Source organism: Kitasatospora sp. NPDC096147, assembly GCF_044763225.1.
Lineage (GTDB): Bacteria > Actinomycetota > Actinomycetes > Streptomycetales > Streptomycetaceae > Kitasatospora.
The window spans coordinates 742,441-786,410 of the sequence record NZ_JBIWFX010000003.1 but is presented as its reverse complement, the minus strand read 5'-3'; the positions used below and the strand labels follow the sequence as shown (position 1 = coordinate 786,410).

At 72.2% G+C, this 43,970-nt stretch carries 34 protein-coding genes, 1 rRNA gene and 1 pseudogene (1 of these 36 running past the window's edge); 31 read left to right on the top strand and 5 right to left on the bottom strand.

Going from position 1 to position 43,970, the window contains the following annotated elements; genetic code table 11:
* From rrf to ACIRBX_RS14160, 7 genes are all read left to right on the top strand, one after another.
* A 5S ribosomal RNA gene (gene rrf / locus ACIRBX_RS14190) occupies positions 1 to 83 on the top strand; the annotation flags it as partial.
* Between the two features lie 110 nt (positions 84 to 193).
* A complete protein-coding gene (locus ACIRBX_RS14185; protein ID WP_402296441.1) occupies positions 194 to 976 on the top strand; it encodes a SigE family RNA polymerase sigma factor in 783 nt (260 codons plus the stop codon).
* Positions 969 to 1,889: a hypothetical protein gene (locus tag ACIRBX_RS14180; RefSeq protein ID WP_402296440.1), complete on the top strand. Its 921-nt coding sequence runs from the start codon at positions 969 to 971 to the stop codon at positions 1,887 to 1,889. The genes ACIRBX_RS14185 and ACIRBX_RS14180 overlap by 8 nt, the downstream gene beginning before the upstream one ends.
* A gap of 344 nt (positions 1,890 to 2,233) precedes the next feature.
* A complete protein-coding gene (locus tag ACIRBX_RS14175; RefSeq protein ID WP_402296438.1) occupies positions 2,234 to 4,795 on the top strand; it encodes an ATP-binding protein in 2,562 nt (853 codons plus the stop codon).
* Positions 4,792 to 5,472 (top strand): response regulator, encoded by a 681-nt coding sequence (locus ACIRBX_RS14170; RefSeq protein ID WP_402296436.1) that lies wholly within the window; start codon positions 4,792 to 4,794, stop codon positions 5,470 to 5,472. The genes ACIRBX_RS14175 and ACIRBX_RS14170 overlap by 4 nt, the downstream gene beginning before the upstream one ends.
* Before the next feature lie 108 nt (positions 5,473 to 5,580).
* The gene (locus tag ACIRBX_RS14165; protein WP_402296434.1) at positions 5,581 to 5,985 is read left to right on the top strand and encodes an OB-fold nucleic acid binding domain-containing protein; all 405 of its coding nucleotides are present in this window, start codon (positions 5,581 to 5,583) and stop codon (positions 5,983 to 5,985) included.
* 3 nt (positions 5,986 to 5,988) lie between these two features.
* Positions 5,989 to 6,708 carry a DUF3159 domain-containing protein gene (locus ACIRBX_RS14160; RefSeq protein WP_402296433.1) on the top strand — a complete coding sequence of 240 codons (720 nt, stop codon included), beginning with the start codon at positions 5,989 to 5,991 and terminating at the stop codon, positions 6,706 to 6,708.
* Positions 6,709 to 6,752: 44 nt separating this feature from the next.
* On the opposite strand, the gene ACIRBX_RS14155 is transcribed toward ACIRBX_RS14160, so the two are convergent.
* Positions 6,753 to 7,424, bottom strand: a complete 672-nt coding sequence (locus ACIRBX_RS14155; protein ID WP_402296431.1) for a potassium channel family protein — start codon at positions 7,422 to 7,424, stop codon at positions 6,753 to 6,755.
* On the bottom strand, positions 7,424 to 8,092 hold the full coding sequence (locus tag ACIRBX_RS14150) for a potassium channel family protein (RefSeq protein WP_402296430.1): 669 nt from the start codon (positions 8,090 to 8,092) through the stop codon (positions 7,424 to 7,426). Before ACIRBX_RS14150 ends, ACIRBX_RS14155 begins: the two co-directional genes overlap by 1 nt.
* Positions 8,093 to 8,336: 244 nt before the next feature.
* Between ACIRBX_RS14150 and ACIRBX_RS14145 the strand changes: the two genes are divergently transcribed.
* The 16 genes and pseudogenes from ACIRBX_RS14145 to ACIRBX_RS14070 form a co-directional block, all read left to right on the top strand.
* Positions 8,337 to 10,451: an APC family permease gene (locus tag ACIRBX_RS14145; RefSeq protein ID WP_402296490.1), complete on the top strand. Its 2,115-nt coding sequence runs from the start codon at positions 8,337 to 8,339 to the stop codon at positions 10,449 to 10,451.
* Positions 10,452 to 10,885: 434 nt separating this feature from the next.
* Positions 10,886 to 12,250, top strand: a complete 1,365-nt coding sequence (locus tag ACIRBX_RS14140; protein WP_402296488.1) for a class I SAM-dependent RNA methyltransferase — start codon at positions 10,886 to 10,888, stop codon at positions 12,248 to 12,250.
* 321 nt (positions 12,251 to 12,571) lie between these two features.
* Entirely contained in the window at positions 12,572 to 14,221 is a 1,650-nt protein-coding gene (gene mdlC, locus ACIRBX_RS14135; RefSeq protein ID WP_402296428.1) for a benzoylformate decarboxylase, read from the top strand.
* 32 nt (positions 14,222 to 14,253) lie between these two features.
* Complete coding sequence (locus tag ACIRBX_RS14130) at positions 14,254 to 15,684, top strand: FAD-binding oxidoreductase (protein WP_402296426.1); 1,431 nt, start codon at positions 14,254 to 14,256, stop codon at positions 15,682 to 15,684.
* Positions 15,685 to 15,974: 290 nt separating this feature from the next.
* The gene (locus tag ACIRBX_RS14125) at positions 15,975 to 17,381 is read left to right on the top strand and encodes a cytochrome P450 (RefSeq protein WP_402296423.1); all 1,407 of its coding nucleotides are present in this window, start codon (positions 15,975 to 15,977) and stop codon (positions 17,379 to 17,381) included.
* Between the two features lie 290 nt (positions 17,382 to 17,671).
* Positions 17,672 to 19,027 (top strand): hypothetical protein, encoded by a 1,356-nt coding sequence (locus ACIRBX_RS14120; RefSeq protein ID WP_402296421.1) that lies wholly within the window; start codon positions 17,672 to 17,674, stop codon positions 19,025 to 19,027.
* A gap of 9 nt (positions 19,028 to 19,036) precedes the next feature.
* A complete protein-coding gene (locus ACIRBX_RS14115) occupies positions 19,037 to 21,034 on the top strand; it encodes a peroxidase family protein (RefSeq protein WP_402296420.1) in 1,998 nt (665 codons plus the stop codon).
* A complete protein-coding gene (locus ACIRBX_RS14110; protein ID WP_402296419.1) occupies positions 21,031 to 21,390 on the top strand; it encodes a hypothetical protein in 360 nt (119 codons plus the stop codon). Before ACIRBX_RS14115 ends, ACIRBX_RS14110 begins: the two co-directional genes overlap by 4 nt.
* An 88-nt stretch (positions 21,391 to 21,478) precedes the next feature.
* Positions 21,479 to 22,723 carry a hypothetical protein gene (locus ACIRBX_RS14105; protein WP_402296418.1) on the top strand — a complete coding sequence of 415 codons (1,245 nt, stop codon included), beginning with the start codon at positions 21,479 to 21,481 and terminating at the stop codon, positions 22,721 to 22,723.
* Positions 22,724 to 22,835: 112 nt separating this feature from the next.
* Positions 22,836 to 23,345, top strand: coding sequence for a hypothetical protein (locus ACIRBX_RS14100; protein WP_402296416.1), 510 nt, complete (start codon positions 22,836 to 22,838; stop codon positions 23,343 to 23,345).
* Between the two features lie 134 nt (positions 23,346 to 23,479).
* Positions 23,480 to 23,713 carry a toxin-antitoxin system HicB family antitoxin gene (locus ACIRBX_RS14095; RefSeq protein WP_345290886.1) on the top strand — a complete coding sequence of 78 codons (234 nt, stop codon included), beginning with the start codon at positions 23,480 to 23,482 and terminating at the stop codon, positions 23,711 to 23,713.
* Entirely contained in the window at positions 23,710 to 24,141 is a 432-nt protein-coding gene (locus ACIRBX_RS14090; RefSeq protein ID WP_402296414.1) for a fic family toxin-antitoxin system, toxin component, read from the top strand. Before ACIRBX_RS14095 ends, ACIRBX_RS14090 begins: the two co-directional genes overlap by 4 nt.
* Before the next feature lie 149 nt (positions 24,142 to 24,290).
* The gene (locus ACIRBX_RS14085) at positions 24,291 to 25,109 is read left to right on the top strand and encodes a putative RNA methyltransferase (RefSeq protein WP_402296413.1); all 819 of its coding nucleotides are present in this window, start codon (positions 24,291 to 24,293) and stop codon (positions 25,107 to 25,109) included.
* 164 nt (positions 25,110 to 25,273) lie between these two features.
* Positions 25,274 to 26,560 (top strand): AAA family ATPase, encoded by a 1,287-nt coding sequence (locus ACIRBX_RS14080; protein WP_402296411.1) that lies wholly within the window; start codon positions 25,274 to 25,276, stop codon positions 26,558 to 26,560.
* A complete protein-coding gene (locus tag ACIRBX_RS14075; RefSeq protein ID WP_402296408.1) occupies positions 26,557 to 26,880 on the top strand; it encodes a nucleotide pyrophosphohydrolase in 324 nt (107 codons plus the stop codon). Before ACIRBX_RS14080 ends, ACIRBX_RS14075 begins: the two co-directional genes overlap by 4 nt.
* Before the next feature lie 235 nt (positions 26,881 to 27,115).
* A pseudogene (locus ACIRBX_RS14070) lies at positions 27,116 to 27,574 on the top strand (DUF6099 family protein); the annotation flags it as partial.
* A gap of 371 nt (positions 27,575 to 27,945) precedes the next feature.
* Here the strand turns inward: ACIRBX_RS14070 and ACIRBX_RS14065 are convergent.
* The gene (locus ACIRBX_RS14065; RefSeq protein WP_402296406.1) at positions 27,946 to 28,164 is read right to left on the bottom strand and encodes a hypothetical protein; all 219 of its coding nucleotides are present in this window, start codon (positions 28,162 to 28,164) and stop codon (positions 27,946 to 27,948) included.
* 358 nt (positions 28,165 to 28,522) lie between these two features.
* Complete coding sequence (dapD, locus tag ACIRBX_RS14060; protein ID WP_402296404.1) at positions 28,523 to 29,512, bottom strand: 2,3,4,5-tetrahydropyridine-2,6-dicarboxylate N-succinyltransferase; 990 nt, start codon at positions 29,510 to 29,512, stop codon at positions 28,523 to 28,525.
* Between the two features lie 133 nt (positions 29,513 to 29,645).
* Here dapD and ACIRBX_RS14055 point away from each other — a divergent pair, with 133 nt between their 5' ends.
* From ACIRBX_RS14055 to argF, 3 genes are all read left to right on the top strand, one after another.
* Entirely contained in the window at positions 29,646 to 31,307 is a 1,662-nt protein-coding gene (locus tag ACIRBX_RS14055; protein WP_402296402.1) for a 3' terminal RNA ribose 2'-O-methyltransferase Hen1, read from the top strand.
* Entirely contained in the window at positions 31,307 to 33,991 is a 2,685-nt protein-coding gene (locus tag ACIRBX_RS14050; RefSeq protein ID WP_402296400.1) for a polynucleotide kinase-phosphatase, read from the top strand. The genes ACIRBX_RS14055 and ACIRBX_RS14050 overlap by 1 nt, the downstream gene beginning before the upstream one ends.
* Positions 33,992 to 34,172: 181 nt before the next feature.
* Positions 34,173 to 35,174 (top strand): ornithine carbamoyltransferase, encoded by a 1,002-nt coding sequence (gene argF, locus ACIRBX_RS14045; protein ID WP_402296399.1) that lies wholly within the window; start codon positions 34,173 to 34,175, stop codon positions 35,172 to 35,174.
* A gap of 97 nt (positions 35,175 to 35,271) precedes the next feature.
* On the opposite strand, the gene ACIRBX_RS14040 is transcribed toward argF, so the two are convergent.
* Positions 35,272 to 35,796, bottom strand: a complete 525-nt coding sequence (locus ACIRBX_RS14040; protein ID WP_402296397.1) for a superoxide dismutase family protein — start codon at positions 35,794 to 35,796, stop codon at positions 35,272 to 35,274.
* Between the two features lie 493 nt (positions 35,797 to 36,289).
* Between ACIRBX_RS14040 and acnA the strand changes: the two genes are divergently transcribed.
* The 5 genes from acnA to ACIRBX_RS14015 all read left to right on the top strand — a co-directional run.
* Positions 36,290 to 38,938, top strand: a complete 2,649-nt coding sequence (acnA, locus tag ACIRBX_RS14035; RefSeq protein ID WP_402296396.1) for an aconitate hydratase AcnA — start codon at positions 36,290 to 36,292, stop codon at positions 38,936 to 38,938.
* Positions 38,939 to 39,077: 139 nt separating this feature from the next.
* A complete protein-coding gene (locus ACIRBX_RS14030; RefSeq protein WP_402296394.1) occupies positions 39,078 to 40,385 on the top strand; it encodes a glycoside hydrolase family 18 protein in 1,308 nt (435 codons plus the stop codon).
* A gap of 375 nt (positions 40,386 to 40,760) precedes the next feature.
* The gene (gene ngcE, locus ACIRBX_RS14025) at positions 40,761 to 42,170 is read left to right on the top strand and encodes an N-acetylglucosamine/diacetylchitobiose ABC transporter substrate-binding protein (protein WP_402296392.1); all 1,410 of its coding nucleotides are present in this window, start codon (positions 40,761 to 40,763) and stop codon (positions 42,168 to 42,170) included.
* An 81-nt stretch (positions 42,171 to 42,251) separates the two neighbouring features.
* Positions 42,252 to 43,184: a carbohydrate ABC transporter permease gene (locus ACIRBX_RS14020; RefSeq protein WP_402296390.1), complete on the top strand. Its 933-nt coding sequence runs from the start codon at positions 42,252 to 42,254 to the stop codon at positions 43,182 to 43,184.
* Between the two features lie 13 nt (positions 43,185 to 43,197).
* A protein-coding gene (locus ACIRBX_RS14015) for a carbohydrate ABC transporter permease (protein WP_402296388.1) crosses the window boundary here: on the top strand, positions 43,198 to 43,970 show its 5' portion. It continues 169 nt past the right edge of the window; only the first 773 of its 942 coding nucleotides appear in the window; the start codon lies at positions 43,198 to 43,200; the stop codon falls past the right edge of the window.

Here is a 43,970-nt window from a genome sequence, read left to right as displayed (position 1 = left end):
ACATTCCGAACCCGGAAGCTAAGCCTCACAGCGCCGATGGTACTGCAGGGGGGACCCTGTGGGAGAGTAGGACGCCGCCGAACAATCATTCAAGAAAGCCCCCGCCGGGTGACCGGCGGGGGCTTTCTGCATTTCCGGACGTATGCGGGGCCCGGTTGCCGACCCCCACCACTGCACGGCACACTGACCGGTCATGGGCGGTGACCGGGAGCACGGGGCGGAGGATGACTTCAGGGCGTTCTACGAAGGTGCGTACGGTCAGCTGGTGGCTCATCTGTACGCGCTGACCGGCGATCTGGGGGAGGCGCAGGACGCGGCTCAGGAGGCGTTCGTCCGGGCGTGGAGCCACTGGGGGCGGCTCAGCGCGTACGAGAACCCGGTCGCCTGGGTGCGGCTGACGGGGCAGCGGATCGCGATCAGCCGGTGGCGGCGGACGCGGACTGCGCTGCGGAGTTGGGTGCGGCACGGCGAGGGGCCGCCCGTGCCGGGGCCCGGGCCGGAGTCGGTCGCCCTGGTGGAGGCCTTGCGGCGGTTGCCGGAGGCGCAGCGGTCGGCGTTGGTGCTGCATCACATGGGGGGCCGGGCGGTGGCGGAGATCGCGGCGGACGAGGGTGTGCCGGTGGGCACGGTGAAGGCCCGGCTGCACCGGGGGCGGCAGGCGCTGGCCGAGTTGTTGGGGGAGGGGGAGGGGAAGGGCGACACGCCCCCGACCCTCCGGGGTGCGGGTGGTCCGAAGGCGAGGCCCGGCGCGCCGGCGAGCGGGCCGGTGGCGGGGACGCCCAGGCCCGCCAAGGAAGCGGACGCGGATCCGGGGTCGCTGGAGGACGGGCCGGACGGCGCGGATCTGACGGTGCATCAGGAGGGGGCGGTGGCGCCGGCCGAGCAGCCGGAGCCGAGCGTCTCCGATTCGGTGGTGCCGGCTCAACGGACCGGCCAGGAGCGTACGTTGGACGGGAAGCTGAGCTGCCGTGGATGAGCGGAGGGCGGTCGTGGTGGAGGAGCAGGATCGTCCGGCCGTCGCGGCGGAGCGGCTTGAGCGGATGTTCGACGGGCTGCGGTACGAGGTGGGTGCGCTGCGGATGCCGCCCTCGGATGAGGTGGTGCTCCGGGCGGTTCGGCGTCGGCGGCGTCGGCGTGCCGAACTGGCTGCGCTGACCGGGGCGTTGACCTCGGTGGGGGTGTGGGGGCTGACCTCGTTCTGCGGGCCGGTCGACGTGACGGGGCCGGCCGCCGGGCTGGTGGGGCTGCCGGCCGAGCGGACCATCGCGCCCACCCTGCTGCTGCCGGGGCCGGTGGAGCAGCGGATCTCCGTCGATTCGGTGATGCCGCTCTCGGAGAGCGGGGCCGGGTTGCTGCTCGGGGTGGACCGGTTGCCCCGGCGGGAGGACCGCTACGGGCCGTGGGGGCCGTTCCTGTCGGGGAGTTCGGCCTTCGCGATGCCGGCCGTGCAGGGGTGCGTGCCGAGGATCGCCGAGGGTTTGGGGGCGTCCCGGCAGTGGCGGTTGGTGAGCCGGGACCAGGACGCCGGGTTGGCGGTGCAGTACCTGTTGGAGTTCGACGCGGTGGGCGAGGCGGCCGATGCGGAGCAGCGGTTGCTCGCGGCGGCGGGCTGCACGGAGCCGGGGGACGGATGGGTCTCGGGGGAGCGGACCCACCTCGCGGTGGCGCTCCGCACCTACGGCGTGAGTACGGGCGACGGCTCGGGGACGACGGATCGCTCGGAGGAGGTCGCCGTCCGGGTGTCGGGGCGTCAGGTGGCGGTGCTGCTGGTGCAGTACACGGCGGACCCGACGCCGACCGGGGTGGCGGGGGCGGTGCTCGATCCGGAGTTCCGGGTGGCCTCGGAGGAGTTCGCGGGGCTGTCCGGGTCGGTGCCGCCGCCGGCGTAGAGCGGTCGGACGGGCGGGGGCGGAGAGGGGCCGGACCGGCTGGGAGTCCGCTGGAGAAATTCTCGAAATCCCGTGCAACCCGCCCCGGGCCTGCGGCGTGTCCAGTACGAGCCCGCACCGGCGCCCTGACCGACCCGGTGTCCGTGCTCGGGGTGCTGTGGGGAACAGGGGACTCCACAGCACCCCGCCCGTTCTCCGGCGCCGGGCCTGTCAAGAGCGTCAAGAGCTCGCTAAAACTACCGTTCGGCTCACCTGATCAGCGGATTTACGGGCAAACCCCCGTAGGCTCGGGGCGTCGGACAGGTGTCCGGGGCTGACCCCGGGCGGAGCGGGAACTGGTACGGATGGCACGCGGCAGGCTGCGGATCTACCTCGGGGCGGCGCCCGGGGTCGGCAAGACGTACGCGATGCTCGCCGAGGCGCACCGCCGGGCCGGGCGCGGCACGGACGTGGTGGCCGCCTTCGTGGAGGACCACGGCCGCCGCCGGACCGCCGAGCTGACGGAGGGTCTGGAGCTGCTGCCCCGCCGGGAGCTGACGTACCGTGGGGCGCTCTTCGAGGAGCTGGACCTGGACGCGGTGCTGGCCCGCCGCCCGGCGGTGGCGCTGGTGGACGAGCTGGCCCACACCAACGTGCCGGGCAGCCGCAACGCCAAGCGCTGGCAGGACGTCGAGGAGCTGCTGGAGGCCGGCATCGACGTGGTCTCCACCGTGAACATCCAGCACCTGGAGTCGCTGGGCGACGTGGTGGAGGGGATCACCGGGGTCCGGCAGCGGGAGACGGTGCCCGACGAGGTGGTGCGCCGGGCCGATCAGGTCGAGCTGGTGGACATGGACCCGGAGGCGCTGCGGCGCCGGCTGGCGCACGGGAACGTGTACGCGCCGGAGAAGATCGACGCCTCACTGGCCAACTGGTTCCGCCCGGGGAACCTGACCGCGCTGCGCGAGCTGGCCCTGCTCTGGACCGCGGACCGGGTGGACGAGTACCTCCAGCGCTACCGGGCCGAGCACGGCATCGAGGGCACCTGGCAGGCCCGGGAGCGGATCGTGGTCGGCCTGACCGGCGGCCCGGAGGGTGCCACCCTGCTGCGGCGGGCGGCCCGGATCGCCGACCGGGCGGCCGGCGGCGAGCTGCTGGCGGTGCACATCGCGCGTTCTGACGGTCTGTCGGCCCCGGCGGGGTCCTCCGGGACGCTGATCGAGCAGCGGGCCCTGGTGGAGAGCCTGGGCGGCAGTTTCCACACCGTGCTGGGCGACGACCCGGCGCCGGCCCTGCTGGACTTCGCGCGCGGGGTGAACGCGACCCAGATCGTGCTGGGATCCAGCCGCCGCCCGGCCTGGCAGTACCTGTGGGGGCCGGGGGTGGGTGCCACCGTCACCCGCGACAGCGGCGACATCGACGTGCACACCGTCACCCACGAGCAGGCCGCCCGGGGCCGGGGCACGCTGCCGGTCCGCCGGGTCACCGACCTGGGCCGGACCAGGACGGTGCTGGGCTGGCTGATCGGGGTCGGCGGCCCGCCGCTGCTGACCCTGCTGCTGATCGCGGTGGGCAGCCCCGGGCTCTCCACCGACATGCTGCTCTTCCTCTGCCTGACGATCTGCGCGGCGCTGGTCGGCGGCCTCTACCCGGCGGTCGCCTCCGCGCTGGTGGCCTCCTCGGCGCTCAACTACTACTTCGCCCCGCCGATCCACACCTTCACCATCTCGGAGCCCCGGAACATCCTGGCGGTGGCGATCTTCACCACCGTCGGCATCGCGGTGGCCTCGGTGGTGGACCTGGCGGCCCGACGGACCCAGCAGGCCGCCCTCAGCCAGACCGAGGCGCAGTCGCTGAGCGCGCTGGCCGGCACCGTGCTGCGCACCACCCCGAGCGGCGACGGGATGCTGAACGCCCTGCTGGACCAGGTCCGCGAGACCTTCCAGCAGGATTCCGCCGTGCTGCTGGAGCGGGCCGGCGACCACGCACCCTGGTGCCCGGCGGCGGCCCGCGGCACCGATCCGCCGGAGCGTCCGGAGGACGGCGACGTGGCCGTGCCGGTCGGTGAGCACCTGGCGCTGGTGCTGCGCGGCCGGGTGCTGCCCGCCGCCGACCGCCGGCTGCTCGGGGCGTACGCCGCCCAGGGCGCGGCCCTGCTGGAGCGCCGCCGGCTGCTCGGCGAGGCCGCCGCCGCCCGCCGGGAGGCCGAGGGCAACCGGATCCGAACCGCCCTGCTGGCCGCCGTCTCGCACGACCTGCGCACCCCGCTGGCCGGCATCAAGGCCAGCGTGACCTCGCTGCGGGCCGAGGACGTCGAGTGGAGCGCCGAGGACGAGGCGGAGCTGCTGGCCGGGATCGAGAGCGGCGCCGACCGGCTGGACCACCTGATCAACAACCTGCTCGACATGAGCCGGCTGCAGACCGGCACCGTCGCCCCGCTGATCCGGGACACCGACCTGGACGAGGTGGTGCCGTACGCGCTCGGCGGCGTGCCGCCCGGGGCGGTCCGGCTCGACGTGCCCGAGTCGCTGCCGATGGTGCGGGCCGACGGCGGGCTGCTGGAGCGGGCGTTGGCCAATCTGGTGGAGAACGCCGTCAAGTACAGCGGTGACGTGCTGGTCCGGGCCTCGGTGCTGGACCGGCCGGGCGGTGGCCTGGCCGGGCGGCGGGTCGAGGTGCGGATCGTGGACCGGGGCCCCGGGGTGCCGGTGGAGGCCCGGGAGCGGATCTTCGCGCCGTTCCAGCGCTACGGCGACGCCCCGCGCGGCGCCGGCGTGGGTCTCGGGCTGGCGGTGGCCCGGGGCTTCGTGGAGGCGATGGACGGCACCGTCACCGCCGAGGACACCCCCGGTGGCGGGCTGACCATGGTGGTCGCGCTGCCCACCGCACACCCGACCGAACCCGAACGAAAGGCGGAGCCGGAATGACCCGGGTCCTCGTGGTGGACGACGAACCGCAGATCGTCCGCGCACTGGTGATCAACCTCAAGGCCCGGAAGTACGAGGTGGACGCCGCTCATGACGGTACGTCGGCCCTCGAACTGGCCGCCGCCAAGCATCCGGACGTGGTGCTGCTCGACCTCGGGCTGCCGGACATGGAGGGTGTCGAGGTGATCCGGGGCCTGCGCGGCTGGACCCGGGTGCCGATCATCGTGCTCTCGGCCCGGCACGCCTCGGACGAGAAGGTGGAGGCGCTGGACGCGGGGGCGGACGACTACGTCACCAAGCCGTTCGGGATGGACGAGTTGCTGGCCCGGATGCGGGCGGCCGTCCGGCGGGCCGAGCCGGTGGCGGGGGAGGACGACGCGGTGGTGGTCACCGAGGGGTTCACCGTCGACCTGGCGGCCAAGAAGGTCAACCGGGACGGTGCGGACATCCGGCTGACGCCGACCGAGTGGCACCTGCTGGAGGTGCTGGTGCGCAACGCCGGCCGGCTGGTCAGCCAGACCCAGTTGCTCCAGGAGGTCTGGGGGCCGGCCTACCGGACCGAGACCAACTACCTCCGGGTCTACCTGGCCCAGCTGCGGCGCAAGCTGGAGACCGACCCGAGCCACCCCCGGCACTTCATCACCGAGCCCGGCATGGGCTACCGCTTCGAGCCCTGACGGTCCGTCGGGCGCGGTGCTCCGGGGCTCCGGAACCGTGGCTGCCGGCCTCGGCCCGGGGTGCTCCCGCCCTGCCGTTCGAGCCCGTGAAACCGGTACCCTTCGGGCATGAGTGGTGACAACAGCAGCGAGCAGCCCCAGGGCCGTTTCCGCCGCATGCTCAGCCGCCTGACCTCCTCCGCCGAGGAGCTGGACGCGGCCGAGCTCCGGCAGGACACGGTCGAGGCGGGGTGCACCCCGATAGCCAGTGCGGGGGACCGCGAGGTGGTCACCGTCGCCGGGACCCTGCGCACCGTGACGCTCCGCCCCCGGGCCGGTGTGCCCGCGCTGGAGGCGGAGCTGTTCGACGGGACCGAGGCGCTCGACGTGGTCTGGCTGGGCCGTCGCTCGATCATCGGGATAGAACCCGGCCGCCGCCTCATCGCGACCGGCCGGCTCAGCCACGCACGCGGGCGCCGCGTGCTCTTCAACCCCCGCTACGAACTGCGTCCGGCCGGACACGGGAGCGAGTGAAGCGTGACCAACCTGCCCGGCGGCGAGCCCGCCACCCAGCTCGACCTGGCCAAGCCCGCCGATCCGGCGGCGGAGCCGGAGCGGGACGCCTCGAAGGAGGCCGCCGACACGGTGCTCCAGGCCTTCGGCGGCGTCCGCGGCATGGTCGACATGACCCTGCCCGGCCTGGTCTTCATCATCACCTTCAACATCACCCACGAGGTGGCTCCGGCCGCCTGGGCGGCGCTCGGGCTGAGCCTGCTGTTCGTGGTGGTCCGGCTGTTCCGCCGGGAGACCGTCCAGCACGCGTTCAGCGGCGTGTTCGGGGTGGCGCTCGGCGCGTGGATCTCGATGAAGACCGGCAAGGCGGAGAACTTCTACCTGCCGGGGCTGCTCTGGAACGTCGGCTACTGCATCGCGCTGGCGGTCTCCGCGCTGGTCCGCTGGCCGATGATCGGCGTGATGCTCGGCCCGATCACCGGTGAGATGTTCACCTGGCGGACCAAGAACCCGGGACGCCTGGCCGCCTACACCAGGGCGACCTGGGCCTGGGTGGTGATCATGGGCATCAAGCCGCTGATCCTGTTCCCGCTGTACTTCACCCACAACGTCAACCTGCTGGGCTGGCTGAAGGTGGCGCTCGGCATCCCGCCGCTGCTGCTGGCGATGTACGTGACCTGGCAGATCCTGCTCAAGGCCCCGCCGCCGATCAAGGCGGAGGTCGAGGAGGAGCGGCAGGACTGAGAAGAGGGCCCCCGAGGGGGCCCTCTTCCCGTCCCGCAGGGGGTCTACTTCTCGGCGGAGCCCGCCGAGAGCAGCTCCTCCAGCTCCTCCTCGCGCTCCTGGGCGGCCACGAAGAGCAGCTCGTCGCCGCCGTCCAGGGTGTCGTCCTTGCCCGGCACCAGCACCCGGCCCTCGCGGATGATGGTCACCAGAGCGGTGTCGGCCGGCCAGGAGACGGCACCGACCCGGGTGCCGACCAGCGCGGCGTCGTCGGCCAGGGTGAGCTCGACCAGGTTGGCGTTGCCCTGGCTGAAGCGCATCAGCCGGACCAGGTCGCCGACGCTGACCGCCTCCTCGACCAGTGCGGACATCAGGCGCGGGGTGGAGACGGCGACGTCCACGCCCCAGGACTCGTTGAAGAGCCACTCGTTCTTCGGGTTGTTGACCCGGGCGACCACCCGGGGCACGCCGTACTCGGTCTTGGCGAGCAGCGAGACCACCAGGTTGACCTTGTCGTCTCCGGTGGCCGCGATCACCACGTGGCAGCGCTGGAGCGCGGCCTCGTCCAGCGAGGTGATCTCGCAGGCGTCGGCCAGCAGCCACTCGGCCATCGGGACCCGCTCGACCGAGATGGAGCTGGGGTTCTTGTCGATCAGGAGGACGTCGTGGCCGTTCTCCAGCAGCTCGCCCGCGATCGAGCGGCCGACCGCGCCGGCTCCGGCAATGGCGACTCGCATCAGTGCTCATCCTCCTGCGGACCCTGCGCGAACGCGGCCTCGACGGTGGTCAGGTCGGCGCGGCGCAGCATCACGTGCACCAAGTCGCCCTCCTGGACGACCAGCTGAGGGGACGGCAGGATCCCCTCGCCGAGACGGGTGAGGAAGGCGATCCGGGCGCCGGAGGCCTCCTCCAGCTCGGAGAGGCGGTGGCCGACCCAGGAGGGGGCGTACGCGACCTCGGCGAGCTGGACGCTGCCGCTGGGGTCCTGCCAGAGCGGCTCGCCGCCGCTGGGGAGCAGGCGGCGGAGCATCTGGTCGGCGGTCCACCGGACGGTGGCCACGGTGGGGATGCCCAGGCGCTGGTAGACCTCGGCGCGGCGGGGGTCGTAGATCCGGGCCGCGACGTTCTCGACGCCGAAGTTCTCCCGGGCGACCCGGGCCGCGATGATGTTGGAGTTGTCACCGCTGGAGACGGCGGCGAAGGCGCCCGCCTCCTCGATGCCGGCCTCGCGCAGGGTGTCCTGGTCGAAGCCGACGCCGGTCACCCGGCGGCCGTTGAAGCCCGCGCCGAGCCGGCGGAAGGCGGTCGGGTCCTGGTCGACCACGGCGACCGAGTGACCCTGTTTCTCCAGGGCGCGGGCGAGTGCGGAACCCACCCGGCCGCAACCCATGATGACGATGTGCACGGGACGCCTACCTCACCCGGTCCGTGGGGAACATGACCTGCGCAGACACCGATCGTCATCCTTCCGCCCCCGCTCGGGGGGTCATTCGGCCGAGCCACTCGGCACCTGGTGCGGCGGGTGCACCTGATGGTTCCCGCGCCTTCATCATGCGACACGCTAGCCGGTCCACCGAACACAGTCCCGAGGAAGGGGGCCACCGGAGCGCACCCGAGCGGGGGGGAGCCCCTACGATTCCTACGTGCCTATGCCTGCTGATCTACCGAAACGCATCCTGCTCGGTCGCGCCCTGCGCAGCGACAAGCTGGGCGAGACCCTGCTGCCCAAGCGCATCGCGCTGCCCGTGTTCGCCTCCGACGCGCTGTCCTCGGTGGCCTACGCCCCCGAGGAGATCCTGCTCACCCTGTCGGTGGCGGGCGTCTCGGCGATCCACTTCTCCTGGCAGATCGGCCTGGTCGTCGCGGTCGTGATGCTCGCGGTGGTGGCCTCGTACCGGCAGAACGTGCACGCCTACCCGAGCGGCGGCGGCGACTACGAGGTGGCCACCGTCAACCACGGGCCGAACTCCGGCCTGGTGGTGGCGAGCGCGCTGCTGGTCGACTACATCCTCACCGTGGCGGTGTCGACCACCTCGGGCGTGGCGAACGTGGTCTCGGCGGTGCCGGCGCTGCGCGGGCACGAGCTGGCCATCTCGATCACCCTGGTGGTCGTGCTGATGGGGATGAATCTGCGCGGCGTCCGGGAGTCGGGCACGGCGTTCGCGATCCCGACCTACGCGTTCATGGTCGGCATCATGGGGATGATTGGGTACGGCCTGGTCCGGGACGTGTTCTTCGGCTCGGACATGCCGGCCGAGAGCGCCGGCTTCCAGCTGAACGCGCTGCCCGGGGACGAGAACCTGGCCGGCTTCGCGCTGGTCTTCCTGCTGCTGAAGGCCTTCTCCTCCGGCTGTGCCGCGCTGACCGGTGTGGAGGCGATCTCCAACGGCGTGCCGGCCTTCCGCAAGCCGAAGAGCAAGAACGCCGCGACCACGCTGCTGATGATGGCGGTCTTCGCGGTCGTGATGTTCATGGGCATCATCTACCTGGCCCGGCTGACGGGCGCTCAGATGGCGGAGGACCCGAGCCAGCTGGTCGGTGCCCCGGCGGACTACCACCAGAAGACCGCGCTGGCCCAGATCAGCGAGGCGGTCTTCTCCAACTTCACCCCGGGCTTCTACTTCATCGCCGCCGTCACCGGCCTGATCCTGGTGCTGGCCGCCAACACCGCCTTCAACGGCTTCCCGGTGCTCGGCTCGATCCTGGCCCAGGACCGCTACCTGCCCCGGCAGCTGCACACCCGCGGTGACCGCCTGGCCTTCTCCAACGGCATCATCCTGCTGGCGGGCGCGGCGATCCTGTTCATCGTCGCCTTCGACGCGGACCCGACCCGGCTGATCCAGCTCTACATCGTCGGCGTCTTCGTCTCCTTCAACATGAGCCAGTCCGGCATGATCCGGCACTGGACCAGGCTGCTGCGCACCGAGCGGGACCCGAAGAAGCGCTCGCACATGCAGCGAAGCCGGGCGATCAACGCCTTCGGCCTGATGATGACGATGGCGGTGCTGATCGTGGTGCTGGCCACCAAGATCAGCCACGCCTGGATCGCGATCGCCGCGATGGTCGTGCTGTTCGTGATGATGAAGGCGATCCGCAAGCACTACGACCGGGTCTCCCGCGAGCTGGTGGCGGCCGAGGTGCCGGACGACGTGGTGCTGCCGACCCGGGTGCACGCCATCGTGCTGGTCTCCAAGCTGCACAAGCCCGCGCTGCGCGCGCTGGCGTACGCCCGGCTGGCGCGGTCGCACACCCTGGAGGCGGTCACGGTCAACGTGGACCCCAAGGACACCGAGGCGCTGCGCCGGGACTGGGACGAGCGCGGCATCGAGGTGCCGCTGAAGGTGCTGGACTCGCCGTTCCGCGAGATCACCGGGCCGGTGCTGGACTACGTGAAGAACCTGCGCCGCTCCAGCCCGCGCGACGTGGTCATGGTCTACATCCCGGAGTACGTGGTCGGCCACTGGTACGAGCACCTGCTGCACAACCAGAGCGCGCTGCGGCTCAAGGGCCGGCTGCTCTTCAAGCCGGGCGTGATGGTGACCTCGGTGCCCTGGCAGCTGGAGTCCTCCGAGCGGCGCCGTCCGCAGAAGGCGTGGTCCGCGCCGGGCTCGGTGCGACGCGGTGAACCGCGCCCGCAGCGCGTAGAGTCGAAGGCTTCCGGTGTTGCCGCGGGACGTTCCGGCAACTCCAGCAGCACCGGCACCTCGACCAGCTCCGGCAACCCCGGTAACCCCAGCAACTCCAGCAAGGACGCCGATTCGTGACCCGCAACAACCCGTCCCGTTCCTCCGGCGCCGGACGCTCCGGCGGTGCCGGCAAGGGCTCCGGCAAGGGCGCAGGCAAGGCCAAGTCGACCGGCGGCAAGCCGGGGCAGGTGGCCCGTCCGCGCTGGAGCTCGAAGCCGTCCCGGCCGACCGCCACCGACCGCGACGGCCACACCGCCCAGACCGCGCCGCTGGCACCGGGGGAGAAGCGGCCGGAGACCCACACCCCGACCGCGGCCGCCGCCTCCTCGCTGTGGAAGAAGGGGAAGCTGCCCGGCGCCGCCAAGGCGGCCGCCGAGACCGCCGCCGGTGGCGGTGCCGGCCGGAAGCAGGCGGTCCGGGCACCGAAGGCGCTGCGCACGGTGGAGCCGGCCGCGAAGGCGGCCCGTTCGCCGAAGCCGGCCCGTGGTGCCAAGCCGGCCAAGGCGCCGTCGGTGCCCCGGGTGCCGTCGGGCGACCCGCTGGTCGGCGAGCGGTACGAGGTCGAGGTCGGCCCGGTGGCGCACGGCGGTGGGCACTGCGTGGCCCGGCACGAGGGCCGGGTGCTGTTCGTCCGGCACGCGCTGCCGGGTGAGCGGGTGATCGCGCAGGTCACCGAGGGCACCACCACCTCGCGCTTCCTGCGGGCCGACGCGGTGGAGGTGCTGGAGGCGGCCAAGGACCGGATCCCGGCGCCGTGCCCGTTCTCCGGCCCGGGCAGGTGCGGCGGCTGCGACTGGCAGCACGTCACCCCGGGCGGGCAGCGCAAGCTCAAGGGCGCGGTGCTGACCGAGCAGCTGGCCAAGCTGGCCGGCCTGACGCCGGATCAGGCGGGCTGGGACGGCAGCGTGGAGCCGGTCGGCGGCAAGCTCGCACCCGGCGAGGTGCCGGCCTGGCGGACCCGGGTCCAGTACGCGGTGGACCCGGAGAGCGGCAAGGTCGGTCTGCGCCGCCACCGCTCGCACGGCATCGAGCCGGTCGACCACTGCCTGATCGCCGCCGAGGGCGTCAGCGAGCTGGGCGTGGAGGGCCGCAGCTGGCCCGGCGTCGCCACGGTCGAGGTGATCGCCGCCTCCGGCTCCTCGGACCGTCAGCTGGTGCTCACCCCGGTGCCCGGCGCCCAGCTGCCGCTGGTGGAGCTGGACAAGCCGGTGTCGATCTCGCGGATCGACGAGCAGGAGCTGTTCCACCGGGTGCACGGCCGGACCTTCGTCCGGGAGCGGGCGGCCGGGCGGACCTGGCGGGTCTCCAACGGCGGCTTCTGGCAGATCCACCCGGAGGCTCCGGACACCCTGGTGGACGCGGTGGTCGAGGGCCTCGACCCGCAGTGGGGCGAGAGCGCGCTCGACCTGTACTGCGGCGTGGGCCTGTTCGCGGGCGCGCTGGCCGACCGGGTCGGCGAGGAGGGCGCGGTGCTCGGCATCGAGTCGAGCAAGCAGGCCGTGGTGGACGCCCGGCACAACCTGGCCGAGCTCGACAACGTCCGGATCGAGTGCGACCGGGTGGAGACCCTGCTGCCGCGCACCGGCATCACCTCGACCGACCTGATCGTGCTCGACCCGCCGCGCGCGGGGGCCGGGCGGGAGACGGTCCGTCACCTGGCCGGGCTGGCTGCCCGCCGGATCGCCTACGTGGCCTGCGACCCGGCCGCGCTCGCCCGGGACCTGGCCTTCTTCCGCGAGGGCGGCTACCGGCCGGTCTCGCTGCGGGCCTTCGACCTGTTCCCGATGACCCACCACTTCGAGTGCGTGGCGATCCTGGAGCCGGTCGCCCCGGTGTCCCCGGCCGAGTCCGGGGACGGAGCCGGCTGGGAGTACTGACGCCTCCTGCGCTCCATGCCTGACGCCCCGTCGGACCCCGGTCCGACGGGGCGTCCGTCTGTTCGGCCGGTCGGTTCAAACGGTCTGTTCGGTCAGCGCGGTCGGGCTGTTCGGGCCGTTCGGTCGGTCTGTTCGGTCGCGTGGGTGGGGAGTGCGCGCCGGTCGGATCGTCCGCGCGCCCCGTTCGTAGGCCTTTTGCTCCTGAGGGTGGAAGGGTGTCCGCCGGTCGGGTGAAGCTTCCCCGTCCGGAGGTGGGGGAGCGGGGGGCGACCCACTAGGCATGGGATCCAGATCAAGTTCCGACTTGAGGGGGAGTCACCCATGTCCACCGTCCCGTCCACCGTCCGGCATGCCGTCCTGGACGTGCTGCGCGCACGCGGGATCACCACCGTCTTCGGCAATCCGGGCTCGACCGAGCTGCCGATGCTCCAGGACTTCCCGGCCGACTTCCGGTACGTGCTCGGCCTCCAGGAGGCCGTGGTGGTCGGGATGGCGGACGGCTACGCGCAGGCCAGCGGCCGGACGGCGCTGGTCAACCTGCACACCGGGCCCGGCACCGGCAACGCGATGGGCGCGATCCTCAACGCCCGGGCCAACCGCACGCCGATGGTGGTCACCGCCGGGCAGCAGGTGCGGGCGATGCTCACCATGGAGGCGCTGCTCAGCAACCCGCAGGCGACCCTGCTGCCACAGCCCGCCGTCAAGTGGGCGTACGAGCCGCCGAGGCCGGCCGACGTGGCCCCCGCGCTGGCCCGGGCGGTGCAGTTGGCCGAGACCCCGCCGTGCGGGCCGGTCTTCCTCTCGCTGCCGATGGACGATTTCGACGCGGAACTGACGCCGGGGGAGGAGCGCGCGGCCCGGGCCGCCGCCGCGCGCCGGGTGGTGCACGCGGGGGCGCCCGATGCCGGGACGATCCGTGCGCTGGCCGGACGGATCGCCGGGGCGCGCAGCGCCGTCTTGGTGGTCGGGGACGACGTGGACGCGGCCGGCCGGGAGACCTGGGACGCGGTGCTGGCGCTGGCCGAGCGCAGCGGGCTGCCGGTCTGGGCCGCGCCGGTGGCCGGGCGGGTGTCCTTCCCGCGCAGCCATCCGCAGTACCGGGGCGAACTCCCGCCCGCCATCGCCCCGTTGACCCGCTGTCTGGAGGGCCACGACCTGGTGGTGGTGATCGGGGCGCCGGTCTTCCGCTACTACCCCTACGTGCCGGGGGAGTACCTGCCGGAGGGCGCCGGGCTGGTGCTGCTGACCCGGGACGCGGAGGAGGCGGCGAAGGCGCCGGTCGGCGACGCGGTGGTGGCGGATCTGGCGCTCACCGCACGGGCGTTGACGGATCAGCTGGCGGCGGGGGCTGCCGTGGCGCCGACTGCCGTGGCGTCGGCCACCGTGGATGAGGAGGCGCCGAGCGGGGCGGAGCTCGGGGAGGATGGGCGGCTGAGCCCGTTCGCTGCGCTGCGGGCGGTGGCCGAGGGGGCTGCGCCCGGGACGCTCTGGGTGAACGAATCGCCCTCCAACGTCCCGCAGTTCCACCGGGCGACCCGGATCGGCACACCGGGCTCCTACCTGTTCTCCGCCGGGGGCGGCCTCGGGTACGGGGCGGCTGCCGCCGTCGGGGCCCAACTCGGGGCCCCCGACCGGCCGGTGGTCGCGGTGCTCGGGGACGGGTCGGTGCACTACGCCGTGCAGGCGCTCTGGACCGCGGCCCGCTACGACCTGCCGGTGACCTTCGTGGTGCTCAGCAACGCCCGGTACGCCATCCTCCAGTGGTTCGCCCAGGTGGAGCGGACCCCGGGCGTGCCGGGCCTCGACATCCCCGGCCTGGACATCACCGCGATCGCCACCGGCTACGGAGTCCGGGCGCACCGGGCCGTCGACGCGGCCGAAGTCACCAAGCTCGTGCGGGAGTCGACCGTACGGCGGGACGGACCGGTGCTGATCGACGTGCCGGTCACCACCGAACTCCCCACCCTCTAGCGCTACCAGCGCTACGTCCGGAAGGCAGCGGAATGTCCGTCACCACCGAATCCACGCCGGTCACACGGCTGCTCACCCGGTTGGTCAGCCGGCTGGGCGAGGGCCTCCCGGCCGGGGTGCTGTCCACCGACCCCGGGACGCTGGCCGCCCACGCGCACGACGCGGCGCCGTTCTCCGAGCACGGCCTGCCCGCCGTGGTGGTTCACCCGGAGACCGCGGAGCAGGTGCAGCACGTGCTGCGCACCGCCTACGAGTTGGACGTCCCGGTGGTCCCGCAGGGTGCCCGGACGGGGCTGGCCGGGGCGGCCAACGCCGAGGACGGCTGCATCGTGCTCTCCACCACCCGGATGAACCGGATCCTGGAGATCGACCCCGCCAACCGGCTGGTGCGCTGCGAACCGGGAGTGGTGACCCAGGAGTTGGACCGTGCGGTGGCGCCGTTCGGACTGACCTACCCGCCCGATCCGGCCTCCTGGGCGGTCTGCACCATCGGGGGCAACATCGCCACCGGTGCGGGTGGCATCTGCTGCGTGAAGTACGGAGTCACCGCCGACTACGTGCTCGGCCTGGACCTGGTGCTGCCGGACGGGCGACGGATGCGGACCGGCCGGGACACCGTGAAGGGCGTCGCCGGGTACGACCTGACCAGGCTGCTGGTGGGATCGGAGGGCACGCTCGCGGTGGTGGTCGGCGCGACCCTGGCACTGCGGCCCGTCCGGCCGCCGGCCCTGGCCATGCTGGCCCAGTTCGAGAGCCTGTCGGCGGCGGGCGCGGCGGTGGCCGCGATCACTGCCGGGGGGCACCTGCCCTCGGCGCTGGAGCTGCTCGACCGGACCACCACCCGGGCGGTCGCCGGCCTGGGGCACCCGATGCTCAACGGGGACCGGGCGGCCACCCTGATCGTGGAGAGCGACGCGGCCGACCCGGCCGCCGACCTGGCCGCGATCGCCGAACTCTGCCGGGCCGCAGGGGCGGTGGAGCTGACCGTGGCGGCTGACGCGGAGCAGAGCCGCCGGGTGATCGAGGCCCGGCGGATGGTCACCGCCGGCCTGCAGGCCATGGTCGCCCGGCTGCGGGGCGAGCCGACCGCCTTCATCGAGGACGTGGCGGTGCCGCGCTCCCGGCTCGCCGAACTGATCGGCCTGATCGAGGGCATCGCCCGCCACCACGACCTCACCATCGCCACCCTCGGCCACGCGGGTGACGGCAACCTGCACCCGACGGTGCTCTTCGACCGGACCGACCCGGACGCCACCCGGCGAGCCCGGATCGCGTACGACGACATCATGGCCGCCGCCCTGGCGCTGGGCGGCACCAGCACCGGCGAGCACGGCATCGGCACTCTCAAGCGGGACTGGCTGGCCCGGGAACTCGACCCTGTGGCCCTGGAGTTGCAGCGCGGGCTCAAGCGGCTGTTCGACCCGAAGAACCTGCTCAACCCGGGGAAGGTCGTGATCGCGTGACACCGTCCAAGCAGTCGAAGCCGACGTCGAAGTCCCAGCCGAAGCCGAAGTCCCAGCCGAAGTCGGAGCACGAGCGGGAGTACGCGCCGGAGGGTTCGGGGCGGTCGGAGCACGTCGCCGTGCCCGTTGCCGAGCCGAGGGCGTCCGTCCCCGGGGCACGGTCCGGTGCGGGTGCGGGTGCGGGGATGAGGGCCGCGGCGGGCTCCGGGTCCGGTTCGGGGGCCGGGCCGGCGGAGGGGCGCGGGACGGCGTTCGGGCCTGCGGGCGGGGGCTTGGTGCGGGCCGGGCGGGTGGAGACCCTGCGGTTCGTCTCGACCCACACCCTGCCGGCCTTCGTCCGCGGCGTGGCCTCCGCCCGGCCCGGGGTGGTGAAGACCTACGCCGCCCTGCGCCAACCGGCTTGGTCCACCGCCACGTTGCGGGCGATGAAGCGCCGGTACGGTGGGGCGCCGGTGCTGGTGCGGGGGCTCTCCGGACCGGTCCTCGTCCTGCTCGACCGGGCCGAGGTGGAGCAGTTCTACGCCGAGCCGGTACGGACCCTGGCGATGGACGCACCGGACAAGCACCGGAGCCTGTCGGTCTTCGAGCCCACGGGTGTCATCTGCTCGCGCGGTGACCTGCGCGAGCAGCGGCGCGAGATCAACGACCGGGTGCTGACGGCCGGTCAGCCGGTGCACCCGTCCTGTGCTCCGTTCCTGGCAGCGGTGAGGGAGGAGGTCCGGAGCCTGACGGCCGGGCGTGTCCTGGACCGGGCCACGCTGCAGCGGACGGCGAGCCGGCTCGGGCGGCGGATCGTGCTCGGGGACGCCGCCGCCGACGACCAGCAGCTCGCCGACGGGCTGTTCGCGCTGCGTCGGGAGGCCAACTGGATGGGGTTGCGCAAGGGGCGGGCCCGGGGCGTGGCCGCCCAGTACGCCCAGGTGGACGCCAGGTTGGCGGAGTACGCCGCCTCGGCTGCCGGGCACACCCTGGTCGGCCGGGCCCGGCAGTGCCCCGACCCGACCGGGACGATCGATCCGATCGGCCAGGCCCACCACTGGCTGCTGGCGCTCGACCTGGTGGGGCCGATCCTCTGCCACGTCCTGTTGCTGCTGGCCGCCCATCCGGCGGAGCAGCATGCGGCGTGGGCGGAGGTCGCGGAGGCCGGACCGTCCACGGGCGGACTGCTCGGTGGAGCGCCGGACGCGACCGGCGGCGGGGATGGCGATGCGGCGGGTGACGGCGCGGCAGGTGCTGGTACGGCCGGCCGGGGCGGAGCCGGTCACGAGGGTGGGCTGCCCCGGGTACGGGCCTGCGTCCAGGAGGCGCTGAGGCTCTTCCCGCCGGTGCCGGACCTGGTGCGGGAGACCCGGGCCGAGACCGTCTGGCGGGGTGTCACCCACCCGGCCGGGACGACGGTGCTGCTGCCTGCGGCCTTCCACCAGCGCGACCCGGACCAGGTGCCGGGTGGCCACCTGTTCGTGCCGGCGCGCTGGCTGGCACCCGAGGCCCGACACGACCGGGTGATGGCCCCGTTCAGCCACGGCGGTGGCGGCTGCCCCGGCGAGGACCTGGGGCTGATGGTGCTGACCGCCCTGGTCGCGGAGATCCTCCGCGGACACCGGGTGACCGGCGGGCGGCCGGTCCTGGACGTGCACCGACCGTTGCCCGGTTCGGTCGACCTGCCGGCTCTCCGGCTCGGCATCGTGCCGCGCTGACGGTCGGAGCGGTGCGGCGGGAGGCGCCCCGCCTGCACCGGCCGCCCGCTCGGCCTGCCCGCATCGGCCCGGAGACGACGGGCGCACCTCGCCCGTCCCCGGGCCGGGGGCCTCGTCCGCGACGCCCCGTCCACGACGTTCCGTCGATGACGCTTCGCCGGAGCCGGAGCCGGAGCCGGAGCCGCCCGAGGCGTCGGCGTCGGCGTCGGCGCAGCCCGGAGTGCCGGGCCACTCTGTCCCTGATCACGTGCTGACCCACCGTCAGTCCCCTGCCGGGAGGACCCATCCCCATGCCCCAGGCCGTGTCACAGGCCGTGTCCACCGAACCGGACGTCGCCACCCTCAACCATCTCTGCCGTGAACTCGCCGAAGCCGCCGAGGCGGTGGGCGAGGCCGCCGCCTACCTGTCCGGGCTGGCGCTCGGAGCCCAGGCGCCCAGGACGGCGCGCCGGGGTGCTTGGCGCGGCCTGCTGCGCACCCTGACCGACCCGGCCGGCCTGGGGTGGGCGCCGCGCGGGCGGGGGGCGGCGGCGCGGGCGGGCTGGCTCGTGGGGGTGTTCACCAGCAGGGAGAGCCTGGCCGTCAGCCTGGCGGTGGCCGGGCTGAAGGCGCGCATCCGTGCTGCTGCCGTCACCCACCCGGAACTGCTGGAGAACCCCTCCACCAGCCGCATCCTGGCCGCGATCGAGCAGGACCGGCAGCGCGACGCCGTGCGGATCTTCAAGTCCCTGCTGCAGAACGACGGTGCCGAGCACGCCTTCGCGATGCTCGCCCCCTCCTTCGCGGACATCCTGGCCTGGAACGCGCTGACGGACGAGAACCCGTTCAACGACACGGCCGGCTGGCAGGTGGCCACCGGGAAGGCGATGACCGCCGAACCACTGCTCGGCCTCGGGGCGGGCTTCTGGGAGTTCTTCGACCGGGGGCCCGGTCGGGCCGAGCCGCTGGTGCCCGACCCGGCGTGGGCCGCCGGACTGGACACCAGCGGCACCATCACCGGCTACGTGCGCAACATCGACCTGATCAGCACCGACGGCACCCTGCTGGTGCAGCAGGTGATCGGGCCCGACGGAGTGCTGCGCCACGTGGTCCAACTCGCCGGCATGGCAAGGAGTTTCAACGCCAAGAGTCCCCAGGACATGGTGGGCGCCTTCAACGCCGTCGGTCGGCCGGATTCGCCGTACTCCCGGGCGGTGGCCAAGGCGCTGCGCTCGTTCATCCCCTCCGGCGCCGAACTCGCCCTGGTCGGCCACAGCCAGGGCGGCATCACCGCGATGAACCTGGCCGGCAATCGCGATCTCAACGCCCTCTACCGCATCACCCACGTGGTGGCGGTCGGCTCCCCGATCGACGCCAAGCGTCCGGCCGACCCGCAGACCAAGGTCTTCTCGCTGGTGAACGAGCACGACATCGTGCCCAGCCTGGAGGGGCGTTCGGCCATCTCGCCGTACACGCTGCCGGCCGGGTTCACCGAGTACACCTGGGTGGACGACACCCGTGCCTTCCCGCTCTGCCACGCAGCCGAGCGCTACGCGCACAACCTCGAATTCGAGGCCACCGAAGCCGCCGCGCAGGTGGACGCCGCACTGGCCGCGTACCGGGGCCGGGTGACCGGCAACCGCCTCTTCTCGCTCTACGACCGCTGAGGGACCGTGATGACCGACACCAGCACACCCGGCCGGGAGCCCGCCACCGCCGGCCCCACCCTCGCGGTCCCCGCCGCCCGCCCGGCCGCGACCGCCTCCGCCTCCGCAGCCTCCGCCGCGACCGGGACCGCCGCGACCGCGACCGCCGCAGCCGGTGACTCCGGTGACCCCGGTGGCCGCCTCCGGCCCGCCGCTCCGGGCGGGGTCGGCGGGTACGGGCCGCCCGGGCTGGTGGAGCGGCTCGGCTCGGCCGTCTTCGCCAAGGTCAACCGCACCCGGGAGTGGCACGAACTCCCGTCCACGATCGGCCTGCTGAACCTCAAGGTGATCCGCGACGAGCTGCGCCGCCACAACCTGCACGACACCTACGGCGCGGGCGGTGAGCGGCCGCGCCGTCCCAGCGCGACGCTGCTGCCGTACCGCTCCTACGACGGCTCCGGCTACGACCCGTACGACGAGGACATGGGGCGGGCCGGCACTCGGCTGGACCGCAACGCTCCGCTGGAGCTCTGCCACCCCGGCACCGAGCGGGAGTTGATGACCCCCAGCCCGCGCGAGGTCAGCCGGCAGCTGCTGGCCCGGCGGTCCTTCGTCCCGGCCCGCAGCCTCAACCTGCTGGCGGCGGCCTGGATCCAGTTCGAGAACCACGGCTGGGCGAACCACGGGGACAACAGCGAGGCCGAGCCGTTCACCGTCCCGCTGGCGGCGGACGACGACTGGGGCCGGTGCCCGATGCGGGTGAAGCGCACCCGCCCGGACACCCTCGCGCACACCACCCCCGGGGCCCCGCCCACCTACGAGAACACCCTCACCCACTGGTGGGACGGCTCGCAGGTGTACGGCTCCGACGAGGCCACCTGCCGGTCGCTGCGCACCGGGGAGCACGGCCGGATGGCGCTGTTCGGCGGACGGCTGCCGGCCGACCCCCGGCCGGGCATGGGCTGCCTGGACGCGACCGGGATGAACGGCGACTACTGGACGGGGCTGTCGCTCCTCCACACCCTGTTCGCCAAGGAGCACAACGCGATCTGCGAGCACCTGCGCTCGTGCTACCCGGCCTGGGACGACGAACGGCTCTTCCACACCGCCCGGCTGGTCAACACCGCGCTGATGGCGAAGATCCACACGGTGGAGTGGACCCCGGGCATCCTCGACACCCCGGTGCTGCGCCGGGCGATGAACGCCAACTGGTACGGGACGCTGCCCCGTTGGGTGACCAGGCGGTACGGCCGGATCGGCCGCGGGGAGATGCTCAGCGGCATCCTCGGCTCGCGCACCGAGCACCACGCCGCGCCGTTCTCGATGACCGAGGAGTTCGTCTCGGCCTACCGGCTGCACCCGCTGATCCCGGACGAGCTGACCGTCCGGGACCACCGTGACGGCAGCGTCCGGTGCGGCATCGGCCTGGACGAGATGCAGGGCGCCACCACCCGCAGCTCGGTGGACCAGTACGGGATGAGCGATCTCTTCTACTCCTTCGGCACCGCGCACCCCGGCGCCCTGGTGCTCCACAACCACCCCGACGGGCTGCGCGACCTGGCCCGGCTGACCGGGGAGCACCTGGACCTCGGCACCGTCGACGTGCTGCGCGACCGGGAGCGCGGCATCCCGCGCTACAACGCCTACCGGCAGATGCTGCGCAAGCGCCCCGTCACCTCGTTCGAGGAGCTGACGGGTGGCCACCAGGCCGACAGCAGACTGCTGGAGGAGGTCTACGGGGGTCGGCTGGACCTGGTGGACACCCTGGTCGGGAACCTGGCCGAACCGCGTCCGGCCGGCTTCGGCTTCAGCGACTCGCTGTTCCGGGTCTTCGTGCTGATGGCCAGCCGCAGGCTGAAGAGCGACCGCTTCTTCACCACCGACTACCGCCCCGAGGTCTACAGCCCCGAGGGCCTGCGCTGGGTCGACCGCAACACCATGGTGACGGTCCTGCTCCGTCACCACCCCGAACTCACCCCTGCCCTGGACGGCGTGACCAACGCCTTCGCCCCCTGGAGCCGATCGTGACCGACTTCCCCTCCGCACGCCGTCCGCAGCCGGCCGGCCCGGCGGCCGGACTGCGCCTGCACGCGACCGTCCTGCGGGAGCACGAGGAGCGGCTGCTGAAGTCCCTTGCCGCACTGGGCTGGGAGGGCCCGCAGGCGGAGGCGTTCCGGGAGCAGGTGGCCGAGCTGGCCGCGCGCTGCGGGACGGCCGCCGACGGGCTGGCCGGGTCGGCGATGCGGCTGGCCGGGCCGGCCGAGGTGCCGGCCGGGATCGCGGACGTACGGAGTGACGCTCTGCACGACCCGGGGGACCGCTCCCGGGACGGCGGGGTGACCGGTGGCCGGGACGGTGCCGCGGTCGGGTGGAACGGTGGCTGACGACCCGTCGGCCGGGTCGGTTCCGGCCGCGCGGGGCGGAGCGGCGGCACCCCGCACGGGGGAGCCGCCGTCCGCACCGCCGCCCTCGGTGCGCACGACCGCGCTGCGCCTCGGGGCGGCCTGCCTCGGAGCCACCCCCGCCGTGGTCCTCCGGCTGGCCGGGGTGCATCCGGCGCCCGTGCCGGCGATGCTGCTGTTCGGCCTGGGCGTGCTGTCCGCCGCGCTGTTGCTGATGTGGGCGGCGGAGACCGCCCGGGCGGACATCGCGGGCCCGCTGGCCCTGGCGCTGCTGGCGTTCATCGCGGTCCTTCCCGAGTACGCGGTCGATCTCTGGTTCGCCTACACGGCGGGCTCCAAGCCGGAGTACGCCGCCTACGCGGCTGCCAACATGACCGGCGCGAACCGGCTGTTGGTGGGTGTGGGGTGGCCGATGGTGGCGCTCGCCGCGTACTTCGCCGCGCGGCGGGCGGGTGCGAGTGCCGGAGCGGGCGGCGACGGCGAGGGCGGGGGTGCCGTCGCGAGCACCGGCGTCAGCCTGCGGGAGCACCGGCGGATCGACGTGGCCTTCCTCGGCGTGGCCGCCGTCTTCGCCTTCCTGATGCCGCTGACCAGGGAGATCTCCTGGGTGGTCGCGGTCGTGCTGATCGCCTGGTACGCCTGCTACCTGTTCCGGATCGGGAGGTGCAGCGAGACGGACGAGGAGGAGTTGATCGGTGTCCCGGCCCGCTTGGCCGCCCTTCCGGCCCGGCGGCGTCGTCCGACCACGGTGCTGGTGTTCGCGGTGGCGGCCGGGGTCGTCTTCGCCTGCGCGGAGCCCTTCGCCACCTCCCTGGTGGACGCCGGTGCCTCGCTGGGCATCGACCGCTTCCTGCTGGTGCAGTGGCTCGCCCCGCTGGCCTCGGAGGCGCCCGAGCTGATCGTCGCGGTGGTCTTCGCCTGGCGCCTGCGGGGTGACGACGGCCTCGGCGCGCTCCTCTCCAGCAAGGTCAACCAGTGGACCCTGCTGATCGCCTGCCTCCCCCTCGCCTACGCCGCGGGCGGCGGCAGCTGGGCCCTCCCGCTGGTCGAGCGGCAGGTGGACGAGGTGCTGCTGACGGCGGCTCAGACCCTGCTCGCGGTGGCCCTCCTGCTGGACCTGCGCTTCCTCCCGTGGAAGGCGGGCCTGCTCTTCGCCCTGTTCGTGGTGCAGTTCGTCCTCCCCGGTGAGAACGACCGCCTGATCCTCAGCTACGTCTACCTGGCCCTGGCCCTCGTCCTCCTCGCCCGCCAGTGGCGCCAACTCCCGCCCACCGCACGTGCCCTGGCCGGCCGGATCGAGGGCGATCCGCACTGACCCGGCGCCTCTCCCGCCGGCGTCCGGCTCTCCCCCTCCACCCGTCCGGTCCTGCGCCTCGTCCCCCTGCCTCGCCCCTTAACCGGTTGCGGCGGCCGTTAGCGTTACCCGCATGCCGACACACGGGATCGACCCCTTCACGGCCTGGCTGGCGGTGCTGGCCGAGGAGTCGGAGCTGCAACTGGATCCGGCCGGACTGTCGCCGGATGCGCTGGCCTGGCTGCGGGACGTCCGGGACGGCCACGGCGAGGTCCCGCCGCCCTACTTGGCGGAGCTCGTGCTGGCTCGGCGCACCGCCGTCGCCGCAGCCGCGCTGGCCCGTCTCCGCCCGGTGGTCGAACGTGAGACCGGGCTGCCGCTGGACCTCTGGTTGGAGGTCGAGCAGGCCAGCGAGTACGACCCGATCGGCTCGGCCCGGTTGTTCGGCGAGCACGTCCGCTCACCCGAGCTGGAGGATGCCCGGGTGACCGTCGCGGAGGCCGTGCAGACCTACCTGGCCTCCCGCCACCGCGTGGTCTGGCCGGTCTGTCCGGATCACCGGACCGGTCTGCACGCGGATCTGACGGACGGTCGGGCCGCGTGGCACTGCCGACCCGGCGGCCACCACCTGCCGATGCCCTGAGCCCGCGTCCTGAGCCGACGCCCCGAGCCGATCGTGCGCCCCGCCGGGGTGCCAAGCGCCCCGTGCGCGGGTAAGGGAGCGAGGAGGCCGGAATGCGCCCTTGTTGTGCTAGCACATCGGCGCTAGCGTGAAGCATGACCAAAAAGCAGCTGAACGTCAGGGTGGATGCCACGACCGCCGAGATCGCCCGGGAGAGGGCCGAGCAGCAGGGGATCAGCATGAACCAGTACATCGAACGACTGGTACGCCAGGACATGGGCGAGGCCGGACGCCTCTTCGTCGACACCGCCGCCCAGTTCATGAAGGAGTACGAGAGCGCCTTCCTGGCCGAGTTCGCCGGCTCCGAGCTCCAGGACGTGCGCCGTTGAAACTGGAGGTGGACCTGTCCTGGCTGCTCATGACCGCCGAGCAGTACACCCCTGGTGACCCCCAGGTGACGGACTACGGCTCCCTGCTCGCCGCCGTCGCCCGCCACCAGGCCCAGATCTTCGACATCGCCGTCTACCCCGAACCGCAGGACCGCGCGGCGGCCCTGATGCACCAGTTGATCCGCGTCCCCGCGCTGGAGCGGACCAACGAACTGTTCGCCACCGCCGTGGCCTACTCCTACCTGGTCGCCAGCGGCTGCAACGTCGCCACCACCGCGCGCGAGGTCCGCAGCCTGGCCAGGGCGATCCGGGAGGGCAAGATCGGCGTCAGCGGTGTGGCCGAGCGGCTGGCCGCCTGGATCGTCGAGGACCCCGAGGACGAGGAGGTCAGCGGGGAGGACGACGGCGACGAGGGCGAAGCCGACTGAGCTGCCTGGGCCGCCTGCCGGCGGGCGCGCACCACGTCCCTGCACCACGTCCCTGCACGCCGGACCTTCGCACCGGACCTTCGCACCGGGCTCCCGGAACGGCTCAGTAAGCTGGTGGTCCACCCCCGGACCGGCGAGGACCACCGACGTTGCTGCAGGACATCGAGCAGTACCTGGCCTGCCCGCACTGCGCCCGGCCGCTCGCCCTCGACGGCCGGACGCTGCGCTGTGCGGCCGGCCACAGCTTCGACCAGGCCAAGCAGGGCTACGTCAGCCTGCTGGCCGGCGACGCGCACACCGGTACGGGTGACACCGCCGAGATGGTCGCCGCCCGGAGCGAGTTCCTGGCGGCCGGGCACTACCGGCCGGTCTCGGACGCTCTGGCCGAGGCCGCCGGCCCGGTCGAGGGCCTGGTGGCCGACCTCGGCGCGGGGACCGGGCACTACCTCGCGCGGGTGCTGGACCGCTCCGGGGGAGTGGGCGCCGCGCTCGACATCTCGAAGTACGCGCTGCGGCGCGCGGCCAAGGCGCACCCCCGCATCGGCGCGCTGGTCTGCGATGCCTGGCGGCCCCTCCCCCTACGGGACGACTCCGCCGAGCTGCTGCTCAACGTCTTCGCGCCGCGCAACGGCCCGGAGATCCGCCGGGTGCTCCGGCCGGGCGGTCGGCTGCTGCTGGTCACCCCGACCTCCCGTCACCTCCGCGAGCTGGTGGCCGCGTTGGGCCTGCTCTCGGTGGACGAGGAGAAGGAGCGCCGCACCGACGAGAAGCTCAGCCCCTGGCTCACCCGCACCGACCGCACCGAGATCGAGTTCACCCTCCGGCTAGGCCGCGCCGAGGCCGAGGCGGTGGTCGCGATGGGGCCGAACGCCTGGCACACCGACCGGGAGCGCCTCGCCGCGACCCTGGCCGGCCTGCCGGACCCGGTCGAGGTCACCGGATCGGTCCTGCTCACCACCTACCGCTGACGCCCACCGTTCGCCGGCCGGCGTTCGCCGTTCGCCGGCCGACCGGCGTTCGCCTGGGCCGCGCATAGCACGCCCCAACTGCCTTGCCGCGCAGGCGACCCGTTGGGATGAACCTCCTGCGCAGGCACGTTTCCTCGCTCCGGCCGACGGCTAACGTCCCCCGCGTGACCAGCGAAGTTCTCCAGACAGCCGCAGTCCGCCCGGTGCTCCGCCCGACGGTGGAGGAGCTGCGCCTCACCTCGTTCAAGTCGTACCGCCGCACCACGCTCCCGCTCGGCCCGCTGACGGTGCTGCACGGGCCGTCCGGGGTCGGCAAGTCGAACGCGTTGGACGCGCTGGCCACCCTCTCCCGGCTCGCGCTCGGCGAGCCGATCGGGCCCTCGCTGGACGGCCTGGGCGGCGTCTCCGGGCCGCTCGCCCTCCCGATCAGGGGCGGGCTGCTCGGCTGCGTCCCGCACGGCCGGAACGCGATCATCCTGGGCTGCACCGTCCGGTCCCCGGAGGGCCCGATCCGGCTGGAGCTGGTGGTCCGCACCGACGGGCCGGTCCGGGTCGCCCGTGAGTGGCTGACCTGCGCCGGGCAGACGCTGGTGGAGACCGGCGAGCAGGACGTGGCGCACGGCAAGGTGAACGTGACCTGGCACAACGACACCAGGCAGGGTGACATCCGGGCGCCGTTCCCCAGCGAGAGTCTGATCACCGCTCAGATCCCGCTCCGGGTGGCCGGCTCCTCGAACGGCGAGCGCAAGGTGCTGGCCGCCGCCGAGCAACTGCTCACCGCACTCCGCGAGGTCTTCCCGCTGCACCCGGTGCCCGCGCTGATGCGGGACTGGACGGAGTACCGGCCGGAGGCCCGGCTGCTCGGTACCGCCGCCAACGTGTCCGCCGTCCTGGCCCGGATCCGGCAGGAGTGCAGCCGGCGCTACGGGCGCCTGCTGAAGGCCGTCCAGCAGGCCGCCCCGCACCCGCTGCTCGGCCTGGACGTCAGCCGTCGCGGTCCGGACTCGCGGGAGGAGCTGATGGCGGTCTTCGACGAGGGGGTGCTCGGCCGGACCACCGCGGACCAGGCGTCGGACGGCATGCTGCGGCTGCTGGCCTTCTCCGCCGTGCTGCTCACTGGGGCCGGAGTGCTGGACGTGGACCCGGCCGCCGAGGTCCCGGCGGCGCACCGTCAGCTCACCGTGCTGGCCGAGGACCTGTCGGCCGGACTGGCACCCGAGCAGGTGGCCGCCCTGCTGCGGCTCGCCAAGGAGGTGTGTGCGAAGGAGGACGTCCGGCTGCTCGCGGCGGTGCAGGATCCGGGCCCGGCCCGGGAGACGGGGGAGGCGGTGACCTTGGTCGAGTGCCGACGTGATTCGGCCAGCGGGCACAGCGTGCTCCGGTCGGAGACCGCCCGCGTGCCCGCCCAGACGGCCCGGAGCGGTCCCGATGGGGTAGACATGTCGGCATGACGAGCGACAAGACCCTGGACGAACTCCAGCAGCGGCTCACCGACTTCGCGGCGGCCCGGGGGTGGGAGCCCTTCCACACCCCGAAGAACCTGGCCGCCGCCCTCACGGTGGAGGCGGGCGAACTGCTGGAGATCTTCCAGTGGCTGACGCCCGAGCAGGCCGCGACGGTGATGGCCGATCCGGAGCGGGCGCACCGGGTCCGGGACGAGGTGGCCGATGTGCTCGCCTACCTGCTGCAGTTCTGCACCTCGGTCGGGGTCGACCCGGCGGATGCGCTCGCGGCGAAGATCGAGCGCAACGAGGTGCGCTTCCCGGTCTGAGGGCGGCCCCGGGACGACCCAGGGGGCAGACCTGAGGAGCCGTCAGGGCTGCCTGAGGGCGGTCTGCCGGGCGCGCTGTCCCTCGTGTGGGTGACCTTCGTCATCCACAGGCGGTGGTTGTCCACAGGTGAGCGCGGTCCGTGGCCGCCGCCCCACCGCCCGCCGCAGTCTTGCCGCGTGACGCACCGTCGGTCCCGAGGGTGCGGGTCCCACGTGAGCGAGGGGAGCGGCCCGGATGGACGCGCTGCGATTGATCAAGACGACCCGACACGCCTTGGCGGAGGCCAGGAGCGTGCCGGACGTGCTCGCGGAGGCCTGGCAGGCGGCCCTGATCACCGAGGCCGTCGGGGCCCGGATCGCCGGGCAGGTGGAGAGCGACTTGGCCCCGCTGGGGCAGTTGCTCTGTGACGCCGGAGCACACGCGGTGGGCTGCCTGGAGCAGCCGGGGCCGGCCGAGGAGGTCCGTCCCGGTGGGGATCCGGAGTGGCACCGCGCCGACTGGGGTGGGAACGGACGGGCGTCCCGGCTGGACGAGTTGGGCGCCCCCGGGCCGGTGCTCACGGAGCTCGCGCTGCTGCTGCACGAGATGGCCGAGGCCCTGGTGGTGCTGGCCTGCGGGGCGGACGAGGAAGGCCTCTACTGGCGCTGCATCGACGGAGTGGACGCCGGGGCCGAGTGCAAGGACACGGTGGCGGAGCTGCTCCGGGTGGTGCGTCGGGAGGGCGGTGACGTCCTGGCGGACCTGGCCGCGGTCCCGGGTGCGGCGGCCGCGGTTCCTACGGCGGATCCGGTCGGGCTCTCCGACGGGAGCGGTCCGGGGGGAGTGGCGGCGCCGGGTGGGACGGGGACCGGGTCAGGGGCCGGGGCCGGTGCGGCCTCGGAGTCCGGGCCGGGGGTGGCGGCAGGTCATCCGGCGGCCGGTGGCGGGGCACCCGGTGGTCAGGCCGCGAGCCGGCCGAGCGGGTTGATCGGGCCGGGTGGGCCGAGCGGGGCCGGACCGACGGGGAGCCAGGGGATGCCGACCTTGGTCGTACCGCTGGGGCCGCCGGTCGCGGCGCGCGGTGGTCAGCCCCGGGCGGCCGATTCGGCAGAGTGCTCCTCCGGTCGGCGGCGTGCCTCGGCGCGGTCGGCGGAGGACTGCAGGTCGGCGTCCAGTCCGGCCAGGTCGGCGTTCAGGTCGGCGAGCAGCCGCTGCATCTGCTCCAGCAGGTTCATCGGCGCTGCTGCCGGGGCGGGCGTGGTCTGCTGTGGTGCGGTGGGTGCCTCGGACCAGGGCTCGGACATGAGCGGACCCCTTCAGCTCGGTAGTGCGGTGTGACCCGACGGATGTCGGTGGCGGGGCCACCGCTCTGGCAAGCAGCCCCGAGAGCCCAACGAACCTGCTCGGAGCACGGTCACCGCAGACCACTCGTTGAGGTCCAACACCCGGCCGTGGTCAGCCCCAGGGGTGATCCCGGTTTGCGGCCGGGCCCGACACTCGGCTACCGGGGAGCTCGGGCCGGCCGGGCCGGGTCACCGGGACGCGGGCCACCGTGGAGATGACACGGAGACGACGGAGGCGCGGCACCGGGAGTTCCGGCGCCGCGCCCCGTTCAGAGCCCTTGCGAAGTCCGCCCGGCGGGCGGACGGTCCTGACCGGAGGTCAGTTGTGCGCGTGCAGCTCGGCGTTCAGGCCGCCCCAGGAGCCGGACCGCGCGATCACCTCGACCGCACCGCTCTGCGAGTTGCGACGGAAGAGCAGGTTGTCCTGGCCGGACAGCTCGACCGCCTTGGCGACCTTGCCGTCGGGGGTGGTGACCCGGGTGCCCGCGGTGACGTACAGGCCGGCCTCGACCACGCAGTCGTTGCCCAGCGAGATGCCGATGCCCGCGTTGGCGCCGAGCAGGCAGCGCTCACCGACCGACACGACCTGCTTGCCGCCGCCCGACAGGGTGCCCATGATCGAGGCGCCGCCGCCGATGTCGCTGTGGTCGCCGACCACGACGCCAGCGCTGATCCGGCCCTCCACCATGGAGGTGCCGAGGGTGCCGGCGTTGAAGTTGACGAAGCCCTCGTGCATCACGGTGGTGCCGACGGCCAGGTGGGCGCCGAGGCGCACGCGGTCCGCGTGGGCGATCCGGACGCCGCTCGGCGCCACGTAGTCGGTCATCCGGGGGAACTTGTCGATGCCGTACACGGCCAGCTGGCCGCCCTGGGCACGGACGGCGAGCCGCGCCCGCTCGACCTGCTCCACCGGCACCGGGCCGATGCTGGTCCAGGCGACGTTGGCGAGCAGACCGAAGATGCCGTCCAGGTTCTGGCCGTGCGGCCGGACCAGACGGTGGCTCAGCAGGTGCAGGCGCAGGTACGCGTCGTGCGCGTCGAGCGGCTTCTCGTCCAGGGAGGCGATGGTGGTCCGGACCGCGACGACCTCGACGCCACGGCGGGCGTCGGCGCGCAGCGCCTCGGCCGCGCCCTGGCCGAGGGCGGCGTCGGCCTCCTCGGCGGTCAGCCGGACGGTCCCGGACGGGCCGGGCGCGGTGGCCAGCTCCGGAGCCGGGTACCAGGTGTCGAGGATGGTGTCGTCCTCGGCGACGGTCGCCAGACCGACGGCGAGGGCACCGCTTGCGGGGGTGGAGGTTTCAGCAGTCACATCGAGCACGTTAACGAATCGCCCCCCACCCTGACGAACACGCTCACCGACCGGACGGCGGTGACCCGCGTCCTGGCTGGTCACGGGGAAAACCCGGTGTCCCCCGGGCCGGGCCTCCGCGATACTCGGACGGGTGTTCATCTCGATCTCCACCACAGGAACGGCCGAACGCCCGGCTTCCGACCTGGGCTTTCTGCTCCACAAGCACCCCGACAAGGTGCAGCAGTTCTCGACCTCCCACGGCGAGGCCCACGTCTTCTATCCCGAGGCGGGCGAGCAGTCGTGCACGGCGGTGATGCTGCTGGACGTCGACCCGATCGCACTGGTCCGCAAGGGCCGGGGCAAGGGCCGTTCGGGGTCGCCCGACTTCGCGCTCGCCCAGTACGTCAACGACCGCCCCTACGCCGCCTCCTCGCTGCTCGCCGTCGCACTGCGGACGGTCTTCCGGACGGCGATGAAGGGCGTCTGCGAGCTGCGCCCCGGCCTGGCCGATCAGCCGCGCCCGCTGCGGATCGCGCTGCCCGCCGTGCCGGCCAACGGCGCGGGGGACGGCGGTGGCCCGGCCATGGTGCGCCGACTCTTCGAGCCGCTCGGCTGGCAGGTCGAGGCGGAGGCGATCCCGTTGGACGAGGCCTTCCCGGAGTGGGGCTCCTCCCGCTACGTCCGGGTCGAGCTGTCCGGCGAGCTGCGGCTGGCCGAGGCACTCCAGCACCTGTACGTGCTGCTGCCGGTGCTGGACGGGGCGAAGCACTACTGGGTCGCGCCCGACGAGGTGGACAAGCTGCTCGCGGCCGGCGAGGGCTGGCTCGGGACCCACCCCGAGCTCGCCCTGATCACCCGTCGGTACCTGGCCCGTCGTTGGTCGCTGACCAGGCTGGCGATGGAGCGCCTGGAGCTGGCCCGGCTCGCCGAGGCCGACGACCGAGAGGCCGACGAACTCGACAACGCGGTGGACGACGGTCCGGAGGACGACGCACGGGTGCCGGGCGAGCCGGGGCCGGACGGTCTGCGGGCCGAGGGGAGCGCAGCCGGCACGGCGGACGGGACGGCGGGCCGACCGGTCGGTGCCGGCTCCGGTGGTGACACCGGTGCCGAGGTGCTCAAGGAAGACGCCGAGGGCACCGAAGGCACCGGCAAGCCGGTCACCCTCGGGGTGCAGCGCCGGGTGGCGATCCTGGCCGCCCTTCGGGAGACCGGCGCGGCCCGGGTGCTCGATCTCGGCTGCGGCCAGGGCGAGTTGGTGGCCGAGCTGCTCAAGGACCCGGCCGTGGCCGAGGTGCTCGGAGTGGACGTGTCCTCCCGCGCCCTCTCGGCGGCGGCCCGCAAGCTCCGGCTGGACCGGATGTCGGAGCGTCAGTCCGCGCGGGTGCGGCTGGTGCAGGGAGCCCTCACCTACACCGACGCCCGGCTGAAGGGCTACGACGCGGCCGTGCTCTCCGAGGTGATCGAGCACCTCGACCTGCCCCGGCTGCCGGCGCTCGAGTACGCGGTGTTCGGTGCGGCCCGCCCCGGCACCGTCGTGGTGACCACGCCGAACGTCGAGTACAACGTCCGCTGGGAGAGCCTCCCGGCCGGTCACGTCCGACACGGGGACCACCGCTTCGAGTGGACCAGGGCCGAGTTCCTGGGCTGGGCCGAGAAGGTGGCGGCGGACTACGGGTACTCCGTGTCCATCCGCCCGGTCGGTCCGCTGGACGAGGAGGTCGGCGCCCCGACCCAGCTTGCGCTGTTCCGCCGCAGCGACTCCGCCGATCCCACCAACCCGACCGACTCCACCGAGAGGAGCGCCGCCTGATGACCACCCAGAACCGCACCGAGAACCCTGATCCGGAGCTCCCGCGAGGCCGCTCCCTCCCGGTCACCGACGTGTCGCTGGTCGTCCTGATCGGCTCCAGCGGCTCCGGCAAGTCCACCTTCGCCCGCCGCCACTTCCGACCGACCGAGGTGGTCTCCTCCGACTTCTGCCGGGGCCTGGTCGCCGACGACGAGAACGACCAGTCCGCCTCCGCCGATGCCTTCGACGTGCTGCACTACATCGTCGGCAAGCGTCTGGCCGCCGGCCGCCGCACCGTGGTGGACGCCACCAACGTCCAGGCCGAGGCGCGACGTCAGCTGATCACGATCGCCCGGGACCACGACGTGCTGCCGATCGCGATCGTGCTGGACGTGCCGGAGGGCGTCTGCGCCGAGCGCAACCGCACCCGCCCGGACCGCCAGCTGCCCGCACACGTGATCCCCCGTCAGCAGCGCGAGCTGCGCCGTTCGCTGCGCGGCCTGGAGCGCGAGGGCTTCCGCAAGGTGCACGTGCTGCGGGGCGAGGCGGAGATCGAGGCGGCCGGGATCCGCACCGAGAAGCGCTACAACGACCTGCGCCACCTCACCGGCCCGTTCGACATCGTCGGTGACATCCACGGCTGCCGGTCCGAGCTGGAGACCCTGCTCACCACCCTTGGCTACCGGTTGGAGCGGGACGGGCAGGGCCGGCCGGTGGACGCCGTCCACCCGCAGGGCCGCACCGCCGTCTTCGTCGGCGACCTGGTCGACCGGGGCCCGGACAGCCCGGGTGTGCTCAGGCTGGTGATGGGCATGGTCGGGGCCGGCCACGCCGTCTGCGTGCCGGGCAACCACGAGAACAAGCTCGGCCGCTGGATGGACGGCCGCAAGGTCACCGTCTCCTACGGCCTCCAGGAGAGCATCGACCAGCTGGCCGAGGAGACCGAGGAGTTCCGCGCCGAGGTGCGGGCCTTCATGCGCGGTCTGGTCAGCCACTACCTGCTGGACGAGGGCCGGCTGGTGGTCTGCCACGCCGGCCTGCCGGAGAAGTACCACGGCCGGAACTCCGGCCGGGTCCGCTCGCACGCCCTCTACGGCGACACCACCGGCGAGACCGACGAGTACGGCCTGCCAGTCCGCTACCCGTGGGCGGAGGAGTACCGGGGCAAGGCCCTGGTGGTCTACGGCCACACCCCGGTGCCCAGCGCGAGCTTCCTCAACAACACCATCTGCCTGGACACCGGCTGCGTCTTCGGCGGCAGCCTGACCGCCCTGCGCTACCCGGAGCGCGAGCTCGTCTCCGTCCCGGCGGAGCAGGAGTGGTACGCCCCGGTCCGGCCGATGCGCACCGACGCACCGGGTGCCCGGGAGGGCCGCCCGCTCGATCTCGCGGACGTGGCGGGTCGGCGCGTGGTGGAGACCGCCCACCACGGCCGGGTCGCGGTCCGGGAGGAGAACGCGGCCGCCGCGCTGGAGGTGATGAGCCGGTTCGCGCTCGACCCGCGTCTGCTGGCCTACCTGCCGCCGACCATGGCCCCGGTCGCCACCTCCCGCCGGGAGGGCTACCTGGAGCACCCGGAGGACGCGTTCGCCGGGTACCGGGCGTCCGGCGTCCGGCAGGTGGTCTGCGAGGAGAAGCACATGGGCTCCCGGGCCGTGGTGCTGCTCGCCCGCGACGGTGCCGCGCTGGAGAAGCGCTTCGGAGTGGACGGCCCCGGCGCCATCTGGACCAGGACCGGCCGGGCCTTCCTCGACGGCACCGAGCTGACCGGCGCGGTGCTCGACCGGCTCCGCACGGCAGCGGAGCGGGCCGGGCTGTTCGAGGAGCTGGCCACCGACTGGCTGCTGCTCGACGCCGAGTTGATGCCGTGGTCGCTCAAGGCGGTGGAGCTGCTGCGCCGTCAGTACGCGGCGGTCGGGGCGGCTGCCGGTTCGGCGCTGCCGCAGGTGATCGCCGCGCTGACGGCAGGTGAGGCGCGCGGCCTTCCGCTGGCCGGGCTGACCGCCCGTCAGCGGCAGCGTGCGGCGGACGCCGAGGCGTTCACCGCCGCCTACCGGCGCTACTGCTGGCCGACGGAGGGGCTCACCGGCCTGCGGCTGGCACCATTCCAGGTGCTGGCAGCGGAGGGGAGCAACCTCGCCACCCGCCCGCACGACCAGCACCTCGCCTGGATCGACCGCCTGGTCGAGGCCGACGATCCGGCCGCTCCGATCCTGCAGCGCACCGGCCGGCTGCTGGTCGACACCGCCGACGAGGACTCGGTCGCGGCGGGCGTGGCCTGGTGGGAGGAGCTCACCGCGGCCGGTGGTGAGGGCATGGTCGTGAAGCCGCTGGCCTCCCTGGTCCGGGGGGACGGACGGCGCAGCGAGGAGGCCGACGAGGGCACCGGCCCGGACGGAACCCGCGACGACGAGCGCGGCGGTGCGGGAGCGGCCGTTCCGGCCGGGGGCCGCCTGGTCCAGCCGGGAGTGAAGGTGCGCGGTCGTGAGTACCTCCGGATCATCTACGGCCCGGACTACACGGAGCACCTGGGTCAGCTGCGCCAGCGTTCGCTCGGGCACAAGCGCTCCCTCGCCCTGCGCGAGTACGCACTCGGCCTGGAGGCACTCGACCGCCTGGCGGCAGGGGAGCCGCTGTGGCGGGTGCACGAGGCGGTCTTCGCCGTCCTCGCCCTGGAGTCGGAGCCGGTGGACCCCCGGCTCTGACGGTCCGTCGGGACCACCGGCCGCCCGGTCGGTGGTCCCCCGACCTCCTCTGTTGTCGTCCGCCACCGGCGGCGGATGACGGACCGGCGGGGACTCGCCTCCCTTTTTCTGCATAGAAATTCAGGGAGTCGTATACACTTCCCATCTCACCGTCCCCGCAACAGCAATCCAGGAGCCCGGCATGGCCTTCAACCTCCGTAACCGGCACTTCCTCAAGGAGCTGGACTTCACCGCGCAGGAGTTCCGCTTCCTGCTCGACCTGTCCGCACAGCTCAAGGCCGCCAAGTACGCGGGGACGGAGCAGCGCCGCCTGGTCGGCAAGAACATCGCCCTGGTCTTCGAGAAGACCTCCACCCGCACCCGCTGCGCCTTCGAGGTGGCCGCGCACGACCAGGGTGCGACCACCACCTACCTCGACCCCTCCGGGTCGCAGCTCGGCCACAAGGAGTCGATCAAGGACACCGCCCGGGTGCTGGGCCGGATGTTCGACGGCATCCAGTACCGGGGCCACGGCCAAGTCCTGGTCGAGGAGCTCGCCGCCTTCGCCGGCGTCCCGGTCTGGAACGGGTTGACCGACGAATGGCACCCGACCCAGGCGCTGGCCGACATCCTCACCATCGTCGAGCACAGCACCGAGCCGCTGGAGCGGACCAGCCTGGTCTACCTCGGTGACGCCCGCTTCAACATGGGCAACTCACTGCTCGTCACCGGCGCACTGCTCGGCATGGACATCCGGATCGTCGCGCCCAAGCAGCTCTGGCCGGCCGAGGAGGTCCAGCAGCAGGCCCGTGCCCTGGCCGAGGTCAGCGGGGCCCGGATCACCCTGACCGAGGACGTGGCCGCCGGGGTCGCCGGCGCCGACTTCCTCTACACCGACGTCTGGGTCTCGATGGGCGAGCCCAAGGAGGTCTGGGCCGAGCGGGTCGAGCTGCTGAAGCCGTACCAGGTCTCGATGGAGATCATCAAGGCGACCGGAAACCCGAAGGTCAAGTTCCTGCACTGCCTCCCGGCCTTCCACGACCTCGGCACCGAGGTCGGCCGGCAGATCCACGCGGCCACCGGCATGTCCGAGCTCGAGGTCACCGACGAGGTCTTCGAGTCACACCACTCGGTGGTCTTCGACCAGTCGGAGAACCGCCTGCACACCATCAAGGCCGTCCTGGTGGCGACCCTCGGTTCCTGACGGCCTGACGGCCTGACGGACGCTCAGCAGCGCCTGGGCGAAGCCCCCCGGGGCAGGACCCCGACGGGACGCCCTCGACGGTGCGCGCGGACGAGGCTCAGAAGTCCACGTTGACGCAGCCCACCCGCTGCGCCAGCGAGTGCCCCTGCCCGTCCTCGCCGGCGTGCAGGACCAGTGCTCCGGCCCCGCCCGGCCGGAACTCCCAGGCCACGGTGGAGTGGGCGGCGGCCCGCCCGAGGGAGTCGGTGCGCAGGGTGAGCCAGAGCTCGTTGTGGTCGTTGGCGTAGCCCGGATCGGTGGAGGGCTGCACCGGGTCGGGCACGTCCTGGTAGTGCGGGCCCGAGTCGCCGGGGGCGGTGCCGCAGCCCCGGACGTGCGCGTGGACGGGGTAGGTGTGATCGGGCGTCAGTCCGTCCACCTCCATCGAGACCGTGGTGGTGCCGCCGGCCCGCTCCACCACCACCCGTGCGGTCGCGCCGTAGGGGACCGCCTCCGGCACGAAGCTCACGGCCGTCACGGGGGCGATCCCGTCGGGTCGGTCGAAGGTGGCCTCCACGGTGGTGCAGGGGAGGACGGTGGCGGGCAGCAGCGCCAGCGCTGCCAGGGTGGGGGCGGCGGGCATAGTGGGGCCTCTCGGCTCTCGGGTCGGACGGTCCTCGGGGTGGACGTTCGCCCCCAAGCTGTCAGCCGCCCGGCCCCGCGCGGGCCCGCCACCCACGGGGACCCGCCGAAGTCACCCGTTCGAGACCTCGCCGACGCCCGGCCCCGGCCCCCCCGGTCCGGGCGCTCCTGCCTCTCCGCGACCCCTGCCATGACCCCTCCCACGCCCCCCTCTCGACCCCGCCCCGGCCCGGTGTCGGGCGGGGTGCGGTGGGGTGCGGCAGGGTATTGGGGAGAGGTATTGCGACGAGCCCGTCAGATAGGGGCATGCCGAACGTGGCCGGGGCACACCTATGCACTATGGTTTATCTCGACATCGAGATAACTCCGCGCTAGGATCTATCTTGACGTCAAGATACTTGCCGAGAGGCGTACGCCTCCCAAGGTGGCGGTCGGGCCCAAGTTAGGGTCACCTTACCACCGGGTGGATCCAGAAGGACCAGAAGGAGTCAGTCGTGTCCGCGAACAGCTTCGACGCCCGCAGCTCGCTGCAGGTGGGCGACGAGTCGTACGAGATCTTCAAGCTCTCCGCCGTCGAGGGTTCCGAGCGGCTGCCGTACAGCCTCAAGGTCCTGCTGGAGAACCTGCTCCGCACGGAGGACGGCGCGAACATCACCGCCGACCACATCCGCGCGCTCGGGAACTGGGACGAGAACGCCCAGCCCAGCGAGGAGATCCAGTTCACCCCGGCCCGGGTGATCATGCAGGACTTCACCGGTGTCCCCTGCGTGGTCGACCTGGCCACCATGCGCGAGGCCGTGAAGGAGCTGGGCGGCGACCCGGCGAAGATCAACCCGCTCGCCCCGGCCGAGCTGGTCATCGACCACTCCGTCATCGCGGACAAGTTCGGCACCCCGGACGCCTTCGTCCAGAACGTCGAGATCGAGTACGGCCGTAACCGCGAGCGCTACCAGTTCCTGCGCTGGGGCCAGACCGCGTTCGACGAGTTCAAGGTCGTCCCGCCCGGCACCGGCATCGTGCACCAGGTGAACATCGAGCACCTGGCCCGCACCGTCATGGTCCGCAACGGCCAGGCGTACCCCGACACCTGCGTCGGCACCGACTCGCACACCACCATGGTGAACGGCCTGGGCGTGCTGGGCTGGGGCGTCGGCGGCATCGAGGCCGAGGCCGCGATGCTCGGCCAGCCGGTCTCCATGCTGATCCCGCGCGTGGTCGGCTTCAAGCTGACCGGCGAGCTGCCGGCCGGCACCACCGCCACCGACCTGGTGCTCACCATCACCGAGATGCTGCGCAAGCACGGTGTGGTCGGCAAGTTCGTCGAGTTCTACGGCAACGGCATCGGCTCCATCCCGCTGGCCAACCGCGCCACCATCGGCAACATGTCGCCGGAGTTCGGCTCGACCTGTGCGATCTTCCCGATCGACGCCGAGACCATCAACTACCTGAAGCTCACCGGCCGCGACGAGCAGCAGCTCGCCCTGGTCGAGGCGTACGCCAAGGAGCAGGGCCTCTGGCACAACCCGGCCCACGAGCCGGTCTACTCCGAGTACCTCGAGCTGGACGTCTCCACCGTCGTCCCGTCGATCTCCGGCCCGAAGCGCCCGCAGGACCGCGTGATCCTGGCCGAGGCCGCCTCGAAGTTCGCCGAGGCGCTGCCGACCTACTCGGCCGAGGCCAGCAAGCCGACCGCGGTGACCGCCCCCGACGGCTCGCAGTACCAGATCGACAACGGCGCGGTCGTGATCGCCTCGATCACCTCCTGCACCAACACCTCGAACCCCTCCGTCATGCTGGGCGCCGCCCTGCTGGCGAAGAAGGCCGTCGAGAAGGGCCTCACGGTCAAGCCGTGGGTCAAGACCACCCTGGCCCCCGGGTCCAAGGTCGTCATGGACTACTACGAGAAGGCCGGCGTCCTCCCCTACATGGAGAAGCTGGGCTTCAACCTGGTCGGCTACGGCTGCGTCACCTGCATCGGCAACTCGGGCCCGCTGCCCGAGGAGGTCTCCGCCGCGGTGAACGAGGCCGACCTCGCGGTCGTCTCGGTGCTCTCCGGCAACCGCAACTTCGAGGGCCGGATCAACCCGGACGTCAAGATGAACTACCTGGCCTCCCCGCCGCTGGTGGTCGCCTACGCCCTGGCCGGCAACATGAACGTCGACATCACCCGCGACGCGCTGGGCCAGGACGCCGACGGCAACGACGTCTTCCTCGCCGACATCTGGCCGTCCGAGCAGGAGGTCGCCGACACCGTCGCCGGCTCCATCGACGAGGAGATGTTCGCCAACGGCTACCAGGACGTCTTCGCCGGCGACCACCGCTGGCAGTCGCTCCCGGTCCCGACCGGCAACACCTTCGAGTGGGACGCCGAGTCCACCTACGTCCGCAAGCCCCCGTACTTCGAGGGCATGGCCAAGACCCCGAGCCCGGTCAGCGACATCGCCGGCGCCCGCGTGCTGGCCAAGCTGGGCGACTCGGTCACCACCGACCACATCTCCCCGGCCGGCAACATCAAGCCGGGCACCCCGGCCGCGCAGTACCTCACCGAGAACGGCGTGGAGAAGCGCGACTTCAACTCGTACGGTTCCCGCCGTGGCAACCACGAGGTGATGATCCGCGGCACCTTCGCCAACATCCGCCTGCGGAACCAGATCGCCGAGGGCACCGAGGGCGGCTACACCCGCGACTTCACCCAGGCCGACGCGCCGGTGTCGTTCATCTACGACGCCTCGCAGAACTACCAGGCCGCCGGCATCCCGCTGGTCGTCCTGGCCGGCAAGGAGTACGGCTCGGGCTCGTCCCGCGACTGGGCGGCCAAGGGCACCGCGTTGCTCGGCGTCAAGGCCGTCATCGCCGAGTCCTACGAGCGCATCCACCGCTCCAACCTGATCGGCATGGGCGTCCTGCCGCTGCAGTTCCCGGAGGGCCAGAACGCCGAGTCCCTCGGCCTGACCGGCGAGGAGACCTTCTCCTTCACCGGCGTGACCGAGCTCAACGAGGGCCGCACCCCGAAGACCGTCAAGGTCAAGGCCGGGGACGTGGAGTTCGACGCGGTCGTCCGCATCGACACCCCCGGTGAGGCGGACTACTACCGCAACGGCGGCATCCTGCAGTACGTGCTGCGCAGCCTGATCAACGGCTGAGCAACAGCAGCCTGAGCCGAGGGGCCCGGACCGCACCAGCGGTCCGGGCCCCTTGTGCGTTCGCCTTCAATGGACTACACCTCTCAAACAGCACTTGGTCCAGACCATTTGACGCCGTTTCAGAGATTGGGTCCCCCAGATGCCCAGAAGAACCTCTGCACTGCTCGCGGCCGCCACGGCCGCCGCCCTGCTCGCCCCCGCCACCGCGTACGCCCACGGCGGCGGCCAGGCCCCGCAGTTGAACGGCCAGCGGGTCGGCTACTTCACCCAGTGGGGCGTCTACTCCGGCTTCTCCTTCAAGAACGTCCAGACCTCCGGGCAGGCCGGGAAGCTCACCGTCATCAACTACGCCTTCGGCAACGTCAGCGCCGAGGGCAAGTGCTTCGAGGCCAACGAGGCCGGGGTCGGCGACGCCTGGGCGGACTACCAGCGCCCGGTCGGCGCCGAGGAGTCGGTGGACGGGGTGGCCGACGCCGAGGCGCAGCCCCTGAAGGGCTCGTTCAACCAGCTGCGCAAGCTGAAGGCGAAGAACCCCCAGCTGAAGGCCGTGATCTCGCTCGGCGGCTGGACCTGGTCCAAGTACTTCTCGGACGCCGCGCTGACCGACGCCTCGCGCAAGGCGTTCGTCGCCTCCTGCCTGGACCTCTACGTCAAGGGGAACCTGCCGCAGCTCGGCTCCGCCGAGGGCGGCCCGGGCTCGGGCCTCGGCGTCTTCGACGGCATCGACATCGACTGGGAGTACCCGGGCGGCGACGGGGACCCGGGCAACGTCTCGCGCCCGGAGGACGGCCGCAACTTCACCCTGCTGATGGCCGAGTTCCGCCGGCAGCTGGACGAGCTGGGGAAGAAGTCGCGCAAGCACTACCTGCTGACCGCCGCCGTCGCGGCCAACGACAAGGTGGCCGACCGGCTGGAGCTGCCGAAGGTGGCCCGGTCGGTGGACTGGCTCAACCTGATGACCTACGACCTGCACGGGCCGTGGGAGGGCAAGGGGCCGAGCAACAACCAGGCCCCGCTGTTCGCCGTGAAGGGCGACCCGGCGCCGGTCCAGCGGAGCGCGGACAAGGCCGTCCGGCACTACATCGAGAAGGGCCTGCCGGCCCGTCAGACGGTGGTCGGGGTGCCGTTCTACTCGCACACCTGGACCGGGGTGCAGCCCGGCCCGAAGGGCGACGGGCTGTTCCAGCCGGCCGCCGCCTCCGGCGGGGACGTGCCGTTCAAGGACCTGAAGAACCTGCCCGGCACCGTCCACACCGACTGGCGCTCGGGCGTCAGCTGGAAGTACGACGGCAACACCTTCTACACCTACGACACCCCCGAGGTGCTGACCTACAAGGCGGCCTACTCCCGGCTGACCGGTCTGGGCGGGGTGATGGCCTGGGCGCTGGACCACGACGACGCCCAGGGCACACTGGTGAAGGCTCTTGACAAGGGCATGAAGTACTGACGTAGCGTCATTCAGGGTCCGGATGCCCACTGCGCGGCTTCGCGCGTCACTGTTCTGTGATGCGCGAAGCTGCGCATTTCTATGTTCAAACGAACACAAGCGCGCTAGATTTCTGCCAGCCGGTGGGGCTGTCGGGCAAATATGCAGGCTCCCTGCACATTGCACATGCTGCACCGCCGACAACGCTTTGGCTCCCACGCGTCACATCGGGCAGTCCGGCTATTGCCGCCAGATGAACAGTGGACTATACCTTTGCGCATCACAGAAACCGCCTCTGACCGGCCCCTTGGCCGCTAGGCGAGCCTCACCCGACAGGAATTGACGGTCCGTCAGCTCCTGCACGCATCTCCTGGACACCGAGGGGTTAGGGCACTCATGGGCTCCGCAACCGAGTACAACCGCCGTGACATCTTCAAGCGGGCCGCGGGCATCGCGGTGATCGCTGCCACCGGCGGCTCCCTGCTCACCGCCTGTGCCGGTGGCACCGGCAGCAGTGACAGCAAGGGCAGCAAGAAGGCCGGCGAGTACGACCTGAAGAACGCCGACAACCCGTTCGGCGTCGACCCGAAGCTGGGTCTCGAGGCGTTCATCTTCGACGGCGGCTACGGCAAGGACTACCTGGCCGCGTTCGCCGCGATCTACACCAAGAAGTTCCCGGACGCCAAGGTCAACCAGCAGGCCGACAAGGACATCACCGGCAAGCTGCAGCCGCGCTTCAACGCGGGCTCCCCGCCGGACGTCATCGACGACTCGGGCAACAAGCAGATCAAGCTCGACGTCCTGGTCGACTCCGACCAGCTGGTCGACCTCGCCCCGCTGCTGGACGCGCCGTACATCGACGACCCGTCCAAGAAGATCCGCGACGTGCTGCTCCCCGGCACCATCGAGTCCGGCACGGTCAAGGGCAAGGTCTACAACATCTCCTACGCCTACACCATGTGGGGCCTCTGGTACTCCGGCAAGCTCCTCAAGGACAACGGCTGGACCGCCCCGAAGACCTGGGCCGAGTTCATCACCCTCTGCGAGCAGGCCAAGGCCAAGGGCATCGCCCCGCTCGCCCACCAGGGCAAGTACCCGTACTACATCAACGTCGCCATCCTGGACATGATCGCCAAGCAGGGCGGTCTCGACCTGATGAAGCGGATCGACGCCCTGGAGCCGGCCGCCTGGGACGACCCGGCCGTGAAGACCGCCGTCGAGGCGTTCTACCAGGTGATCGACAAGGACTTCCTGCTCCCCGGCACCAACGGCATGACCCACACCGAGTCGCAGACCGCGTGGAACCAGTACAAGGCCGTCTTCATCCCCTCCGGCTCCTGGCTGGAGAACGAGCAGCTGTCCTCCACCCCGGCCGACTTCGAGATGACCTTCCTGCCGATGCCCTCGCTGCCCGGCGACAAGCTGCCGTTCGAGGCCATCCGGGCCGGTGCCGGTGAGCCCTTCATCGTCCCGAAGAAGGCCAAGAACGTGGCCGGCGGCCTGGAGTTCCTCCGGATGATGCTGACCAAGGAGGCGTCGGGCAAGTTCGCCCAGGCCGCCAACAGCCTCACCTGCCTGAAGGACGGCGTCGGCCCCGAGGTCCAGCTGAAGCCGGGCACCAAGTCGACCGTCGCGGCCCTGGCCGCGGCCGGTGCCAACACCTTCAACTTCCAGTACCCGAACACCGCCTCCAAGTTCGACGAGGACCTGCAGAACGCCTCGGGCGAGCTGGTCGCCAAGCGCATCACTCCGGCGGAGTGGATCAAGCGCGCCAAGGAGTCGGCCACCAAGAACAAGACCGCCTGATCCAGCGGTACGAGCGCGCCGGGGAGGCTCCCGCACCAGCCTCCCCGGCGCGTACACACCTGACGGACAGGAGAAGTGACGATGCGTCACAACAAGTACCCCTTCATCGTGGGGTTCCTCTTTCTTCCGATCCTGCTGTACGTGGGCCTGGTGCTCTGGCCCTACGCGCAGACCTTCGGATACTCCCTGACCGACTGGTCGGGGCAGAGCCAGGAGATGAACTTCGTCGGCCTGGACAACTACACGAAGCTCTTCGGTGACGAGGTCTTCCTCGGCGCGCTCTGGCACAACCTGCTGCTCCTCGCGGTGCTGCCGGTGGTGACCATCCTGATCGCGCTGTTCTTCGCCTTCATGCTGAACGTCGGCGGCAAGGGCGGCACCGGTGGAGTGCAGGGCGTGCGCGGCGCCGCCTTCTACAAGGTGGTCTTCTTCTTCCCGCAGGTGCTCTCCATCGCGATCCTCGCGGTGCTCTGGCAGGCGGTCTACCGCACCGACGGGGCCGGTCTGGCCAACGGTGCGCTGATCAAGCTCGGCCTGGTCGACCCGATGCACCCGATCGCCTGGCTCTCCGACCCGGACCTGGTGCTCTGGTGCATCATGGGCGTCCTGGTCTGGGGCGGCGTCGGCTTCTACCTGGTGCTGTTCTCGGCGGCCATGCAGTCGATCCCGAAGGACATCTACGAGGCGGCGCTGCTGGACGGCGCCAAGCGCGGCCAGACCTTCTTCAAGATCACCCTGCCGCTGCTCTGGGAGACCGTGCAGACCGCCTGGGTCTACCTGGCCATCGTGGCCATGGACGCCTTCGCGCTGGTCGCCTCGATGACCCCGGGCCGTACCTACGGCGGTGGCCCCGACCACCACAGCGAGCTGATGTCCACCTACCTGATGCGCAACTTCCTCGCCTTCGGCGAGGCCGGCTACGCCTGCGCGATGGGTGTCGTGATCTTCTTCTTCACCCTGATCCTGTCCGTCGTCTCGCTCCGGGTCACCCGGCGCGACCGGATCGAGTACTGAGCGGGGGCCGGTCATGAGTACCAGCGTCGACAACACCACCGTCCCCGCCCAGCGCACGGCCAAGAGCCCGGCGACGAAGAAGGAGGCGAAGTTCGCCGACTCCGGCGGCGTGCTGAACGTCTTCTCGCACGGCTTCCTGGCGATCTGGGCCCTGATGATCGTCTTCCCGCTGCTCTGGGTGGTGCTCGGGTCCTTCAAGACCGACGCCCAGATCAACGGCTCGGCCTGGAGCTGGCCCACCTCGTGGAGCTTCCGGGCCTTCGGCGCGGCGTGGGAGAAGGGCATCGGCGGCTACTTCGCCAACACCCTGATCGTGCTCGCCGGTTCGCTCACCCTGACCATGCTGCTCGGTGCGATGGCCGCCTACGTGCTGGCCCGCTACGAGTTCAAGGGCAACCGGGCGATCTACTTCCTGTTCGTCGCGGGCGCGATGTTCCCCGTCTACCTCGCGCTCGTCCCGCTCTTCTTCATGGTCCGCAACCTCGGCGAGATCAGCCCGTACCTCGGTCTGAACAGCTACCTGGGCCTGATCCTGGTGTACGTGGCGTACTCGCTGCCGTTCACCGTGTTCTTCCTGCACTCGTTCTTCCGCACGCTGCCCACCTCGATCCACGAGGCGGCCATGCTGGACGGCTGCTCGCACACCACGGCGTTCTTCCGGATCATGATCCCGATGGCCAAGCCCGGTCTGATCAGCGTCGGCATCTTCAACGTGCTCGGGCAGTGGAACCAGTACATCCTGCCGGTCACCCTGATGCAGGCGACCGGGGCCGGCGAGGCCGACCA

Excerpts from the sequence above, each read along its gene's own strand:
- ACIRBX_RS14185 (WP_402296441.1), top strand. The coding sequence starts at position 194 with ATGGGCGGTGACCGGGAGCACGGGGCGGAGGATGACTTCAGGGCGTTC.
- ACIRBX_RS14175 (WP_402296438.1), top strand. The coding sequence starts at position 2,234 with ATGGCACGCGGCAGGCTGCGGATCTACCTCGGGGCGGCGCCCGGGGTC.
- ACIRBX_RS14170 (WP_402296436.1), top strand. The coding sequence starts at position 4,792 with ATGACCCGGGTCCTCGTGGTGGACGACGAACCGCAGATCGTCCGCGCA.
- ACIRBX_RS14165 (WP_402296434.1), top strand. The coding sequence starts at position 5,581 with ATGAGTGGTGACAACAGCAGCGAGCAGCCCCAGGGCCGTTTCCGCCGC.
- ACIRBX_RS14155 (WP_402296431.1), bottom strand. The coding sequence starts at position 7,424 with ATGCGAGTCGCCATTGCCGGAGCCGGCGCGGTCGGCCGCTCGATCGCG.
- ACIRBX_RS14145 (WP_402296490.1), top strand. The coding sequence starts at position 8,337 with ATGCCTGCTGATCTACCGAAACGCATCCTGCTCGGTCGCGCCCTGCGC.
- mdlC (WP_402296428.1), top strand. The coding sequence starts at position 12,572 with ATGTCCACCGTCCCGTCCACCGTCCGGCATGCCGTCCTGGACGTGCTG.
- ACIRBX_RS14130 (WP_402296426.1), top strand. The coding sequence starts at position 14,254 with ATGTCCGTCACCACCGAATCCACGCCGGTCACACGGCTGCTCACCCGG.
- ACIRBX_RS14120 (WP_402296421.1), top strand. The coding sequence starts at position 17,672 with ATGCCCCAGGCCGTGTCACAGGCCGTGTCCACCGAACCGGACGTCGCC.
- ACIRBX_RS14115 (WP_402296420.1), top strand. The coding sequence starts at position 19,037 with ATGACCGACACCAGCACACCCGGCCGGGAGCCCGCCACCGCCGGCCCC.
- ACIRBX_RS14100 (WP_402296416.1), top strand. The coding sequence starts at position 22,836 with ATGCCGACACACGGGATCGACCCCTTCACGGCCTGGCTGGCGGTGCTG.
- ACIRBX_RS14095 (WP_345290886.1), top strand. The coding sequence starts at position 23,480 with ATGACCAAAAAGCAGCTGAACGTCAGGGTGGATGCCACGACCGCCGAG.
- ACIRBX_RS14075 (WP_402296408.1), top strand. The coding sequence starts at position 26,557 with ATGACGAGCGACAAGACCCTGGACGAACTCCAGCAGCGGCTCACCGAC.
- ACIRBX_RS14065 (WP_402296406.1), bottom strand. The coding sequence starts at position 28,164 with ATGTCCGAGCCCTGGTCCGAGGCACCCACCGCACCACAGCAGACCACG.
- ACIRBX_RS14050 (WP_402296400.1), top strand. The coding sequence starts at position 31,307 with ATGACCACCCAGAACCGCACCGAGAACCCTGATCCGGAGCTCCCGCGA.
- argF (WP_402296399.1), top strand. The coding sequence starts at position 34,173 with ATGGCCTTCAACCTCCGTAACCGGCACTTCCTCAAGGAGCTGGACTTC.
- ACIRBX_RS14040 (WP_402296397.1), bottom strand. The coding sequence starts at position 35,796 with ATGCCCGCCGCCCCCACCCTGGCAGCGCTGGCGCTGCTGCCCGCCACC.
- ACIRBX_RS14030 (WP_402296394.1), top strand. The coding sequence starts at position 39,078 with ATGCCCAGAAGAACCTCTGCACTGCTCGCGGCCGCCACGGCCGCCGCC.
- ngcE (WP_402296392.1), top strand. The coding sequence starts at position 40,761 with ATGGGCTCCGCAACCGAGTACAACCGCCGTGACATCTTCAAGCGGGCC.
- ACIRBX_RS14020 (WP_402296390.1), top strand. The coding sequence starts at position 42,252 with ATGCGTCACAACAAGTACCCCTTCATCGTGGGGTTCCTCTTTCTTCCG.